The organism is Corynebacterium sp. HMSC035E02, from assembly GCF_001836065.1.
Classification (GTDB): Bacteria; Actinomycetota; Actinomycetes; order Mycobacteriales; family Mycobacteriaceae; genus Corynebacterium; species Corynebacterium hiratae.
On record NZ_KV827347.1, the window covers coordinates 1 to 55,459 of the forward strand.

The following is a 55,459-nucleotide window of genomic DNA, read 5'->3' on the forward strand; positions in this document are numbered from 1 at the left end:
ACACCGCTACCATTTCAGTCTTCTGAACAGATTCCGCGCAGGCTGCGTCTGGCCCGGTCGTGGGAGTACTGGTAATGCGTCACCGTATTCGGGGTTGTGTGTTTGCGCCCATCGCTTGCCGAGGTTTGTGTCCAGATCTGGCCGTGGGTGTAGTCTTCACCGGGGTTGTCCCGCCGCCAGGTTTCAATTACCTCTGGCACGGTGGGGGTTTTCACCGACAAGATGTAGTGCAGCCCTGCATCTATCAATGCTTGTTTGTTCGACGCGGAGAACATCCCTGCATCGGCGACGACGGTGACCTCGTCGAGTTGGTAGGCCTCTTGGAACCGTGTGATCATCGGCAGCATCGTGTGGGTTTCTGCCGAGTTGCCAGCAAACGCGCCCACATGCAGTGGAAACCCAGTGGCATCAGTAAGCAGCCCGACAAGGATTTGCGGCTCTAGGCGGCGCTCTTTGGAAAACCCGGGTTTGCGAAGCTCATCAGGAGTATCGGTTTCAAAGTACAGGGTGGTCACGTCGTACAAAATAAAAGTACCTGGCCCGATACCTGCATGATGGGCCAACACTTGGGTTAGTGTCTGCCCAAACGATTCGGTCGCGAAGGTGGGAAGACGCCTCTGGAGAGTGCGGTAGCTTGCGCTGGTGATGCCCACCTCGGCAAGAGTCTCGATGGAATCCAGCTTGAGCCGGGATGGATGATCCGGGCACGCACCAGATCACGAAACACCGGATCATCACCGCTTGCTGCAGCAAGGCCTAACTCGTCGAAATACGCATAATACCGTCCAGCAAGTAACCGGCCCGCTGACCGACTACCGGCAGCGGGTGGCAAACGCTGCCTGTTGCCGATGGGATGTGTTCCATCTCGCCGAAGTCCATTGCGAGTTGGTCACCATCGACGATGCGTTGAGCTTCAGCTCTTAAAAGCGCAAGCTCAGACTCTGAATGTGCTGAGCCGATATGCTTCATCCTTTTCGCGCCTTTGCGTTCAGAGAACACCACCTGCACCGCCATCGCCCCAGAAGCGGTCTTGACAGTGCGAATATAAGGACTCACAAAAATCAGACTACTGAACACCCCCGGCACTACCCACTTAGTGCGGAAAAATTCCTCCCCACCAACGAAAACCAACAGGTAACCGTGCCAAGAGTGCCTTTGCTCACCCACCCATGACCTAAGTCAGGTTACAGTTTTACAGGTACTTTAAATCCGTAAACGCGGGGAACAAGACAGCATCGTGGCAAGCAGGAAACTTGATGATACCTCAGTGGGATTGGCTGGCCGAGACGCCCTTCTAGGCCGCCATGTCATATAGGCCAGCGAGGACCGCCAAATTAGCGAGGTCTACCGATGCAATGAGGATGGCGTGAGCCGGCGCAGCGGTTGGACATCATTTTTGCTTTGGACGAGTTTCCAGGATTCTCTGTTTGTAATAATCGCGATCCGCCTCTTGCATGCGAGAAAATTCCATGAGCACGCCCGGCCAAGTGGGAAATGAATCTACCAGATTCTCCGACATGTTCGATAACGGCGAAAAAGCGATCTCGCCCCATCTGACTCCTATGCCTACTCTTTCAGAGTAATCTGTGCTGTTTAGAGGACCAACACACCACTGGCTCCCTGATGCGGCATTCATCCATATCCCCGTTATGGCTATGATTCGGGAGACTGTGTCTTCATAGCTGTGTTTAGAATTGAGGATTTCGAGAAGGGGTTCGAAGGGAAACTCTTGTGCGCCATCGGTAACTTGCTTCTTCTGGGAAGATGTCAGCTCTGTGAGCACTGTGGGGACTGTTTCTGTGAGGAAGTCCTCTAGCCGGTTTCCGAATTGCTGTTGATATCCGTCAAGCCACATGGGGGTCTCCTAGGTCAAATAGGGCGGATGATCCAGGCTCCTGAACCGTTATTTAAAGTCCTGTCGAAAAAGCAGGTTGCAGATCTAGCCCAGTATCCAGTATTTTGTTGCTCTCTGAGGAAATCAAGTCGATTCCAGCATTCATTTTCGGCAAGGAAGATTTGAGTGTTGTGCCCCGACCCCGCAACCGGAACGCAGAATTACTCGGCGTTAAAAGAATAGCTCCCAGTCAACTCGTTATGGAGGACGACGGTATAGTCCTGGCCGTTGGCATTAGCGCCGTCGATAAGCGCCTGCAGCTCCTGTGAGTTGTAATGGCGGCTTAAGCCGACGTAGAACACTGCGAGGAGGATAAGCCCTGCCACGAGGATGGCGGCGGGGACAATAATGCTGCGGAATCGGGACATGTCGTCGACGTTAGTAGAGCGCTGGTTTAATCGCATCCCACGCCGGTTGCAATTGCTTGCCAAACATCACCCAGTCGTGGGTGCCGTCGGTGAGATAGTCGGTGGTGTGGGGGATTGAGGCGTCGTCAAGCGCGGCGGAAAATTCCTCCGTACAGCGACGCGATCCGGCCTCCAAAAGGGTGCCCCCGATGCGATCATTGACGGACTTTCCGGGGTAGGCCGCCAGCTCCTCGTCCGTCCATGCGCCCGAGGCAGCGGCGAGATAGAGCGCCGTGCCGCGAAGCCCCTCCGGATGCGACATGACGTCATTGCGCAACCAATCCTCCGAACCGCGCGGCCCCCACATGTTCGTCGGGTCACCGCCTTTAGTACGCACCGTCAAGTCCACCGTGCCCTGGCCCACCTTGCTGGTGGTGGAATAGCAGCCGGAAATGCCCGCCACGCCATTGAAGAAACCCGGGTTGTTGTTCGCCATCATCACCGCGCCCGACGCGCCCATGGACAACCCAATGAGCCCGCGCTTGCCGTTGTGATTGAGTTCCGCTTCCACGACGGGGGCGAGTTCGGTGGTGACAAAAGTTTCCCACTTGTGGCGCCCCAACTTCGGGTCATCCTCTCTCCAATCGGTCCACATGGATCCGGCTCCCTGCGAGGGGATGACGATGCTGGCGTCGGATTCGCCGAAGACGCGCTTCACATGCCCCTTGGTGATCCAGTTCGAGGTCTCCGGGGAGTCTACGCCCTCGAGAAAGTACACAACGGGCCCGCCGTTGCCCACGACGACGTCGACAGGAATGTCGCGCCCCATCGACGGCGAGGAGATGATCCACTTCTCACGGCCTGGTTCGTCGGTAGCACGCCGCTCCACGAGGGAAACCTCGTCGATTTCTTTAATCGGGTATGGGTACTCTTCCTGCTCCGTAGACCACGCGTCGGTAAGCAGATGGGAGGAAGTGCCTAAGCCATCGATGACGTTGAACATGGTGTCCACGGCCCACTGCGATGAGGCCTCGTCGCGGCTCGACAGTTGGTAGGAGGAGCCGGGCGTGAACATCAGGGAGCTGGCCACCAGCGCGGGGAAGAGCTTCATAAACGGCTACCTTAATACAGATTCCGGTATGCTCGGCGCACATGCTCGGAAAGGATGACACCATGAAGATGGCACCGCGCCACCGTCAGCAATTGCCACCGCTTCCGATGGTTTCGGCCAAGCTGGGGGAGCGGTTGGCCAGCCAGGTGTTCGTGGAGGAAGGCCGGGAGCTGCTTCCGGAGTTGCAGGAGTTCCGCCGCGATATGCACCAGAACCCGGAGGTGGGGCTGCATCTGCCGCGCACGCAGGAGAAGGTGCTCGAAGCTCTTAAAGGGCTACCGTTGGAGATTCAGCTGGGACGCGATCTCAGCTCGGTCGTCGCGGTGCTGCGTGGCGGCAAGCGCGGCGAGCGCCCCGTGTCGGTGCTGCTGCGTGCGGACATGGACGGCCTTCCGGTGCGCGAGCAGACGGGCAGCCCGTTTGCCTCGACGAATAACAACATGCACGCCTGTGGCCACGACCTGCACACGGCGGGGCTGATCGGCGCGGTGAAGATGCTGTGCCGTCACCGCGAGGAGCTGTTGGGCGATGTCATCTTCATGTTCCAGCCGGGTGAGGAAGGCCCGGGCGGTGCGCAGCCGATGATTGATGAGGGCGTGCTCGACGCTGCTGGCCGCCGCCCCATTGCCGCCTACGGCCTGCACGTCGGCCCGCAGGATCGGGGTACCTTCCACCACATCGCGGGCCCGATGATGGCCTCGTCGTCCAACTTGGGAATCACCGTCTACGGCAAGGGTGGGCATGGCTCGCGCCCGCACGATGCGATCGATCCGGTTGCGGCCCTCGCGGAGATCCAGGTGGCGCTGCAAGTGGCGCTGACCCGGCGCTTCGACGCGAACTCGCCGATTGTCATCACGGTGACCAACCTGCGCGCAGGCGACGGTGCGGTCAACGTCATCCCGGACAAGGCGGAGCTGGGCGCGACGGTGCGCGTGCTTCGCGACGAACACATCGACGCCGTCCGCCAAATGATCATCGAGGTCTCGAGCTCCGTGGCGGCTTCCCATCGTTGTACCGCGAAGGTGGACTTCGAGGTCCTGTACTCAGCCACCAAGACCTCACCGCGCGAAGACCAGTTCGCGGCGTCATTGTGGGCGGGTATGTTCGGCGCGGAAAACGTGCTGACCATGGACACCCCGATGATGGCCTCGGAAGATTTCGGCGCGGTGCTCGCCCAGGTACCGGGCACGTTCATGTGGTTCGGCACCGGTGATCCGCACACCCCGGAGCACATGCGCGAGTGGAACCACTCGCCGTTGGTGCGCTTTGATGATTCCGTCCTGGGAGACCAAGCCGCGGCCCTGGCGGCGGTGGCCTTTGAGCGCCTCGCCGCCGAGGACGCCCACCCCTCGCCGGCCACGAAGGCTATGCGTGCGCCGGTGCAGGATGCGCAGCCGCCTTCTTCCGCAGCGCAATAGTGCCCCAGATGGTGGCTACCCACTCGGCGAGCACGACGACCATGCCGGCGAGGAGGGGCCAGATGGCGTCGTCGAGCGCAGTGCTTAACGACGGGAAGAGATTCTTCGTGGCGTGCACCGCGATGGCGATAATGAGCCAGCGCACCGGCTGCTTCTGGGATAGGCCATAGGCGCTAAGCCCAGCGAACAGCGAGTGGGAGAGCGGGTTGGACGCCAGTCGGATGACCACCGCCCCGATCGACCCGGCGGTATCCGAGTCGAGGTTATCCACCGTCATGCGCGCGAAGGCGGTGGCGTCCTCACCTACAGTGAAGCCGATGCCCACGGCCACGCCCACGAAGACGTAGTCGAGCCAACTGCGGGGCCGGATGACGAAGGTGCAGATAAGCAACACACCGAGGAACTTGAGCACTTCCTCGATGAGCGGCGCATACCCCGCAGCGCCCAGCCAGTCCAAGCCAACGCGGGCGAGAAGGTGAGTCATGTTCGTATTGAGCTCCACCGCGAGCCCGGAGACAGCAAAGCCCCACACCACGCCGTGCGCAATTCCTGGGCGGCGGCGCAGGAAGAACAGCGCGAGGGAGACGAGTACGGCGGCGAAGGCCACCGCAGTCAGCGCGCTGGCGGGCAGAAAGGGTTCATGGGTGTAGTGAACAACGGTCACCCCCAACGCGCCGAGGGTCAGCAGGTAGTACAGGTACTTCAAGCTTCCTCCTTCTGAACCCGATCGGCGAAGTCACTTGCCTTCGGGCCCTCGATATACAGGAAGGAGATGGTGTTGTCGTGCGGGTGAGCCAGCGTGATGCCGTCGCCGTCCTCGACGCGGTAGAGCTCTGGCGCCTGGGTGGTGATGGGGGCGTCGGTGAGCGCGCGCGTCCCGATGAAGGAACGGTGCTGCCGCGGCAGGTAGGTCTCGACCTCGTGGGAGGAGCTGCCTTCCTCAGAAATGATGGTCGCACCACCGCAGTTCCAGGTCTGCGAGGAGGCGTACGGATCCTCCGGGCATTCAAGCCCCGGGATACCGCGTACGGGCGTGGTGTCGGGAGTGGGGTCGGGGAGGAGGGCGTCGGCAAGCGGTACTGCGGCGAGGACGCCGATGCAGGAATAAATCAGTGTGTTTCTCATGCTTTTGACCCTAAGAGCTGCGATTTTGCGCCGGTATCCTCCGCAGGGAGGATTTTGCGGAGTTTCACAATGCTGACAATCGTGGCGACCCACAGGCCGATGAGGATGAGGAAGGTAGGGAAGATGGGCCAGAAGGCGTCCTCAAACGCGGTAGAGATAGACGGGCCGAAATTGGCCGTGAAGTGCACCGCCATGGCGATAAGCAGCCAACGCACCGGTTGCCTGCGGGAGAGTCCATATGCTGCGATGCCGGTGAAAAAGGAGTGCATGAGCGGGTTCGCGATGAAGCGGACAAGGAGCGCCAGCAACGTTCCCCTGAGATCAGAATCGAGGTTCTCCAGCGTCATGTTGGCGTAGTAGACGGCGTTTTCGCTCACGCTAAAACCCATCCCCACGGCCACGCCGACGAAAACGTAGTCCGCCCAGTGGCGGGACCGGATGACGCAGGTGCAAATGAAGATGACGCCGAGGAATTTGAGGACTTCCTCGGTGAGTGGGGCGATGCCAGCGATGACCAGCCAGTCCGGGACCGTACGGATGAGGAGGTGGTACATGTTCTCGTTGAGCTGGCCGGCGACAGTGGAGACCGCAATACCCCACACCACCCCGTGCGCAATGCCCGGGTGCTTGCGCAAAATCAGCAACGTGAGACCGATTGCCACGGCCGCGTACAACACTGCGGCGAGCGCGCTGGTAGTGACGAAAGCGCCGTGGGAGAAATCATAAGCGACGAACACCAGTCCGGCGGCGGTGAGCAGTTCGTACAAAGTCTGTGTTCTTCTCATGCGGTTTAGGTTATGAACCGGGCTTGGGGTGCCGGTATCCTCCGCAGGGAGGATTTTCCGGAACGCAGGGAGAACTATCGTGGCAACCATGACGAGAAAGACGCGACCACTGTGGATCACGGTGCTGCTCATTCTGCTCTGCGTGGTGGCGGATTTGGCGGCATGGATCCCCCATATCGAAAACTTCGAGGGGACGGATCAGGAAGCCCTTGTTATGGGCTTGATGGGTCTATTTAGCTTCGCCACGTGGATTCTGCTGCCCTTCGCCCTGCACCACTCACGGCGGGAGCGCAACATCCACGAGGAGTACCCCGGCCACCCGGTGGTGCTGATTGCGGCTCTGCTCGTCCTGGTACTAGGCGGGTTTCGCCCACTGTCGCTGTCAGTGCTGGTGGTGTTGATTTCAATCATCTCGCGCGGCCGATTGCGGTGGTCCCTGGCGGGGACGGCGGTCTTCGTGGCCTCGTGTGTGACCGTTATCTCTGTGCCTTACATTCGGATGAACATCTTCGATCCCTTTGGTTACGTGTTCTATGGGAGCCTCTTTCTTATCGTTGCCTGGATTACGGGCTCGGTGCGCGCGCAGCGCCGCCAGCGCGAGGTCACGCTGGTGAGCTTGGCGGAGCTTAATGAGGACCAGCTGCGCTCGCGCGAGGAGCGGGCGCGTCTGGAGGAACGCAACCGCATTGCCCGCGATATCCACGATTCCCTCTCGCATCGGCTCAGCCTTATTTCCGTGTACGCGGGTGGCCTGAGCTACCGCAAGGATGCGGACCCAGAGCACATCGCCGAGGCGGCAGACACCATCCAGTCGGAGGCGAAGGCCGCTGTGGAGGATCTGCGCGGGGTGATCAAGGCGCTGCGCGTGGACGATCGGGTGGATCCGCGCGCGAGCATCGAAGAACACATCGAGCGCGCACGGGCGACGGGGACGAAGGTGCGGTATGAGAAAGGGGACGCGCATGAGAGCATCGATAGGCTTAGCACGATGGCAGCTCACACGCTGGGCCGCGCCGTGCAGGAGGGGCTGACCAACGCGCGCAAGTACGCGCCGGGGCAGAAGGTAAGGCTCACCGTGGAGAACGAGGAGGATAAGGTGCGGGTGACCATGCAGAATAAGAAGGTGACGCACCAGCCGAAGTCCGGCGGCGGCAATGGCCTGTTGGGGCTGGAGGAACGCGCCCGGCTGGCGGGAGGCACCTTCACAGTGCTTGACGACGCCTCCACCTTCACCTGGGTCCTCGAGCTACCGGAGGAGGCACACGCGTAATGATTTCAGTGGTGTTAGTCGATGACGAGCAGGCACTGCGGCGCGGTATCCGCTTCATCCTGGAAGGCGCAGCAGACATCGAGGTGGTGGCCGAGGCCGGCAATGGGCGCGATGGCGTGGCCCGCGTGCTGGATCTGCAACCGGATGTCGTTCTCATGGATATCCGCATGCCCGTGATGGACGGCATCGAGGCGGCCGGACAGCTGCGCGCGAGCGCGGCAGACCTTCCGGTGGTCATGCTCACCGCTTTTGATACGGATGAGTTCATCGTGGATGCGCTACACGCCGGCGCGATGGGGTTCTTGCTGAAGACCATCGAGCCGGAAGGACTGGTCTCGGCGGTGCGGGCCGTGGCCGCAGGACAGCAGCTGCTGAGCCCGAAGGCGCTGAAGAATTTGCTGGCGCTCAAGCGTCCTGAGCCTGCGCCCACAACCGCAGCCAAGTCGCCTGAGCCCCGCCCACTGGAGGGCTTAAGCCAGCGCGAAAACGAGGTGGCGGAGCTGGTGGCCCAGGGCCTAGACAACCAGGAGATTGCCGGACAGCTCTACGTTTCCGTGACCACGGTGAAGACCCATATCAAGCACATCTTGGACAAGCTGGGCGGTACCAACCGCGTGCACATTGCGATTGCGGTGTTGGAGTCGCGCTAGCCTCGGCGGAGGAAGGCGGAAATGATGCCGATGATTGCGATGACCACCACGATGATGGAGGCCGCCGGCCAGTACCGGGGGTAGTACTTCAGCGTGTAGCCAAAGACCTGGCTGTCGTTGAACTGTTGGGCCAGTGCGATGGGCATCCACCACAGCTTGGTCAGCGTCAGGATCGCGCCCAAGAGCCCGGCGATGATGCGGACCGGCCTGCGCAGGAAGAAGCTGGCCGCCACGAGGAGAACACCAACAATCGTGAGTGCGAAAAGCAGAGGCGTATCCACGGCGAGCGGCGAGCCATTGATGAGGAACTCGTGGTCCACTTCGTGCTGTTCGATAAGCGTGTAGCCGTCGAGGACGACATCGTCGGGGATGCCCACTTAGGTCTCCTTCTGCTCAGAGTTCGGGTCGTAGCCATCGGCCCAGGTATCGGTGTCGAAGTCGTAGTCTACATTCTCGCCCTTTTCATCGGTGCGCTGGTACCAGTCTGTGTAGCGGTGCGCTGAGGAGTCGAAGTCGGAGCCGGCACCGCGGCCCTCGTCGGCGTGCTCGACGGTGATCTCGAAATCATCGCCGTGCTCCTCGATGCCACGCACGACGGCGTTTTCCACCGCGGCACGCGCGTAGGCGCGGCGGATGAATACCGGGTCGGAGCGCAGGTCCTTGATGAAGGCCACCATCATGACGAGCAGCACGATGCAGAAAGGTAGCGCTGAGAGGATTGTCAGGTTCTGCAGGCCTGTGAGCACGTCCTCACCACCGGTCAGAAGCATGACAACAGCGATGCCCATCATGCACAGGCCCCAGAAGATAACGATGATCTTGTTCGGGGCGGGATTGCCCTTGGAGGACATGGTTCCCATGATGACCGATGCGGAATCCGCAGAGGTGATGAAGAAGACCGCCAGCACCAGGATCAAAATGAAAGGCGTGATGCTGCTCAGCGGCAGGTTGTCGAACATGGCGAAAAGAACCTGCTCGCCGGAGGCGGAGCCATCAAAGTTGGGTAGTTCTTCGCGCTGGAAGGTAATGGCCGTGCCGCCGAAGATGGTGAAGGCCAGGATGAGGATGAGGGAAGGGGCGAAGACGGTCACGGCCGTGAATTCGCGCAGCGTGCGGCCACGGGAGATACGGGCCACGAACATGCCGACGAACGGCGTCCAGGCAATCCACCACGCCCAGTAGAACGCAGTCCAGTAGGACTGGAACTCGACGGTTTCATCGCCCCAGGACAGGCCTTTGGCCATCATCGGCAAAAGCTGGTCGATGTAGGTCACGATGCCGGAGGGCACGAGATTGAGCAGGAGCAAGGTCGGACCGGTGAAGAAGACAAAGATGACCAAGCCGAGTGTCACCGTGATGTTGAAATTAGAGAGATAGCGCACGCCGCGGGAGACACCCGAGACCGCCGAGATGATGAAACCGCAGCCCAGGACCGCAATGATCACGATGAGCACGGAGTTGGTCAGCGGGCCGGCACCACGGATGATGGAGACGCCTTGGCCGATCTGGATGGCGGAAAGACCCAGTGTGGCGGCGGTGCCGAAGAGCGTGGCGACGAGGGCGAGGACGTCGATAAGCTTGCCCAGCGGGCCGTCGGTATCGCGGGAGCCGAACAGCGGCTTGAAAATCGAGGACACCAGAGGGACGCGTCCGCGGCGGTAGGAGGAATAGGCGATGGCGCCGCCGACGAGGGCATAGGCTGCCCAGGGCGAGATTCCCCAGTGGTAGTGCGCCTGGGCCATGGCCTGGTGCAGGGCCTCGACGCTGTTGCCGTCGACGGTGTGCGGCGGCGGGGTGAGATAGTGCGACAGCGGCTCTGACGGGCCGTAGAAGAAGATGCCGACGCCGATGCCGGCGCCAAACATCATGGCGACCCAGCTAAACCAGCCGAACTCAGGCTCTTCGTCATCGGTCCCGAGCTTGATGCGACCTAGACGGGAGCAGCCGATGTAGAGCATGGTGGCTACGGCCATCATCATGGTGATGTTGAGCAGCCACCCGGCGTTCGTGATGGCCCAGGAAAAGGCGGAGGAGGATGCGGCTGAGACGGATTCTGGCGAGCTAATGCCCCACACGATGAAGGCTACGACGAAGGTAGCGGTGCTGAAAAAGGTGATTTTGTCGAGGGCGAAAGCGTTGCGTTGGTCCTCCACGCCGATGCCAGGGACCAAGCCCGGGTGCATGTCGTGGGGATAGATGCCTACTGGGGGACCGGTGGCTTGTCGAGAGTTCATGGTGACCATTATCGCAGGTGCGCGAAATGACAGTGTTGTGAGCTAGGATGAAGGAACCTATTTCTGCGTCGATTGGAATGCCATGTCGCTGCCTAATTTTGATGAGAATGTCCGTGAGCTGGAGGAAGCCTTCGCGCTCTTCGAACTCGTGGAGGAACACGTACTCGATCCGAACCTGTTGCTGTCGGTGAAATGATTCGCGGGCAACCGGGGGTTGCCCGTGCTAGGAGGTCAGGACCGCATTTCCGCTGCGGTGATTTTCTCGATGAGCGTGTCCAATTCCGCGCGGCTGGGCTGCGAGAGCGGATTGACCACGCAGAAATCTAAGAGGAAGTAGCCGGCCGGTTGCAAGGCGGTGTGGCGCTCCCAGAACTCGCTGATATCGGAGTGGTTGGTCGCCAGCGACTGGATGCTACGCCGTTCCGAGAGCAGCTCGTAGTGCAGGTCGCGCCGCTGTGCCAGCGCTTCCTCGGGGGTCTTGATGAGTAGCGCGCCGAGCAGGGCGGCCATCGCCTCGAAGCAGCGCGTTTGCAGGCGGTAGTGGTTGGTCAGCTGGGCGCGCGGCTTCCACAGCCACAGGAAGAGCATCGCCACGACCACGGAGAGTCCAATCTCCGCCATGCGCGAGCCGATGGTGTGGGCCATGTGCTCCGAAGAGTTGCCCATGAGCAAAGCGAGCGGCGTGGAGAAGATAACGCACAGCGCGTAGTTCTTCACCACCAGAATCTCTGCGCAGAACTGGCAGAAGGCCAGCGCGAGCACCAACCCCCAGCCGTGCGGGCTGAAGGACGCAATGAGCGCAAAGACGCACACTCCTAAGACGGAGCCCAGCATACGTTGCACACCGCGAATCGTTCCCGGAACCCGGTCCGGCCCCCACTGCAAGAGCAGGAGCACCGAGACCGCGCCCCAGTCCGGGCGGTTGAGCCCCAGCGCCATGCCAATGAACGCGGTGGCCAGGCCACCGAGCGCGATCTTTTCCGCCGTCACCACCGCGTGGGAATTGCCCACCGCGGCGCGGTAGAAGCGGTAGCGCATCGTCGGCTTGGTGTGCGGGATGGTGGTGCGGTCCGGGTCCACGTAGGTGGGGGAATCAGACAGCTCATCCGAGTTGCCGCCCACCTGCTTGTGGTGCGCCACGATGCGCTGCTGGGCCGCCAGGGCGCGGTGTACCAGCTCCGCCTGGGCGGGGTGGCGGATGCGGCCGCCGCGGATGACGCCGGCGTCGGCAAGCGCTTGCCAGGCGGTGGAAATAGCAGACTGCGCCTGGTGGTGGCGGGCCAAGAAATCGCTATCGGAGTTCACGAAGGCCTCGGCGGCCTTTTCCAGCGCGGCCACCGCGCGGGTCTCCGGGCCGTGCGGATCCCGGAAACGCGGCAGCATGCCCAGCACGTAGCCGGCCGCCACGCCGGCCAGGCTCCACGCGGCCACCTCCCACGGCGAGACCCCGCGCAGCATTGTGGAACCACCGGCCACCATCACGATGAAGAAGGAACCCGGTGGCGGCAGCCGCAGCGCATTCTGCACGAACGCGCCGATGGTTGCCAGAGCCACCGTAAACACCGCGGACAGCGCCAGGCCATGCACCCCGACGAGGGAGCCGGCTGTGGCCGCCAGCGTGAGCAACCCACCGGCCGTCAGGATCACGTGGCGCCGGGTGCGGTAGGGGTGTCCCTCGCCGTAGATGACGGAGAAGGCGCCGGCGGAAATGAGCAGCACCGCATCCGGGTGGCCTGTCGCTACAGCGATCCCGCCGGGGATAATGATCGCCAACGCCGCGCGCAGGGCACCGGGCCAGCGGCGCGCGGAGGTGTTAAAGGCGGTAAAGAGCTGAAGGGCGTTAGGACGTTGTGGCAGAGGGTGTTCCATATCGGGAGAACACCTTACTCGCTTCGCCGCGCTCGACCAGCCGGCCGTCCTGCAAGACCGCCACCGTGGGGCACAAGTGGCGCACGACGTCAATGTCGTGGGAGACAAAAACCAGCGTCATGTCCTTCGTCACGCGCTGCAGCAACTCGAGGACCTGGGCTCGCGAGGTGGCGTCCAGTGCCGAGACGGCCTCATCCGCCAGCAGGATCTCCGGCTTGCCCACCACGGCGCGCGCCAGCGAAATACGTTGGCGCTGCCCGCCGGAGAAGTCCCGGGGATAGCGCTCGAAGCCATCGATGCCGACCTCACGCAGCACGGCCTCGGCCTCTTCGCGCGTCCCGCCGCCCTCGGCCACGATCTTCCAGATGGGCATGCGCGGGTTGAGCGAGCCCTTGGGGTCCTGGAAGACCATGTGCACCCGCTTCTTCACCGCCACCGTCCCCGAGGTCGGCTGCGCCAGCCCCGTGAGAAGCTTGAGCAGCGTGGATTTGCCGGAGCCGGAACCGCCGACGATGCCGAGGCGCTCGCCCTCGCGGACGGTGAGGGAGACGTCGTCCAGCGCGGTCACCCCGTGGTAGGCCTTGGTCACGTTCTGCAGCTCGATGACGGGGTCGCCCAGGGTGGGCATGGGCGGCGGGGTGAGGTCGGGAGTGGTGAGCTCGCCGATGCGCACGACGCGGTCGCACACGCGCTTGACGACGTCCCGGTCATGGCTAATAAACAGCAGCGCCGTATCCTCCTTATCCGCGGCATCCACGATGGTGGAGAGGATCTCCTCCTGGGTGAAGGGATCCAGGGCGGTGGTTGGCTCATCGCAGATGAGCAGCTTGGGGTGGCGGGCCATGGCCATCTCGATGAGCGCGCGCTGGCGCTGCCCACCGGAAAGCTGGTGCGGGAAGCGGTTGAAACCGGGCACCTTCATCAGCGGGTCGAGCGCGGTCATGGGCTCTTGGAAGACCATGGCCAGCGGCAGCTTGCGCAGGTCGCGGTCGCGCATGCCCAGCAACTCCTGGCCGTTGAAGCGGATGGAGCCGGTGGCCTGCAAGTGGTCGGGCAACAGCCCCATGATGGCTAGGGCGGTGAGGGACTTGCCGCTGCCGGAATCGCCGATGAGGCCGACGCGCTCGCCGGGTGCGATGGAAAAGGAGAGGGGGCCGACGGGGCCCACGCGCAGATCAGTGACGGTCAGCATGGCTTCCTAGCAGGTTGAATCCGAGGACGGTGCCGGCGATGGCCAGCCCGGGCCACAGCGCTTGGAGGGGGTGGGTGGCCAGGAGGGGTTGGGCGTCGTGCAGCATGCGACCCCACGAGGCGGTCGGCGGGGCAGTGCCCAGGCCGAGGTAGGAGAGGCCGGCTTCGGCGAGGACGGCCAACGCAAAGTAGACGGAGGCCTGGATGGCCACGATGCCGCCGAGGTTGGGTAGGACGTGGCGCCACGCGATGAGCGCCGGCGGCACGCGCGAGATGCGGGCGGCGGCGATATAGTCCTGCGTCATGATTTGCAGCGTGCCCGAGCGCGTGACCCGGATGAAGGAGGGGATGCCGGCGATGCCGATGGCGATGGTCGCCGTGAGCGTCGACGAGCCCCACACCGCGCCGGCGACGATGGCCAGAAGGAGCGCGGGGAAGGCGAGCAGCAGGTCGGTGGCCGCCATGATGAAGCCACCACCGCGCATCCCGGCGATAATGCCCAGCGGTACCCCGATGAGGGCGGCGATGGCCACCGCCACCACGCCCACCAGCACGGTGATCTGGGCGCCGGCGAGGATGCGGGAGAAGGTATCGCGCCCGAAGCGGTCGGTGCCCATGAGGTGCTCCAGGCTGGGGCCGGCCAGGCGGTCTGGGGAGATGAGGTTCGGGTCATAGGGCGTCCACACCAGGGAGACCATAGCGAGCAGGATGGTCAGGCCCACCAGAATATAGCCGGGTTTCATCGCGCCTCCTTCAGCCGCGGATCGATGACCCGGTAGGCCAGATCCGTGAGCAGGTTGACGGTCAGCGTGAAGGTCACGAAGACCATGATGAGGGTCTGGACGGTGGTGAGGTCGCGGGTGGAGACGGCGTCGAGAAGCATTGAGCCAAGACCTGGGATGACGAAGACGTTCTCGATGACCACCGCGCCCACCACCAGGGTGCTCAGCTGCACGCCGGTGACGGTGAGCACCGGCAGGGCGGCATTGCGCAGTCCGTGACGGATCAGCGCCCCGGTGCGGGATTCACCCAGGGAGCGGGCGGTGCGGATATAGTCCTTGTCCATTTCCTCGCGGAGGGTGGCGCGCACGTAGCGGGTGAGCATCGCTCCTTGCACCAGCGCCAGCGAGATGACGGGAAGCACGAGGTGGCTCAAACCCTCGCGAGGCAGCTGCCAGCCGTTGGCCGGCAGCCATCCCAGGTGCACGGAGAACACGGCAACCAGCAAAATACCGACGAGGAAGCTCGGTACCGCGATGCCCAGCTGCGTGGCGGCATTGAGCACGGGGAGGCGAAAGCGGGCGAGCAGGATGCCCATGGGGATAGCCCCGGCCAGCGCGAGGGCGATGGCCAGCCCGATGAGCAACAGTGTGACCTGCGCGCGGTCAATCACCAGCGGGGTGATGTCCTGCTGCGAGGACAGCGAGACGCCGAAGTTGCCGGTCAACAGCCCTTTCATCCACTCCAGGTATTGCACGAGAAGCGGGCGGTCCAGGCCCATGGCGTGGGTCAGCTCCGCCACGGATTCATCGGTGGCGTTGACGCCCAAGGCCACGCGCGCCGGGTTGCCGGGCACGGCCCGCATGAGCAGGAAGATGATGATGGAGGCGGCCCACATGGTGCCGAGGAAGCGCAGTATTCTCATCGCACCCCTCGCAATTCAATGGCATCGGTGATTTGGTTCGGCTGCAGGCCAGTTAGGCCTTCGCGGTAGAGCACGATATTGGGCATATTCATCAGCGTCAGGGCAGGCATGTCCTCCATGATCTGGTCCACGGCCCCTGTCATGTCATCCTGCTCCAACAGCGTGCGGGCCTGCGGCGAATCATAGCCGAGGTAATAGTCCGGGTTGCCAAAGATGGTGGGGATATCGCGCGGCTCGACGTGCGCGACGAGCGACATCTGATAGTCCTTGGCGCCCATGACTTGGCTCAGCCACACCGCGGGGAACTCCGCGGTTTCCAGCGTGACCTCAAAGCCCATCTCTGTGAGCTGCGAGTAGAGGAACTCGGAGAGCGTTTGTGCATAGGGCAGGCTCGGCACCGTGAGAGTGAGCGGCGTGCCCACCGCGCCGGCCTCCTCCATCAGCGCGCGGGCGCGCGCAGGCTCATAGGGGTAGTAGTCCTTCCCGCTAAACCAGGGGTCAGTGGGCGGGACGGGTGCTCCGCCAGTGTCCTGCGCGCGGCCTTCCCAGAGGATCTCGTTGGCGGCCCGGCGGTCGATGCCATAGGCCACGGCGCGGCGCACGCGGGGGTCGTCGAAAGGCGCTGCCTGGTTATTCATGGACAGCAGCACCTCACCGTTCGTGGTGCCCACGGCGGTCTCGATGGAGTCATCGAGGGTGTCGAGCAGCTCGGGGTTCTGCACGCCCCATACCGCATCCACCCCGCCGGAGCGCAGCGCGTTAACCGCGGTGAGGGAATCCGGGAAGTAGCGGATGGTGATGTCTTCCTTCGCCGGGGTGCCCCAGTAGTCCGGGCGGGCGCGCAGCGCGATGTATTCGTTGGGGGAGAAGCCCGCGACGGCAAAGGGGCCGGTGCCCACCGCTTCGGTGGGGGTGCGCATCGCGCCAATAGCGGTGCCCATGGACCATAACCACCCAGCGGAGGGACGGCTTAGGGTGACGAGGAGCGTGTGATCATCGACAGCCGTGGCGGATTCCACCACGTCCATCTGGGCGCTAATGCCGTTCGTCCACTCCGTCTTCACCGCGTTGATGGACCACGCGGCGGTGTGCGCGGTGAAAGCCTCGCCGTTGGAGAAGGAAGCCTCACGCAGGTGGAAGGTGTAGCGCGTGGACTCGACCTCCCAGGACTCGGCGAGCCCGGGGACAATCTCTCCTTCCGGGGAGATGCGCACCAGGGTTTCGTAGACGTTGCTCATGAGTGCTGCCGGGATGGCGGCGCCGCCGACGGTGGTGAAATCCAGGGAGGTCGCCGGCGTCGTGGTGGCCAGCGTCAGCGCGGCGGAATCAGAATCAACCACTGCCGTGGAGCCAGCAGAACACGCGCTTAACGACGCCCCCACGACCACCCCCAGCGCACCAATCCAGGCCCTCATCATCCTTCCGACAGCTTGACCTCGAGCGGGGACGTGGTGCCGCGCACGTTCGTCATACCAAGCGTCATGCGGTCCCCGAGGTACAGGATTTCGGTGCACTCGACGGGATGCCCGGAGTGATCCGAAATGTCTAAGTGGAGGCGCCACAACGGGGTGCCGGGTTCGACGTTGAGGGAGCGCGCATCTTCCTCGCTGGCGTAGGCAAGGGAGAGCTCGCGGTTGACGCTGTCGAAGTCCACACCCTGCTTGCGCAGGTGATCGTGGATGGACTCATTGTCGGCATCGAAGCTGAGGATCTGGCTGCCCACGTCCAGTGGGAAGAACATGCGCTCGATGGCGATGGGCATGCCGTTGGCGCTGCGCACGCGGTGCACAAAGATAACGGGGGAGCCGGTTTCTACCCGCAGGAACTCGGCCTCCCTATCGGTAGCAGGGCAGCGCCCCAGCCACAACGTGGACGCGCCGGGCTCGAAGCCGCGCTCGCGCAGCCAGTGCGTCACGGAGTAAATGGAATCGAAGGACTCCGAGGTAAAACGGCCGAGGACGACGGAGCGGCGGCCACGGCCGGAGGAGATGAGCCCTTCCGAGCGCAAAGCCGCGACGGCTTGGCGCACCGGGCCGCGGGAGGAGGAGAATTGCTCGCAGAGCTCGGCCTCGCTGGGCAGGAAATCGCCAGGAGAAAGTTTCTTGCTGCGAATGAGGGTGCGCAGGTAGTCAGCGATAATGCTGTGCTGCTGAGTACCGCGAAGGGCCACAGGGATCCTCCTCTATGTAAAACGCTGTGACGGGCAACGATGCGCGTACGCCTACAATTGCCACGCGCGCGCCAGGTTACTCATGTTACCCAACGCGGCCTTGTGGCTTGTGGATTGCAGGGAAATCATGAGTTCGTCCGCCTGAGCCAACTTCTGGAAGTCGGTGAGATACTCGCGCACGTGCTCTACATTTCCGACAGCGGAGTACTGCAGCATGCTGATGATTTGCTGGCCCTGAGGGGAGTCGATGATGCGGGCGACGTCGTCGTCGCTGAGCTGCCTGCCGCGGCTGACGAAGGCCTTCACGCGGCGGAAGCAGACCTTTTCGAATTCCTCTTCTGCGTCATCCCCCGCGGTGACGTTGACGCCGGCGATGACATAGGGTTCGGGGTGGGCTTCGGAAGGCTGGTAATTCTCGCGGTAATACGCCGTGGCGGCTTCCAAGTGCTGCGGGGCGAAGTGCGAGGCGAAGGCATAAGGCAGCCCGAACTTGGCGGCCAGCGAGGCACCGAAAAGCGAGGAGCCCAGGATGTAAATCGGCACGTTCGTGCCGTGGCCGGGGATAGCCTGCACACCGGGGACGAGAGATTTGCCGGAAAGGTAGCCTTGCAACTCCTTGACGTCCTCGGGGAAACGCTCGGCGGCGTTTCTATCGCGGCGCAGGGCGCGGCCCAAGGTCTTCATATCGGTGCCGGGTGCGCGGCCCAAGCCTAAGTCGATGCGGCCGGGGTAGAGCTCGGCGAGGGTTCCGAATTGTTCAGCGATAACATAGGGCGCGTGGTTCGGCAGCATGACGCCGCCGGAGCCCAAGCGGATGCGCTCGGTCTTCGCGCCGATGTGTGCGATGAGCACCGCCGGGGAGGAGGAAGAAATGGAGGGCATGTTGTGGTGCTCGGTGTACCACATGCGCTTAAACCCCAAAGCCTCCGCGCGTTGCGCTAGTTCGACCGACCTAGCCATGGACTGAGAAGGGGTCTCCCCCTCATAAATGGTGCAGAAATCGAGGATGGATAGAGCCGCGCGAGGCGTCATGGACTACTCACTTTTCTTCGACGAGGATGTAGATACAACGTCGATGATAACGCCGATGGCAAATGCGAGGAGCGTGGGAACCACCCAGCCCAAACCAACGTCTTGGCCAGGGGAGAAATCAAGCGGCACACCGAAGGAGGTGGCGGCGGACCACAGCACGGAAACCCACAGCGCCAAGCGGAATCCCCAGTAGAAGGTGACCCACTTCTTGACCGCCGGCTGCAGAAGCGTCAGCGCGATCAACGAGATAGCCGGCGGGTACAAGAACACGATGAAGGGCACCGCGATGGCAAGCACCGTGTCCAGACCCTGGAAGGCGAAGGCGATGGACAGTGCGGTAAACAAGCAAGCCCAGAAGTGGTAGGTGGTCTTCGGTACCAGCATGGCGAAGAACTCCGAGGTAGCGGAAATCAGGCCCACGGCGGTGGTCATACACGCCAGGATGACGATGGCGGAGAAGACGGCCTGGCCGACGTTGCCCATGGTGAGATTGGAGGCGTCGGCAAGCAAGGCGGCGCCGGAATCGTAGGAGGCACCGTTCGGCATAGTTTGGCCGATCCACGCCAGGCCCAGATAAATGGCGGCGAGCAGCGCGCCGGCGATGACGGTGGAAGTGATGGTTCCGCGCAGCAGCGCCCGGTCGGTGGAGAAGCCCTTGGAACGCAGCGAGGTCACGATGACGATGGAGAAAGCCAGGCCGGCGATGGCGTCCATGGTGTTGTAGCCCTCAAAGAGACCCGTGACGAAGGGCGCGGAAGCGTACTCCTCAGTCGGGGTGCCGGGAACGCGGGGATTCGCCACGGTAGCGAGGGTGATGAGGACGGCGAGCAGGATGACCAGTGCCGGGGTCAGGAACTTTCCTAGGGTGTCGATGATGTCATTCGGGCGCCAGGCCAGGGCCAAAGCGATGAGGAAGAAGACGACGTTGAAGGCGCCGTTGGCAAAGGTGCCCTCCCAGCCAAGCAGCGGGGTAATCGCAGTCTCCATGGACACCGCGCCGGTGCGCGGCAGGGCGTAGAAGGCACCGATGGCCAGGTAGGCGATGACGGAGAAGGCCACGCCGAAGATCTTGCCGCCGTGGTTTCCGATGTCTCGCACGGATTGACCGGAAATGGCCACCGCGATCACCGCTAAGACCGGCAGTGCCACGCCGGCGGCGAGGAAGCCCAAGGTGGCCGGCCAGAAGTTGGTGCCGGAGGAGACACCGACCTCCGGCGGGAAGATGAGGTTGCCCGCTCCGAAGAACATGGAGAAGAGCATGAGGGAGGCAACGATCACGATGCCGATGGGCGAGCTCGTCTTTGAAGCGGACTGGGCGGGGGCCTGAACGTCATTTATGGACATTTTTCTAAGGATAATGCCCATGGCATGAGATGTAAATTTTAGCTAAATGCTTTCTCCAGCCGGTCGAGTGCCTCTTCCAGCAGCTCACGTGAGGTTGCGAAATTAAGACGGGCATGATGCTCGCCGCCCGTACCGAAGGTGACACCCTCGTTGAGGGCTACCTTGGCGTGCTCGCGCACCCAGGCCGCGGGCTTCGGGTCATCCGCAATGGCGGTCTCGCTAAAGTCCAACCACAGCAGGTAGGTGGCCTGCGGGTGGGAGGTCTTCAATCCCGGCACGCGCTTGGGCAGCTCCTCCACCAGCCAGTCGCGGGTCTTCTTCAGATACTCGATTTCCTCGTCGAGGAACTCGCTGCCGTGGCGGTAGGCTGCCTCTGCCGCCAGCACGCCGAGCGTGCCGGTGCCGTCCTTGGCCACGCCGGTCAGCGAGTTCCAGCGCTCGACGTCCGCGGTGTTGGAGAAGATCACCTGCGCGCACTTCAAGCCCGCGGTGTTCCACGCCTTGGACGTGGCGGTGACGGTAATAACGCGGTCGGACAAAGCGCCGAGCGGGATGTGGCGGCCTTCGTAGACCAGCGGGGCGTGGATCTCATCGGAGAGGATGCGGGCATCGTACTTCTCCGCCAGCTCCACCAGCCCTCGCAGCCAGTCCTCATCAAAGACAATGCCCAGCGGGTTATAGGGGTGGGAGAGCAGGATGGAGCCGGCGCCGGCCTGGAAGGCGCGCTCGATATCGTCGAGCTCCAGCGTGGTTTCAATCTTCTCGCGCCCGGCGGTCTCCGGCAGCTCCAGCAGCGGCGGGTAGGAGGGAACCGGCACGGCCACCGCGCCTTCGGTAAAGTACTGCACGCCGAGCAACAAGCCGCGCACCACATCCCCGATCCAGAAGACGTGTTCTGGGCGCCAGCCGTAGCGCGATTCGTAGAAATCTGCTATTGCCGCGTTGAGCTCGGAGGCCCTGGGCGCTGGGGTGTAGCCGAAGGATTCGGCGTCGACCGCCTCCTGGATGGCCTCCTTGACCGCCGGCGCGGTGAGGAAGTCTGATTCGGCGATCCACAGCGGGATGACGTCTTCGTCATAGACGGTCCACTTGCGGGTGCCGCGGGCAGAGAGTTCTTTCAGGCTAGGGAAACGCATGCGTCCCACCTTACTCGTCGGTGGCTTGGACGAATCCGTATTTTTTCAATCGCTGCCGGTCGGCGGCGGAGGCGGATTGGGTCAGGCGCAGCAGTTCAGCGTAGATTCCGCCGGACTGGGCTAGCTCCGCCGGCGAGCCGATCTCGGAGATGCGGCCGCGGTCCAGGGTGATGATGGTGTCCACGTCCGCGATGGTGGACAGGCGGTGCGCGATGATGAGCGTGGTGCGGTCCTTCATTAGCTCGTCCAGACCCGCCTGCACGGCGCGCTCGGCCTTGGTGTCCAGCGCCGAGGTGGCCTCGTCGAGGACGAGGATGGGGGCGTCTTTCAGCATGGCGCGCGCCACGGCCACGCGTTGCTTCTGCCCGCCGGAGAGCTTAAGGCCGCGCTCGCCGATGACGGTGTCGTAGCCATCGGGGAATTCTTCGATGAAGCCGTGTGCATTGGCGCGCTTGGCGACGTCCACGATCTCCTCCATCGTCGCCCCCGGCTTGCCATAAGCGATGTTTTCCCGAATGGTGCCGGAGAAGAGGTAGGACTCCTGGAAGACCACGCCGACCGAGGCGCGCAGGCGCTCCGCAGTAAGTTCCGCGGCGTCGTGGCCCAGTACCGTCAGTTTTCCCTCCGTGGGCTGGTAGAGGCCCAACAGGAGGTTGACCAAGGTGGACTTGCCGCCGCCGGACTCACCGACGAGTGCCACCTTATGGCCTTCCTGGGCGGCGAAGGTGATATCGGCGACGACCGGCTTATCCGATTCATAGGAGAAGGACACGTCCTCGAAGGCAAAGACCGGGCCTTCGGTCGGGCGCAGCGGCTCGGCCGGGGTGAGGTCGAGCTCCGGCACGTCGGAGGTTTCAGCGGCGGCGACCAGCTGCGGGTTGACCGTGGGCTCCGGGACTTCCTCCATGACCTTGAAGTAATCCTTGGAGCCGGCGATGGCGCGCTGGCTGACATCCACGATCCAGCTCATCATGAACACCGGCTGCTTAGCCATGTTTACCAGCTGCAGGAGCATGACCATGTCACCGATGGAGAAGTGTCCCTCCAAGGTGCGCCAGAAGATCAGGCCATAGATGCCTAAGAAGATCAGCGCCATGGCCGCGCCGCGAGCGGTATCCATGGAATGCCACCAGCGCGACTGCGGCTTCGTGGTATCCACCACCGTGCGGTAGCGCGAACCGAAGGAGGCCAACTCGCGGGCCTCAGCGACGAAGGACTTAGTCACCTTCACCTGGCCGATGACCTCCGCGAAGCGCCCATTGGCCACGTCGATGTTTTCGTTCTTGATGGCCTCAAACTCCTGCCAGCGCTCCGAGGTCAGCGCGGTGAGCCACATATAGATAGGGAAGAGCGCGGACAGCAGGATGGCCAGCGGCCAGTAGTACACCGCGGTGATGACCAGGACTGCGGCGGCCTGGATGAGCATGACGAAGAAGTTATTGGAGAAGGACTGCAGGAATTGCGTGATATTCGCAATCGAGCGGTCCAAGCGCGCTATGATGGTGCCGGTGACCTGGTTATCGTAGTAGCCCTGCGGCACGGAGAGCAGCTTGGCAAAGTAGCGCGTCGAAAGAATCTGGCGCAGGCGTGCGACCATGACATCGCCGATATAGCCGCCGATATTCTTCACGACGTTGCCCAGCGCATCCGCCACAAAGAGTGCCACGACCCACCACAGGATGGTGCGCAGCGGGCCGCCCGCGACGACGGTGTCGGTGGCCTCGCGGAGGATAAATGGGGTCAGCAGCGAGAGAATCGCGGTGACTGACGCGGTGATAAGGACGCCAAGATAAAACGGCCACAGGGCGGATGCGCTGCGGACGATGCGGAGAATAGAGTTCATCGCCGGCCGATGTTACGCCCTTAATAGGAATATCCAACCCGTCGACTAAGGTAGGGGAGAAACCGAAGTCGTGATGGAAAAGGATCCGCGGTGAAGAAATACCTCCCCCTAGCGTGCGCCCCGCTGTGCCTGGCTGCTCTATCAGGCTGCAGCATCCTCCAGCCGCCGGACGTGGGCCCGCAGGACAACATCGTGGTGTCTAGCTCGGAGCCGCCGACCTTTGAGGCCAAGGATGTAGATGCTCATGAGGTCACCTCCAACCTGGCGGCACCCGTCAAAGATGAGGGGCTCAACGTGGAGTTCGAGCTCCAGGGGCTGTACTCCGGCGGCGGTGGAACGGTGCTGACGGTGAAGATTCACAACCTCAACGAGGTGCCCCTGCCTGCCGACGCCCTTGCGGAACCCACCCTCGAGCGCGCCGACGGCAACGGCGGCTGGGCCACCGTGGATCCTGTCCCTTATGACCCGGAGGTCAACGTGGACCTAGCCGCGCCGGGCTTGGATCACCCGCTGGGCGCCGGTGCGTCCACCAACCTTCAGTATGTCTATAACGTTGCCCCCGGAAACTTGTGGAACGCGCGCTTTAGCATCGGCAACGTGCGCTACGTAGGAGACCTCAATCTATGACGGAACTCGTCGTTCTAGCCTCGCCGGAGGGCAAGCCCGCCGGCACCGCTGACAAGGCCGCCGTACACACCGCAGATACCCCGCTGCATTTTGCCTTTTCCGCGTGGGTGGTACGCGATGGCCAGCTGCTGCTGACCCGCCGAGCCCTGTCCAAGCTGACCTGGCCCGGCGTGTGGACCAATTCCTTCTGTGGGCACCCGGGCCCCGACGAGCCGACTGGCGACGCCGTCGTGCGCCGCGGCCGCTTCGAGCTTGGGCTGACCGGTACGCCGCGTTTGGTGCTGCCGGACTTTGCTTACCGCGCGGTGGATTCCTCCGGCGTGGTGGAAAATGAAATCTGCCCGGTCTACCTCTTCGAGACCGAAGACGATCCGACGCCCAACCCGGAGGAGGTTGACTCCTTCGCGTGGGCGCCGGTGCGCGATGTGCTCGCTGCCGTCGACGCCACACCTTTTGCCTTTAGCCCGTGGATGGTGGAGGAGCTGACCCACGAGCCGCTGCGCGCGGCCCTTCTGGCCTAGAGCAAGCTGCCGTCCTGGGCAAAGGCCGCCGAAATATAATCCAAGCTGGAATACGCCACGCGATGCTCGTCGTTATCCAGGTTGTACTCCCAGATAGCGTGCTCCGGGCGGTAGGCCTCGAATCCGGGCTCGCCTGTGCGCACAAAGTCCTGCAGCCACTGGGCCAGCGGCGTCCTGCCGAAGAGCGGACGCAGCTCCTCGCAGTGCAGGGCCGGGCCCGAGGATCGGGTAAATTCCACCATCCAGGTCTTCCCCGGAGCCTTCTCCGCCACTTCGGCCGCCCACCGGCGGATGATGGAATCGCCCACCATTCGGCCCATCGGGCGGTCCTTGTCCATGTGCTGCGCCACCTGATACCAGGGTGTGAAACCGTTGCGGGGAAAGCCGAAGCGCGGCGCCGCATAGCGCAGGATGAGGGCACGGAAAGGGGAGCGGTCGACCTTCTGCGTGGCTGGGATGTTGTAGAACTCGTCGCGGGTGCTGGCGAGGATGAGGGGGACGTCGGCAAGCTGCCCACACTCCAGCGGGGTGGGGCCCAGCGCCATATCGAGGCTGTACTTCTTGCGGAACTTGGCGTAGCCGGCGGCGAGCTCCTCCTGGCTCATCGCCGCCAGGGAGGAACGCGTGATGGGCTTTTTCATCACCTGGCGCAGAGTGGCACTGCGCTCCTCGAAGCTCTCTCGCGGGAAACCAGGGGACAGAGCTAGCGCTCGCCGAAACGCCCCTCGGTAGTGGTCGCGCCGGCACAGCCACAGTACGGCGTTGGCGCCGGCGGACTGGCCCAGGATGGTGACGTTGGTGGGATCGCCGCCGAATGCCTCGATGTTGTTCTGGATCCATTCCAAGCCCAACTGCAGGTCCTCGATGGCGCGGTAGCGGTCGGGCTCGTCATCACGAAAACGGGCAAGCCCCGGCAGCCCAACGCGATAGCCCAGTTGCACGTGGACGATGCCCGCCTGTGCGGTCGGCGTGCCCTCCGCGCGGGGATCCTCGTGGGAACCGTGCTCATAGCGGCCGCCGTGGATATAGACCAACGTCGGCGCCAGGGACGTCGCGCGGCTGCCGGGCGCGGGGGCGGTGATGGTCAGCGCGATCTTCTCCGGGTGCGGGGTGCGCGCATCCTGGTCACGTGGCGGTGCGGGTTCGGGGTTCTCAAAATCCCCGGGGATGTGGGAGTACTCGATGGAATGGAAATGGGCCACGTCCTCATCGAGGTAGCCGGTGATGGTGCCCGCGGGGCAGGTGACAGTGAAAGGTGCACGGCTCATGCACAACAGGCTACCCTGAGGGCATGGAATGGCTCGTGCAGGCGCCGGTGTGGGTGCAAATGGCGGTGCTCGCCGTCACGGCGGTGCCGGCCGCAACCGTCATGGGGTGGCTCCTGATGTGGGCAATCGACCGGGTGTATTCGTGGCTTGTGCCCGTGACTAGGATGAAGAACCATGACTCCCGATGATCACCGCGAAGGCCTGTGGGACCCCGAGCGCTCCGAACACGTCCACCGCAAGCGGGCACTGCCTAAATCCCGAGTGAGCGTGACCCTGTGGCTGATGATCGCGCTCATCGTCGTGGTGGCAGTGGTGGGCGTCGTCCTTTAAAGGGACGACGCTTTAGCGTTCGTCCCCTGGCCTCTTGGCGGCTTGGGCGAGGCGCTGGTAGAGCTCCTGCTTCGGTAGATCCTCCAAGAGGACTGGCTCGCCGGCGGTATTGCACAGCGGGATGCACCAGTTGGGGTACTGATCTTTCGTCGTGCCCGGTTGGTTTTGCGCGCGCACGTCACCGACCATATCCACCACGTTGGTGACCGTCAGCGCGGAGGGGGTTCCCGCAATGTAGCGGTGCAGGGCAACCAGCACGTCCTCTTCGTTCTCGCGGTTCTCCAACATGCCATAGGCATGCAGGTTATCCTTGACCTCATCCTGCCACGCGCGATCCTCGGCTTCTTCCTCCGCCACCGGGCGGGTCAACAGGCCCAGGCGGGCGCGCAGTGCGATGTGGTCGCCGCGCAGGTAGGCCAGTGTGGGCGGCAGATCGTGCGTGCCTACAGAGGACATCGCCATGTGGCGGTATTGATCCTGCGGGCGCGGGGTGGGCCCTTCGTTGGCGTGCTCAAACCAGATGATCGTGGTGCCGAGTACCCCCATATCGCGTAATGCATTTTGAACCCAGGGCTCGAGGGTGCCCAGGTCCTCACCCACGAGGACCGCGCCGGCGCGCTCGGCCTCGAGCGCGAGGATGCCGAGCATGGCTTCCCAGTCATAGGTCACATAGGTGCCGTTGAGCGGGGTGGACTGGCGCGGGATCCAGTACAGGCGGAACAAGCCCAGCACGTGGTCGACGCGCAGACCGCCAGCGTTGCCCAGCATCGTGCGCAGCAAATCGCGCCACGGCTCGTAGCCGGCCTCTGCCAGACGGACCGGGTGCCACGGCGGCTGCGACCAGTCCTGACCCTGCTGGTTATAGTCATCCGGCGGAGCGCCCACCGAGCACTGGGGAGCCAGGTACTCGGAGAGGTTGACAGCATCGGCACCAGCGGGGTGGATGCCCACGGCCATATCGGTGATAAGCCCGATGCTCATGCCGGCGTCGAGCGCGCGGCGCTGGGCGGCATCCAGCTGCTCATCGCAGAGGAACTGCAGCCAGGAATAGAACTCGGCTAAGTCGTTGACGTCGAGGCTCAGCGCGTGGCGGCGACCACTGTGGCGCGAGAGTTCAGTCTCTGCACACCACAGCGCGAAATTGCGCAGGCCGCGGCCCTCGCGGCGCTGGTACTCGCTGAAGGCGGTGCGGCGCTCCGGGGTCATTCCCTGGTTGAAGAGCTCCTGCAGCACCTGCAGCTTGGCCTCGAAGATGGAATCGCGGTCGATCTCTTCGGCAGACCGGTTGCGCTCGCGGAACTCGGCGGCGAGCTCGGCGACGTCCTCCTGAAGCTCCGGGCTGAGCTGTTTCAGCTCCGGAATATCCTCGATGCGGATGTAAATCGGGTTGATGAAACGCCGCGTGGTGGGCAGGTAGGGCGAATCCTCCACAGGCGGGATTGGCTCGCCCGCGTGCAGCGGGTTGATAAGGAGGAAGTCATAATCCGGAGCCAGTACCTCCGCGAGCTCGGCTAGATCTCCGAAATCGCCCATGCCCCAGGACTTCTCGGAGCGCACCGAATACAACTGCGCCATCGCGCCCGCGGCGGGGCGCTCGAGGAAGCGATCTGCTGTGCTCAGATGGTTCGGCACGACGATGAGCGGGCATTCGTGTTCGCCGATGCCGGGCGAGGATAAGTGCAGCTTGTGGAAACCTAAGGGCAGGTCACCGGGGACGTGGAAGCTGGCCTCGCCCCACATGGTTCCGGCGACGTCGGCAGCCGGGGCGTTGTTCGGATCCTGGTAAGTCGGCCGCGTCTCGCCGTTTTCCAGCTCGATGGTGACGGTGACGGGGTCGCCGTCGTGGACGTGGACGACGAAAGACTTTTCGGCACCCTCGCGGGCCACCACGCACGGCGGCAGCGGGCGGGAGGCGCGCTCGAGATAATCCTCGAACAGGGCTTGGGTTAGCTCCTCATCGTCCGGACGGTCGGAGATAGAGACGCCGAGTGCGCGCAGCGTATAGGTAATTGTTTCCTCGCTGACGTACACGGGCTGTCCGTTCTGGGCGGTGTACTCGCAGGCCACGCCGTGGCGTTGGGCAAGTTCTTGAAGCAGATCACGGGTAGTCACATCCCCCAATTGTGCCACGCCCTCCCTGCGCGCGGGAGAAATCCGGTTGGTAGAGTGGGCTGGAATTTAATTTTTGTGGGAAAGGACACAACTGTGACTTTGAATGAAGCGCATACGAAAGCGGAGTTCGAGATCAAAGACGGGGAGACCTGCCTTACCGCCATGATGGCTACGGCACACGCCCGCCCACATGGCGTGCTGTTTACCCGCCCCGCGAACTACGAGTGGGTCAACGTCACGGCCAAAGAGTTCGTGGAAGAGGTCTACGCGGTGGCCAAGGGCCTCATCGCTTTCGGCGTGGAGCAGGGAGACCGCGTGGCTCTTATTTCTACCACCCGCTACGAGTGGTCCCTGTTGGACTATGCCATCTGGGCCGCCGGTGCTATCTCCGTTCCGGTGTACCCGTCTTCATCGATGTCACAGGTCCAGTGGATCATTGAGGATTCCGGCGCGATCCTCGCCATTACGGAAACCCGCGAGCACTCCGAGCTGGTTAAGCACCTGAAGCTGCAGGAGGATGGCACCCCGCAGCTGCACGGCTCGCCCTCCCAGCTGCGCCGCGTGCTAGAGATTAACTCTTCGGCCATCGATACGCTGAAGTTTGAGGGACGCGACATCAGCGACGACACCGTCGACCAGCGCATCGAAGCCACGAACACCGATGACGTCGCCTCGCTGGTCTACACCTCTGGCACCACCGGTCGCCCCAAGGGCTGCATGCTGACCCACCGCAATTGGCTGGCAGAGGCGCGCGGCCTGCTGACCAACCCCATTGGTGCCATCGCCGTGCCGGGTGCGCACGTTTTGACCTTCCTGCCTTTGGCACACGTCTTTAGCCGCGCGGTGTCACTGGCGGTCACCATCGGCGGTGCCTCCCAGAACCACTGGTCCGATTTCGGCACCATCACCATCGAATTCGCGCGCTCCCGCCCGAACCTGATCCTCGGCGTGCCGCGCGTGTTTGAGAAGGTACGCAACGGCGCGTCCGCGAAGGCCCACGCCTCCTCCGCATTCAAGGGTGCAATCTTCGACCAAGCTGAAAAGGTCGCCATCGAATACTCCAAGGCGCTGGATACTCCGGAGGGGCCTAACCGAGTCCTCAAGGCCAAGCACAAGGCCTTTGACAAGCTGGTCTATTCCGCCATCCGCCAGGCGATGGGCGGCGAGGTCAAGTACTGCATCTCCGGTGGTTCGGCCATCTCGCAGGACTTGCTGCACTGGTACCGCGGCATCGGCGTGACCATCTACGAGGGCTATGGCCTGACGGAGACCGCAGCGGCTGCCGCCGTGGACTTCGTGGACCAGTCCATCGGTACCGTCGGCCCGCCGCTGGGTGGAACGACGCTGCGCATTAACGACGACGGCGAAATCATGATCAAGGGAGATATCGTCTTCAAGGGCTACTGGCAGAACGAGGAAGCCACCGAGAACTCCCTGCAGGACGGCTGGTACAACACCGGCGACCTGGGTGAAATCGATGAGGACGGCAAGCTCGTTATCACCGGCCGCAAGAAGGACCTCATCGTCACCGCCGGCGGCAAGAACGTCTCGCCGGGGCCGATGGAAGATATCCTGCGCTCCCACCCGCTGATTTCCCAGGCCATGGTGGTCGGCGACGGCAAACCCTTCATCGGCGTCTTGCTCACCCTCGATGAGGACGCGCTCAAGCGCTGGAAGGCCGATCACAACATTTCCGCGACCAAGGGCATGCGTGAGGTAGCTGCTGATCCGGCACTGCGCGCGGATATTCAGGACGCCATCAACCAGGTCAACGCTACGGTCTCCCACGCCGAGGGCATTAAGAAGTTCGTCATCCTCGACCAGGACCTCACCGAGGAAAGCAACGAACTCACCCCCACGATGAAGGTGAAGCGCTATGTCGTGGCGCAGCGCTACGCAGCGGACATTGAGCGCCTCTACGCCGGCAAGAAATAAGGCTGGATGGAGTCTGTGAATTCCTTCGGAGTGTCGCGCAGACCCACGGGAGAATCTCTAATAGAGTCAGCGGGGTCAGAAAAACTCTAAACCTCAACTAGAGGTTCTCGCGGAAAGGGCAGCCTATGCACAAAATCGCAGCCGAGCTGCGCCACCGTGAGCTGACCCAAGAAATCTATAACATCGGCGACGAAGTCGTTGACTACATTGAGCACCTCATCGAGGCCATCGAGGACTGGGATGATGAACTCTCCCTCGACTGCTTGGCTGAGCTGGGGGACATCGTCGAGGACGCCCGCGTGGATTCCGGGCGTTGTGTCGGCGAACTCATCGGCCTGCGCCACGCGCTGGTCTCCGGGCTGAAGTCCGGCACCATCTCGGCTGCCTCCTCCGGCGACAACGACGTTGAGGAACCGAAGCAGCTTACCGCCCGCGCGCTCGCTGAGGGCCTGCCCATCTCCGGCCCGCCCGTTGTGGTTTCGGAGCTGGCAGAAACCCTGCGCGGCCGCACCGCCGCGGTGGCCGCCTACCTGCGCGAGCTGGTTGAGTACGTGCTGGCGCAAACCGACGCCGTGGCCCGCAACCTCGATGTGGTCTCCCTGCCGAACCTGTACAAGCGCGCCGGCGAGTCCGCGCTCATTGCAGTGCAGGCCTGGCGCCACACCGTCGTTGAGGCACACCCCGCCTTCGTGCGCACCATGCGCGGGCATAACCCGCCGCCCTTCCTGGAGGAGCGCGCGCGTATCGACGCCGTTGTTGCCCGTGTGCGCGCCAAGCGTCAGAAGAAGGCCGCCACGACTGCCTAGTCGCCGCATCACAGACTTCCTTGTTGCCAACACACAAGGATTACCTAAGAAAAGCGCCACCGAGATTCCCTCTCTCGGTGGCGCTTTTCGCTGTTAGCGTGTCACGTCTAGCTTCGTGTGCCACGCCTAGCTTTCCGTGTCACGCTTAGCTTCGTGTTCCCCCGTTTAGCGCGTAAGCGCTAGACCCCCGGGTTCTTCGACGCCGGCACGGCCTGGTCCAGCTGCTCCGTAATCTGCGGCCACAGCTGGCCCATGATGTCATCCCAGGTGAGGATCCACACCGTCTTGTCCTTGGTGGGCTTGCCCACGACGACGAGCTGCTCATTGCGGGCGCGCATCTGGTCCAGCGTCTTCTGCACGGTGGAGGAGGAGCCCACCGCCAGTGCGGGGCGCGAGAAATCTAGCACCGGAGTTTCCGGGTCCGCCAACAGGGTGTCGCGCACATGGACGATGCGGGGGATGCGCGAGGTACGCGGGTAGACCAGCACGCGCATGATGGACTTGCGTACTACGAGCTCGTGGAGCTCGGCCACGGTGGCATCGGAGGAAAGCGGCAGGATTTCCGAGCCGTGCTCGCGGGCCAACTGGGCCGCGGTGGAGGCTTCCAGCTCGATGACGCCGGTGATCTGGTTCGCGGAGTCGTCGTCAAGCGTGCCCGTCAGGCGCGAGTGCTCGACCAGATGGCGCAAGGTTTCTGCGTCGTAGCCGGCTGCACCGGCGCGGTCCACAGGTTCTTCACCAGTCATGCGGACCAGCTTGTTGGCCATCTTGTTAATCCAGATCAGCAGCGGGCGGAAGAGCCAAATGAAGCCGCGAGCAGGGACCGCGATGAGCTGCAGAGCCGTTTCCGGGTGGGCAATGGCCCAGGACTTTGGCGCCATCTCACCGATGACCAAGTGCAGGAAGGTCACGACGAACAGCGCAAGGAGGAAGGAGACGACGTCCGCAACGCCCAACGGCAGGCCCAGCGCCTCAAGTGGGCTCATCAGGAGGTGATGGACCCAGGGCTTGGTCACCGCACCAAGGACGAACGTCGCGGCGGTAATGCCCAGCTGCGCGCCGGCCAACATGATGGTCAGCTCGTTGAGCGAGCGCAGGCCCGCACGCGAGGCCGCTGAGGACTCCGCGGTTTCTTCCAAGCGGTTGCGGCGAGCGCCCATGAGGGAGAACTCGATGACCACGAAGAACGCGGAAGCAGCGATGATGAGCAGGGTGACGATGAGGTTAAACCACCAGGTATCAGTCATTAGTCATCTTCTCCTTCCGGGAATTCCTCCACCAGCTCGAGTGATAGGACGGAGGGGACGTGGCGGTCGATTTCCTCGACGCGCACGTTGAGCGTGCGGATGGGGGCTTCGTCGCCATCGACCCAGTCTTCCGGCTCGGCCTCAAGCTCGATGGAAAGCTCTTCGCCTTCCTCCGGCAGCGTGCCGGAATGAGCGATGAGCAGGCCGGCGACGGTTTCGAAATCGCCCTCTGGCAGGTCGTGGCCGATGGCGCGCTCCACCTCGTCGATGGGCGTGTCACCGTCGACGATCCAGTGCGTCTCGTCCTGCTCAGTGATTTCCTCGGTTTCTTCGAGGTCGTGCTCGTCGGTGACATCGCCGAGGATTTCCTCGGCCAAGTCCTCCATGGTCACGATGCCGACGAAGCCGCCGTATTCGTCGATGACGCAGGCGAGTTTCTCGTCGGCGTCGCGAAGCTCCGTGACGACGTCGGGAAGCGGCATGAGCTCCGGCACCACCACGGGGGCCTTCATGATTTCGCGGGCCGGGGTGGCCGCGGGCAGCTCGGTGCCCAGCACGTCGTAGAGGTGCACCACGCCGATGGGATTGTGTTCATCGTCGATGATGGGGTAGCGGGTGTGGTTCTCCGACATCATCTCGCGCACCTCGCCGATGGTGGTTTCGGGCTCGATGACATCCACGCGCGAGCGCGGAATCATGGCGTGTCCCACGTCGTGTTCGGGGAAGTCGAGGAGGCGGTCGAGCACCAGGTAGGTGTCCTCATCCAAGTCGCCGGCCTCGTGGGAGGCATCGACGATGGACTCCAAGTCATCGGTGGTGGCAGAAGAATCGACATCCTCCACCGGCTCGATGCCGAATAACTTGAGCAGGGCATTGGAGGAATACTCGAAGAAGTGGATGAGCCAGCCAAAAATCTTGAGGTACCACATCGTCGATGCGGACAGCCACAGCGCTGACTTCATGGGGGCTGCGATGGTGTAGTTCTTCGGGAAGAGCTCGGCGAAGAGCATGGTGAGAACCGTCGAAATAGCAAGCGCCGCCACGGTGCCTACCGCGACGGATACACCCGTGGGCACGCCCACGCCGCCCAGCAGCTGGCCCAGGCCTTGGCCCACGAGGGGCTCGGCCACATAACCGATGAGCAGGCCGGTAATCGTGATACCCAGCTGCGCGCCGGAGAGCATGAAGGATGTCTTTTGCGTGATCTTTAAGGCGCGCTCCGCGGGCTTATCCCCAGTCGCTGCGCGCTGGCGCAGCTGCGTGCGGTCCACCGACATGAAGGCGAATTCCTGCGCCACGAAGTAGGCGTTGGCCACGATAATGAGAGCGATGACGGCGAAACCCGCCACAATCATCAGGATGGCAGATAACACGGCTTACCCCACCGCCTTAGGGAGGCGGCGGGGACATCGACTCGGAGGTTCCACTTAAAAGAGGCCTTTCTTCACTATCGGGGTTGCAAATCTGCACTATAGACTACCGCTTTAACGGCGCTGTCGGATACTTTGTTCCCATGGATCCCTTTGGTCTCTACATTCACGTTCCTTTCTGCGCCTCCCGTTGCGGCTACTGCGACTTCAACACCTATACCCCGGGTGAGCTGGGAGGGGACCTGACCAGCGATTATCTGGCTGCTCTGGAGAAGGAACTGGAGATGGCGGCGGCCCAGGTGGGGCGCGAGGCCGAGACGGTTTTTATTGGCGGTGGCACGCCGAGCCTGCTGGGCGCCGACGGCCTGGGCCGTGTCTTGTCGAAGGTTCGCGACACCTTCGGCCTCGCCCCGGACGCGGAGGTCACCACGGAATCCAACCCGGAATCCACCTCGCCGGAGTACTTCGCTGGGCTTCTCGACGCCGGCTTCACCCGCCTTTCCCTGGGCATGCAATCCGCCTCCCCGGGGGTGCTCGCCGTGTTGGAGCGAGCCCACACGCCGGGCCGGGCCTTCGATGCGGCGCGCGAAGCCATCGATGCGGGCTTCGAGCACGTCAACTTGGACATGATTTATGGCACGCCGACAGAAGAAGATGCGGATGTGGCCCTGACCTTGGAGCGTGCCTTGGAGACCGGGGTGGATCACATCAGCGCGTATTCGCTCATCGTGGAAGATGGCACGCGTATGGCCCGCAAGGTATCGAAGGGTCTGCTTCCGGCCCCGGATGAGGACGTGCTGGCCCGGCGCTATGAGATGATCTCCTCCACGCTCGAAGCCGAGGGTTTCGAGTGGTATGAGGTGTCCAACTGGGCCAAGCCGGGCGGGGAGTGCCAGCACAACCGCATCTACTGGATGGACGGCAATTGGTGGGGCGCGGGCCCGGGCGCGCATTCGCACCTGGGCAACGAGCGCTTCTTCAACGTGAAGAACCCGCGGACTTACATCAAGGCCGTCGGCGAGGGGGAGCTGCCCATCAAGGAGCGCGAGCAGCTCAGCGCCGCCGACCGCCACACCGAGCGCATCATGCTGGGCCTGCGCCTGCGCGAGGGCATCCCGGCGTCCTGGCTCGCGCCGGCCGCCGAGCCCGTGGCCGCGCGCTTTATTGAGCGCGGCCTGCTCGAGCTTTGTGACGGCCGCCTCCGCGTGACCAAGGCGGGCCGCCTGCTCGCGGACGGGATCATCACCGACCTCCTTGTGGCTGAAGACACCGCTCGTTAGCGGCTTGCCCCACCTGCGGGCCGGCCTCCAAGTCCGCATCAGCTGGCCCACTAGCGGCTGGCTTCGACCCTCGTAGATGGTTCCAGTGAAAAGGCTCCAGTCAGAAGGTTTGTTTGGGGGGCAAACAAACCTTCCTTGGGCTGCAAGAAGGTTCGTTTGGGCACAGGTAAACCGTATGACCCGAACCATTTGAGTAGAACCACTTGGAAGCGGCGGTGAACTACCTGCCCGTAGTCGTTGATTTCCACAGCTTTTCCACCCCTGACCGCCAGAACGGATAGCCTTAAAGACATGTCTAGCTCCACCGATGCCCGCCGCCAAGAAGTCCTGCGCGCCATCGTCGCGGACTACATCGCCTCGCAATCGCCGGTCGGCTCCAAGGCCCTGCTCGAGCGCTACCAGCTGGGCGTGTCCTCGGCGACGATTCGCAATGACATGGCCGTGCTCGAAGCCGAAGGCCTCATCGCCCAAGAACACGCCAGCTCCGGGCGCGTGCCCACGCAGAAGGGCTACCGCCAGTTCGTCGACACGCTCCACGACGTCAAGCCGCTCTCCAAGGCCGAGCGCCGCGCCATGCTCACCTTCCTCGAAGGCGGCGTCGATTTGGAAGACGTCCTGCGCCGTTCGGTCCAGCTGCTGGCCCAAGTGACCAAGCAAGCTGCCGTGGTGCAGATGCCCAACCTCAAAGTCTCCCGCGTCAAGCACTGCGAGGTCGTAGCTTTGTCACCGGTGCGACTGCTGCTGGTGCTCATTACGGATAATGGGCGCGTCGATCAGCGCAATGTGGAGCTCGATGACGTCATCGACCCCGAGCAGACCCACCGCCTGCGCGATATCCTCAACACCGCCCTGGAGGGTAAGACGCTCACCGATGCCTCGGCGGAGTTGGCCGCGCTTGTCGACGACTCCCCAGCCGACATCCGCCCCCACCTCCTCAAAGCAGCCACCACGCTGATTGAGACCCTCGTCGAACAGCCCTCCGATCGCCTGATCATGGCGGGAACCTCTAACCTCACCCGCGTGGCCCTGCCCGAGGGCCTGCCGTCGATCATCGAGGCCCTGGAAGAGCAGGTCGTGGTGCTGAAATTGCTGGCGCGCGTGCCAGACCTGGGCAATGTTTCGGTCTCCATCGGCGAGGAAAACGAGGCCGATGAGCTGCGCCAAACCTCCGTCGTGGCCACGCGCTATGGATTCGGCACCGGCTCGGAGGCCGCAGCACTCGGCGGGCTCGGTGTGGTGGGGCCGACGTATATGGACTACTCGGGAACAATCTCCAAGGTCTCTGCCGTTGCACGCTATGTGAGTGAAATTCTGGCGGGCGAGTAAGCTGGCCCGTCGGATTAGATTTAGCATCAACGAGATATAGAAGGATGACAGTACGTGGCTCGTGACTACTACGGCATTCTTGGTGTAGAAAAGTCGGCGTCGGATGCCGAGATTAAGAAGGCCTACCGCAAGCTGGCGCGCAAGTACCACCCGGACGTGAACCCGGGCGATGACGAGGCCGCGGAGAAGTTCCGCGAGGCTTCCCTTGCACAGGAGGTTCTGCTGGATCCGCAGAAGCGCCGGGTTGTGGACATGGGTGGTGACCCCATGGAGGAGCGCGCAGCCCAGGGCGGCGGCTTTGGTGGTTTCGGTGGCGGCGGCCTCGGGGATATCTTCGCCGAGTTCTTCGGCGGGGGAGCTGCCTCCCGCGGTCCGCGTTCCCGCGTGCAGCCGGGCGATGATGCGCTCCTGCGCACCACCATTACCCTCGAGGAGGCCTATAGCGGCGTGAAGCAGCAGGTTAAGGTCGATACCGCTGTGATCTGTGACCGCTGTGAGGGAACCGGTTCCGAGTCCAAGTCCAAGCCGGTGACCTGTGATCACTGCGGCGGCATGGGCCAGGTTCAGGAGGTCCAGCGCAGCATGCTGGGCAACATGATGACCACCCGCGATTGCCCGAAGTGCTACGGCTTCGGCGAAGTCGTTACCGATCCTTGTGGCCACTGCGGCGGCGATGGCCGCGTGCGCAAGCGTCGCGATATTACGGTGAATATCCCCGCCGGCATTGGTGATGGCATGCGCATCCGCATGGCTTCCCAGGGCGAGGTCGGCCACGGCGGCGGCCCCGCTGGTGACCTGTACGTTGAGGTGCACACCGAGCCGCACCCCGTCTTTGAGCGCAATGCCGATGACCTGCACTTGACGGTTCGCGTGCCCATGGTGGATGCAGCTTTGGGCTCTTCCTGCACCGTCGAGCAGCTCGACGGCGAGGAGCTCACCATCGATATCGCGCCGGGCACCCAGCCGGGCGAGTCCATCACCCTCCAGGGCAAGGGCATGCCGCGCCTGCGCACCGATGGCTTTGGCAACCTGCACGCCCACGTGGATGTGGTGATCCCGACGGTCCTGGATAAGAAGACCCGCGAGGCCCTGGAGAAGGTCCGCGCCGCTGGCCACGGTGGCACCGAGGTGCACCGCGCCGGTGACAACCAGGGCGAATCCCTCTTTACCCGCCTCCGAGGCAAGTTCCGCCGCTAATGTCTCTGCCCGTCTTCCTCCACCCGGACCTGTCCCTCGCCGAGGTCGGCCAGCCCGTGGGCCTCGATGGCGCGGAGGGCCGCCACGCGGTCACCGTCAAGCGCATGGGACCAGGGGAGCACCTGGCCCTGATCGATGGGTCCGGGCGCCGCGCCACCGCCACCATCACCGATACGCAGGGCAAGGACACGCTGGCCGCGCTTGTCGACGACCTCGTAATCCTCCCCGAGCCCTCCCCACGGGTGGTCGTGGTCCAGGCCATCCCGAAATCGGAGCGCGCCGAGTTGGCCGTCGACCTGGCCACCCAGGCCGGCGCGGATGAGATCATCGCCTGGCAGGCAGACCGCTGCGTGTCCAAGTGGGATGCCAAGAAGGCCCCGAAGGCGCTAGCCAAGTGGGAATCTGCTGCCGTGGCGGCCGCTAAGCAATCGCGCCGCGCGCGCGTGCCCGCCGTGCGCGGCCCGCTGACCACCCGCCAGCTGTGCCAGGAAATCTCCGGTGCTCGCGCGCTGGTCCTCCACGAGGACGCCGAGGCTCGGCTCAAGGATCTTGCTGACCTCGACTCCGCCGAGACCATCTACCTGCTGGTGGGCCCGGAGGGCGGCATCGGCGCGGAGGAACTAGCCCGCCTACAGGACGCCGGTGCGACGGCGATCAAGTTGGGGCCGGAGGTGTTGCGGACGGCGTCGGCAAGCATGGTGGCGTTGGCCAGCATCGGCACCCTGACCGCGCGCTGGTAGCCTTTTGGGCGTGCCTATTATCACCACCAAGTTTGATCTCGATTCCGCCTACCTCGCCACGGTGCTCGGTCCGGCGGACGATAACCTGCGCGTTTTGGGCAACCTCGTGGGCGTGGACCTTTTCGCTCGCGGCACCACAGTCACCGCCGCCGGCCCGGACTATGAGGTGGCCCGCGCACGCAAGGTCTTAGAGGAGCTCGAGGCGATTGCCCGCCGTGGGCATCCGGTGAGCACCGATACCGTTAAGCACACTCTGGACCTTGTCACGGTGGATGCTCCCGCTTCCGTGTCTGAGACGCTCGCGGCCGATATTGTCTCGCGCCGCGGTAAGGCTGTGCGGCCGAAGACTCTTGGGCAGTCGCGCTACGTGCAGGCCATCGATGAGAACACGATTGTCTTCGGTATCGGTCCGGCCGGTACCGGTAAGACCTACCTGGCGGTGGCCAAGGCGGTGCAGGCCCTGCGCGCCAAGCAGGTCAGCCGCATTATCTTGACCCGCCCGGCAGTTGAAGCGGGGGAGAAGCTGGGCTTTCTGCCCGGCACCCTCAACGACAAGATCGACCCTTACCTGCGCCCGCTGTACGACGCTTTGCGGGACATGATCGATCCGGAGATGATTCCGAAGCTCATGGAGGCCGGCATCATTGAGGTCGCACCCCTGGCCTATATGCGTGGCCGCACGCTCAACGATGCCTTCGTCATCCTCGACGAGGCCCAAAACACCACCCCGGCGCAGATGAAGATGTTCCTGACGCGCCTGGGCTTTGGCTCCACCATCGTGGTGACCGGCGATATTTCCCAGGTGGACTTGCCCGGTGGCCAGGTCTCCGGACTGCGTCTGGTTCGCCGCATCCTGAAGGGTGTGCCGGATATCCACTTCGCGGAGCTGGGCTCTGCTGATGTGGTGCGCCACCAGCTGGTCGGGCGCATCGTGGAGGCCTACGATAACTTTGCTGAGCAGGAGGAGAAGAAATGAGCATCGAGTTTATTAACGAGTCCGGTTATGACGGCGTCAACGAGGAGATGCTGATCGACGTCTGCTCCTACGCCCTCGGCCGCCTCGACGTGAATCCGGATGCCGAGTGCACGATTACCGCGGTGGATCTGGATACCATCGCGGAGTTGCACGTGCGCTGGATGGATCTGGAGGGCCCGACCGACGTGATGAGCTTCCCCATGGATGAGCTCACCCCGGGTGCTACGGCTGGCCGCCCCGACGCGGTGGAGGCCGGACCTGCGATGCTGGGCGATATCGTGCTTTGCCCGGAGTTCGCTCAGCGCCAGGCCACGGCCGCCGGCCACTCACTGGGCCACGAGCTGGCTCTGCTCACCGTGCATGGTTGCCTGCACCTGCTGGGCTATGACCACACGACTGCGGCGGAGGAAAAGGAAATGTTTGGCCTGCAGAATGAGCTGCTGGCGGACTGGTACGAGGACTTGGCAGCACGCGGCGTGAGCTACCAGCCCAAGCCTTCTGGCCCGAAGGCCTTCCCGGATGCGGCCGAGCGCGCCGAGCTGGATAAGGAAGTCCCCGGCGGCGGTCTGTAATCCGGATGCGGGTGGGCCCACCGCCTGTGTCAGTTGCGGCCAAACACAGGCAGTTCGTTTGCTTAAATGAGGCCAATCGTTGAGGTGCTGCGTGGGGCGTAGCACAATAGGGGATTATGAACATCCTCTCCATTCAGTCCCACGTCACCTTCGGCCACGTGGGCAACTCCGCAGCAGTCTTTCCACTTCAGCGCGCTGGCCATGAGGTGTGGCCGATTCACACGGTGAACTTCTCCAACCACACCGGTTATGGCGATTGGGGCGGGCCGATGATCCCGGCGGAAGAGGTCACGGCGATTGTGGACGGCATCGAGAAGCGCGGCGCCTTTCCGCGCATTGATGCGATTTTGTCTGGCTACCAGGGCGGCCCGGACATCGCCGGCGCCATCGTGGATGCCGTGAACCGCATCAAGGCGGTTAACCCGAGTGCCCTCTATGCCTGCGACCCGGTGATGGGCAACGCCAAGTCCGGCTGCTTCGTCTCCGATGAAATCCCGCCGCTGCTGCGCGATAAGGTCGTTCCCGTCGCGGACATCATCACCCCGAACCAGTTTGAGCTGGGCTACTTGACGGACTCCGAGGTCGGCACCTTGAAGCAGACCCTCGCCGCGGTGAAGCGCGCTCAGGAGATCGGACCGAAGACTGTGCTGGTGACCTCGGTGCAGCGCCCAGAGACCAGCGAGGACGAGATTGAGATGCTCGCCGTTGATGGCGAGCGCGCCTTCCTGGTTACCACCCCCAAGCTGCCGTTCAAGCGCAACGGCTCGGGCGATGTCACGGCCTCGCTTTTCACCGGCCACTACGTGGAGACGCATGATGCGAAGGAAGCGCTCAAGCGCACCGCGTCTTCCGTCTTCGACTTGCTGCAGAACACCTACGAGGCGGATTCCCAGGAACTGCTGCTCATCGAGTCGCAGGACGTCTTCGCTCACCCGCAGCTGCAGTTCCAGGTCACGGAGCTCTAGCTTTCACGCCTCTTTCGCTGCCCGCGCGCCTTTGCAGCCTTGGGCTCTGTCTGGTTTTCTTGGTCTCGCGCACCAGCCTGATCCTTGGTTTTGCTTGGTCTCGCGCGCCAGTCTGATCCTTAGCCCCGCAAAAGGCGTCCGGCAAATGGCATCCCGCAGAAGGCATCTGTCAGAAGGCGTTTTCACTCCTGAAAACGCCTTTTGCGGCGTCCAGATGGCGTTTTTCCTACCAAAGACGCCTTTCGGAAGATGCCGTTTGCAAGATGCCATGTGGCGCAAGCTTTTTCGCAGTCGCCATGCGGCGGATAACCTCGCGCCACCAACCTTCACCCGCACCTCGTTGCTGCTTTCGCGGCCCACCTTCAACGATGTCGTTTCCAGCTATAAGGTTCTACTCACATGGTTCGGGTCAGAAGGTTCTCTTGGGGGCAAACAAACCTTCTGGAGGCCTCTAGATGGTTCGTTTGGGGGCAAAGAAACCTTATGACTAGAACCGTCTGACTGGAACCCTCTGCAGGGCGGATAAACTCCGCGAAAGTGCAGAAGGTCCCTTTAGTCTGGTCCCTTCGCACACTAAAGGGACCATTTAGCACGCGAAAACCGGCACCAGATGGTCCCTTTGCACAGAGAAGGGACCAGAGTAGAAGGACCAAACTACAAGGACCATCTGCCGGTGCATCGGCAGGAAGCTCTCGGGGCCGCACGTCGAGAGTCAGAGCAGCGCTTTACAACAAGAACGGGACTCGGCAGCTGTTGCGTTATGATATGAGGCAATATGAGCACTGATTTCGATGCCGCCTTCGCCGACCTACCAGCCGAGGGCGAAGCCAACCCCGCCGACTATTCGCAGTACACCGACACGCCCGAGGGCTTCCACTCCGGCTTCGTGTCCTTCGTCGGCCGTCCCAACACCGGCAAGTCCACCCTGACCAACGCGCTGGTGGGGCAGAAGATCGCCATCACGGCTGACCAGCCGGAAACCACCCGCCACCCCATCCGCGGCCTGGTCCACCGCGAGGATGCGCAAATCGTCCTCGTCGACACCCCCGGCCTGCACCGCCCGCGCACCTTGCTCGGCGAGCGACTCAACGAGGTCGTCAAAGACACCTACGCCGACGTCGACGTCATCGGCCTGACCATCCCCGCGGATGAAAAAATTGGCCCCGGTGATCGCTGGATCCTGGAGAACGTGCGTAAGGTCGCCCCGAAGACCCCCATCATCGGCATCGTCACCAAGCTGGATAAAGCATCCAAGGACCAAGTCGGCGCCCAGCTGCTCGCCCTGCATGAGCTGCTCGCCGAAGAGAACCCCGATGCCGTGGTCATCCCAGTTTCCGCCACCGAGCGCGTGCAGCTGGATGAGCTGACCCAGGTCATCGTGGACCACCTCCCCGAAGGCCCCAAGTTCTACCCCGATGACCATGTCACCGACGAAGACCAGTCCAAGCGCATCGCCGAGCTGATCCGCGAGTCCGCGCTGTCCGGCCTGAAGTACGAGCTCCCGCACTCCGTCGCCGTCGAGGTCGATGAGATCCTGCCCAGCCAGGAACGCCCAGACGTCCTCAACGTCCACGCCATCCTCTACCTGGAGCGCCCCGGCCAAAAGCGCATCATCGAGGGCAAGGATGGCCGCCGCTTCCGCCGCATCGTGGGCACCGCCCGCAAGGAAATCATCCAGCTGCTGGGCCAGAACGTCTACCTTGACCTGCGCATTAAGGTTTTGAAGAACTGGCAATCGGACCCGAAGGCGCTGGGCCGCCTGGGCTTCTAAGAGCTGGCGAGCTTCTACATGCGCGAGAATTTCCGCGACCGCGCCCTCGTCATCCGCACCTATGATTTCGGCGAGGCAGATCGCATCATCGTGCTCTTGACCCGCTACCACGGCCTCGTGCGCGGGGTGGCCAAGGGTGTTCGCCGCGCCAAATCGCGCTTCGGCTCGCGCCTGCAGCTCTTTGTCAACCTCGACGTGCAGCTGTATCCCGGCCGCAACCTCTACACCATCTCCCAAGCCGATACCGTTGACTACTTCGGCGCGCGCATCATCGAGGACTACGAGCGCTACACCGCCGCCTGCGCCGCCCTCGAATCCGCCGAGCGCCTCGCCGCCGCCGATGCCCCCGGGGACCCCTACCTCTACGATGCCTGCGTCGATATCCTCAACCAACTCCAGCACGGAGATCCGCTCATGCTTCTCGACGCATTCCTCCTCAAAGCCATGTCCCACGCCGGCTGGGCACCCAGCCTTTTCGATTGCGCCCAGTGCCAAAGGCCCGGCCCCCACCACGCCTTCCACCCGGCCGTGGGCGGAGCTGCCTGCCACCAATGCCGCCCGCCGGGAGCCGCCGAGGTGGACCCGGAAACCCTGCACCACATGTGGCTTATCGCTCACGATCACCCCAGCCAGCCGACGAACGCCCAAGCCCAAGAGGCCCATCGCCTCACCCGCGCCCACCTGCAATGGCATCTTGAGCGAAGCGTTGGCGCGCTGGGGATCATGGAACAGTAGACTGTAATCCGTGATTACGCCTGACCCGAACCGAGTCCTTCATCCGCCCGCTATCCCGCAGGAGTTCCTGCCGCGCCACATCGCACTGGTCATGGACGGCAACGGCCGCTGGGCGGAGGAGCGCGGCATGAAGCGCACCGAAGGCCACCGGCGCGGGGAAGCCGTGCTTCTCGATGTCGTCGATGCCTGTCTTTCCCTCGGCGTTCCCTACCTGTCCGCCTACGCCTTCTCCACGGAAAACTGGCGCCGCAGCGCGGAGGAAGTCCGCTTCCTCATGGGCTTTAACCGCGACGTGCTGCGCCGCCAGCGCCACTGGCTCAACGAGAGAGGAGTGCGCGTGGTGTGGGCCGGCCGCCGCCCGCGCCTGTGGCGCTCCGTTATCAAGGAGCTCGAGGCCGCCGAGGAGCTCACCAAGGACAACACCACGATGACCCTGGTGATGTGCGTGAATTACGGTGGGCGCGCCGAGCTTGTCGACGGCATCCGGGAACTCGCCGAGCAAGTCTCCCGCGGCGAGCTGGACCCGCGCTCCATCAACGAGAAGACGGTGAGCTCGGTGATGTATGACCCCGATATGCCGGACGTGGATCTGTTCTTGCGCCCCTCCGGTGAGAAGCGCACCTCCAACTTCCTGCTCTGGCAGTCGGCTTATGCAGAGATGATTTACCAGGACAAGCTCTTCCCGGATTTCACTCCGGAAGACTTGTTTGCCGCGGTGGAGGAGTACGCGCGGCGCGACCGCCGCTTCGGCGGCGTCAAGTAGCCAGCATCGTTTCTAACGCCCGAAACCCTGATTTCGGGCCTTAGTTTCGGGCGCGGCACTCGGCGCAGATGCCGAAGATTTCGGCATCGTGGCCGGTCAGCTCGAAGTCGTGCTTCTTGGCTACCGAGGAGGCCCACTCTTCAATAGGGCCGCCGTCGATTTCTTCGGTGCGGCCGCACTTGGTGCACACCAGGTGGTGGTGGTGCGCATCGCTTTCGCAGTGGCGGTAGAGGGTTTCACCGGAGGGCATGTGGAGCGCGTCGACAGCGTCGATCTCCGAGAGTGATTGGAGCGTGCGATAGACGGTGGTGAGGCCGACTTTTTGGTTACCGTCGATAAGCGCTTGGTGAATGTCCTTGGCAGAGACGAACTTGTCGAGACTACGCAGGACCTCAACGACGGCGGTGCGCTGGCGGGTATTGCGAGCACCGAGTTTGGGAATACTGTCGTGGATGGACATGGCCCCTAGTTTATCAACACACTTCCATTAAGCGGTGGCCAGTGAGGCGTCGCGAAGCAAGGGCAGCACCTTAGGCGCCACCAGAGAATAGCGAACCTCGCGGCCGGTGCGCTCACTGTCGACGATCTGCGCGCGCTTGAGAACCCGCAGGTGCTGGCTGATAAGCGGCTGCGATTTGCCGGTCGCGGACACCAGCTCGTGGACGTAGTGGTCGCGCTCGGAGAGGCGCTGAATGATATCGATGCGCAGTGGTGAATCCAAAGCGCTAATCACGGTGGCAGCCGCGGCACGATCGAAAGGGAGAGCTTCGCTCTGGGTGTTGGTCACGCCATTCACCTTCAGTCATATCTATTGATGGAGAGTTAAAAGAGAGCTATCGGTACTATAGCCGAAGAATGCGGAAATGTGTATAAAATGCACCACACTTTTGGGGTGACGGCACGCGGCGGTGAGGGGCACGCTAGACTAGGCCGCACTGTATAAAGACTGTCCCCTACCAGAGGAGTCCCATTAGCTATGGCATCCGTCATTGATACCGTCGTCAGCCTGTGTAAGCGCCGCGGCTTGGTCTACCAGGCAGGTGAAATTTATGGCGGTTCCCGCTCTGCGTGGGACTACGGCCCGCTTGGCGTCGAGCTCAAGGAAAACATCAAGCGCCAGTGGTGGCGCCACATGGTGCAGTCCCGCGATGACGTCGTGGGTGTCGATACATCCGTGATCCAGCCGCGCCAGGTGTGGGTGTCCTCCGGCCACGTCGAGGTTTTCACCGACCCGCTGGTGGAGTCCAAGCACACCGGTAAGCGCTACCGCGCCGACCACCTGATCGAGGCTTACGAGGAAAAGCACGGCCACGAGCCGGAGAACGGCCTTGCGGATATTAATGATCCGGAGACTGGCCAGCCGGGTGACTGGACCGAGCCGAAGGCCTTCTCCGGTCTGCTCAAGACTTTCCTGGGTCCGGTCGACGATGAGCAGGGCCTGCACTACCTGCGCCCGGAGACCGCGCAGGGTATCTTCGTGAACTTCAAGAACGTGATGACCTCGGCGCGTATGAAGCCGCCGTTCGGTATCGCGAACATCGGTAAGTCCTTCCGCAATGAGATCACCCCGGGCAACTTCATCTTCCGCACCCGCGAGTTCGAGCAGATGGAGATGGAGTTCTTCGTCAAGCCGGGCGAGGATGAAGAGTGGCACCAGTACTGGATCGATGACCGCTTCAACTGGTACATCGACCTGGGGATTAAGGAAGAGAACCTGCGCCTCTACGAGCACCCGCAGGAGAAGCTCTCCCACTACTCCAAGCGCACCGTGGACGTCGAGTACGCCTATAACTTCAAGGGCTCCAAGTGGGGCGAGCTGGAGGGCGTGGCCAACCGCACGGACTATGACCTTTCCGTGCACACCAAGGGCTCGGGCGAGGACCTGTCTTACTTTGACCAGGAGGCTGGCGAGCGCTGGACCCCGTACGTTATTGAGCCGGCTGCCGGCCTGGGCCGCGCCATGATGGCCTTCCTTATCGATGCCTACGACGAAGAGGAGGCCCCGAACGCCAAGGGCGGTACCGATAAGCGCGTGGTGCTGCGCCTGGACCGCCGTCTGGCTCCGGTCAAGGTGGCCGTGCTGCCGCTGTCGAAGAAGGAAGAGCTGTCCACCCCGGCCCGCGAGCTGGCCAACAAGCTGCGCGCCAACTGGAACGTGGAGTTCGATGTCTCTGGCGCCATCGGCCGCCGCTACCGCCGCCAGGACGAGATTGGTACGCCGTTCTGCGTGACCTATGACTTCGACACCCTCGAGGACAACGCGGTCACCGTGCGTGAGCGTGACTCGATGGAGCAGGAGCGCGTCAAGCTCGACGAGCTTGAGGCTTACCTGGCTGCCCGCCTGGCTGGCTGCTAATGCACTACACCAGCTGGGACCGCAGCGACCGCAAGAACCCGGTCCTCCTCGTGGGGGAGGGGCCGGCGTCGTTGGGCATGTTCCAGGAACGCTCGGCAGATGTGGAAGGCGAGCACTGGCGCTTGGGCCTCGATGACCTGGGCGCGTCGGTGACCCTGGAAGACGACCGCGTCTACCGTCTGGCGGGCAATCCCAAGCGTGATAAGCGCTTGGAGGCCTCGCTGGACGGGCGCACCTTTGCCTTCATCAACGAGGCCGGCGGTGACTGGATTGTCGAGGACCACGAGGGGCTGAAGATTGCCCAGTTCTCCTCCAAGAACTCTGGCGTGCGCAAGGCCATCCTCGAGTTCGAGGGCGAGAACAGCGATGACTCCGATGACCTCAGCCATTCGGAGATTGCGGCTTTGAGCTGGTTTACCCGCGTCATTTTGGAGGCCCGGACGCAGAAGACCGCGATCCCGATCATCGCCATGCTGTTGCTCATGACCATTGTCGCCATCATTGCGGTGCTCCTCTGATGCAACGCTGGGTGTGGCGCGATGGGGCGCTGGTGGATGGCGCGGGCGAGGTCATCGCCCGCGTGAGACCGACGGGCCTGCTGCTGCCCGGGACGGGCACCACCATCGCCTTCGAGCACATCCCGGGCGCTCGCAGCTTTACTGTACGCGGGCCCGACTTTTCGGCGGAGCAGACCAGCTTCACGGTGAAAAAGCTGCGTGCGGTCTGTCAGGGCCGCGAGTACTTGCTCGAGCGCACGAACCCCTTCCGCCGCGAGCGCCGCATCCTCGCTTTGTCTGGCCCCGCCGCCGAGGTTGCCCGCACCACCCCGCGCGGCCGCGACCTCGAAGTTGCGGTGGGCGAGCTCCCCCTCACGGACGCCGCCTTCACCAGCTACTGTTGCCTGCTTCTCGACGGCTCCATCCGCCCCTTCCGCACCTAAGCCCACCTTCCGCGGTGCCGCCCATTTGTGCACCGAACCCCTACTTCGCACTGCTGCCCGCCAAAGCCCACTTCGCTTTCTTGCTGCCTGCCTGCTCGGCGCACGTCCCCTTCTTGCTTCCTGCCTGCTAGGCCGTGCTTTCCGCTCTCTCACAGATGGTCCTTCTGGTTTGGTCCCTCCACTCTGGTCCCTTATGAGTGCAAAGGGACCATGTGGCGCAGCTTTTCGCCTGATAGATGGTCCCTTTACTAGGCAAAGGGACCAGAATAAAGGCACCAAACTAAAGGGACCTTTCGCGATATAACCTGCACCGACATGCGAGTAGTGGAGTTTGTCTTCGAAGAGGAGCTCTCCGAGTGTGTTTGCTCGGCTTGGTATGCCGGTAGAGGGTTCGAGTCAGATGGTTGCAGTCATAAGGTTTGCTTGCCCCCAAACGAACCATCTAGCGCATTGCAGAAGGTTTACTTGCCCCCAAGTAAGCCGTTTGACTGCAACCATCTGAGGCGAACCGTTTGGCCAGAACCATGTGCATGACCGGTTTACACCAATCATGTACGTGCACCAATCCCGTATCCGTGGATCTACTTGGCCGACAATCGAGTCGGTATCCAACCGCCCGATGCGTGCAAGGACATTCGGCAGAAGGCATCCCGCAAACGGCATCCGACAGTCCGGCAGAAGGCATCTGGCAGATGGCATCTGTCAAAAGGCGCCTTTGGGGCTGAAAACGCCATGTAGAGGGTGCAAAAGGCGTTTTTAGCTGTGAAAACGCCTTCTAGAAGATGCCTTTTGCCAGATGCCTTTTGCAAGGAGCCTTGTGCGAGATGCCATGTGGGACCGCCCTGGTTATGAGATGCCGGGTGTGGGCCGCGGGTCTCGAGGGCTCGCGCGGGGAAGTGGGTGAAGCCGGCTGGGAGGAACTGGCGCGGGGAAGGGGAGAGGACGGGGAAGTGGGTGAAGACAGCTGGGAGGGGCTAGCGCGGGGAAGGGGGAGAGGGCGGCTAGAAGGAGCCGCCGCGGAAGCCACCTCCACCGCCGCCGCCCGAGAAGCCACCGCCACCAAAGCCGCCTCCTCCGGAGAAGCCACCGCCGAAGCCGCCACCGTGGCCGCGGGAGCTGCCGCCGCCGAGGATTTGGCCCAGCACCATGCCGGTGAGGATGTTGCCTGCGGCATCGGTGGCCTGGCGGCGCTGCTCTTGGCGGCGGTAGGCCTCCAGGTCTTCCTTCGCGCGGTTGAGCGAGGTCTGCGCGGCAGAAGCGGCATCGCGGGAGTAGTTGAGCGCCGCGCGCAAGTCCTTCGAGGCGGAGTTCTGGGCTTGGGCGAAGAGGCGGGTGGCATCGGCAAGAGCCACACGCGCATCGGGGCCCACCACGCGGCCACGCGAGGAGAGCAAGTCCTCAGCTGCCTGGATAGCGGACTCGGCCGCGGCAATCTGCTGGCGGTAGAGCGCGATCTGGCGCTCGCGGGTGGCGTTGGTTTCGCGGACGGTGTCCAGCTGCTGGTCCAGTTCGCCATCGATAGCCGTCAGCGCCGTGTACTGACCCAGTGGATCACCCTGACCGTGCTCGCGGGCTGCGCGCAGAGCCTCCCGGGCGCGGGCCAGCAACTCCTCCAAGGCGGCCCAATCTGCAGTCGAGCCCTGGGCCTTGCCGCGCTGTTCGAGGTGCTGGGCTTCGGCGATTTCTTCCTCGACCTCATCGATGAGCGCAGGCAGGTTATCGCGAGCCGCCGTGATTGAGTTCTCCGCATTCTCCACGCCATTCAGCAGGCGGTCGGAGACCTCCAGCGCATGCTCGGCATCGCGGATATAGCCCACCAAAGGACCCTGTTGGCCAGCGGGCTGGGACTGCAGTTCGCGGCCGCGCTCCAACAGCTTCTCTGCCTCATTGAGGGAGACCTCCGCCATCTCCGGGTTATCCGCGATGGAGGACAGCACCTCCTCGGAATAGGAGCTGCTGAGAGCAGACAAGGTAGCGCGCGCCTGCGGCAGGCGCCCGCGCAGGTCGACCACCCGACGCGTCAGCTCATCCAGCTTGGAGCTGGCGTTAATGAGCAAGTCACGCATCTTGGCAAAGTCCGCCGCCTGCGCATCCAAGGCGTCATCGGCCTGCCCGCAGGAGGAGATAATTTCCACCAGCATCTGGCGGCGCTCCGCCGCGGTTTCCGGCAGGTTGTCCTGGATTTTCTGCTGGAGCTGGAAGGCCTTCTGCAGGGTCAGCGTGGAGTGGTTCATCGCGCGCGTGAACGGGCGAGTGCGCTCGGGGCCGAACTCGGCCACCGCGATGTCGAGCTCCTCCTTGCCACGGCGAATCGACTCATCCGTGGAGACCAGCTCCTCCTGGGCCAGCTTCTCCAACGTATCCATATCCAGGCGGTCCAGCTGCGCGGTATTCCCCGGCTCAATCTGGCGCGCCGACTCCAGCGTGGCCGCCGAGTCCTTCTTGGTCTTGCGCCGGCTGGCCACCGCGATTCCGCCACCCGCCAAAGCCAGCGCGCCCGCGCCGCCAGCTAGCCACAAGCCTCCCGAGCCATCGGAATCAGAAGAGGAACCAGCTGAGCCAGAAGAGGAAGAAGAACCGGAAGCGGCAGCGTCGACAAGCGCGAGTGCGGAAGCACCGAACTGGCGCCCGTCGGCAAGCTTGGCGTAGGCCGCCTCATACATCACATCCAGGCGCCCGCGCGGCCAATCATTACCCGTCTGCACGCCCACGGTGGAATCATCCACACCCACCACATAGGCCGCAGAATTCGGGCCCTTGGACTGCACAATCTGATCCGCATAGCTCTCCGCGCCCTCCGGCAGCGACGAGGCAAAGACCACGAAAATCACCACGTGGTTCTCCTGCTGCAGCGCGGCAATCTTGTCCTCCAACTCGGCCTTCTCCGAGTCCGAGAGCACCCCCGCCTCATCCGTCACCTTCTCCGTGAGCGAGGCAGCCTCCGGCGCGGCAACAACGAAGTCCGCAGCCACGGCCGGGCTAGCAGTGGCCAACCCCAGCACGAGGGCGGCGAGGGCGACGCGTCCAATACGAGCAGCAGTAGTCATGCGCACCACGATACCTGCCACCCAACGCTAAAGTGGACAGGCAGTGAAGTACGTTATTGTCCTCGGCGCCGCGCAATACGACGGGCGCCCCTCCCGAATCTTGAGCGGCCGCGTGCGCTTCGCCGCCGAGTACGCCACCGCGCACAACCTGCCCATCATCACCGTGGGCGGGAACTTGCCCGGCGATAGGTTCACCGAAGCCGGGGTGGCACGGGCCTTGCTTGACGACGAACCCCTTAAAGTCACCGCCCTCGAAGAAGGCCTTGACACCCGCAGCGAGCTGGTAGCTGCGCGCGAAAAGCTTGGTGTAAGCGAGGCTGTCATCATCACCGACCCGCTCCACCGCCTGCGCACTTTCCTCATTGCCCGCCAAGAAGGAATCACCGCGACCGTTATGGGTACGCCCTATTATCCTTCCCGGCGCTTCTCCATCCCCTGGTGGCGCTACCTGGCCCACGAGACCGGTGGCCTAGCCTACCTGGGCCTGCGCACCCTGCTGGGGGAGAAGCGCACCGAAGGCGTGCGGACGGCCTTCTACCGCATCGAGCGCCTCATCCGCCCCAACCAGGCCCTGCGCCACCGTGTTATTGGCGCGAGGCAGACCCAGGAAGACCAGGACTCCGCCTAAGCTTAAAACCCGTGAGCTATACCTATTGCGCAGAAGACGTCGCCCGCCTCGCCTCCGAGTCGCCGAAAGGCTCGGCCCTGCTAAAAACCGAGGAACACCGCGGCGCCTTCTCCAGGGACCGCGCCCGCGTCCTGCACTCCGCGGCGCTGCGCCGCCTAGCGGATAAGACCCAAGTGGTGGGCCCGCGCGATGGCGATACCCCGCGCACCCGGCTAACACACTCCCTGGAGGTCAGCCAGATTTCCCGCAGCATCGGCGCGGGCTTAGGCCTAGACCCGGACCTGTGCGATATGGCGGGCCTGACGCATGACATCGGCCACCCGCCCTACGGCCACAACGGCGAGAATGCCCTCAACGAGGTGGCCCTCGGCGGCTTCGAGGGCAATGCCCAGACCCTGCGCATCCTGACCAAGCTGGAGCCCAAGGTAGTGCTGGATACCCCAGCGGGCCCGCACAGCTATGGTCTCAACCTCGCCCGCGCCTCGCTGGACGCCGCCTGCAAATACCCCTGGACCAAGACCAACCCGGATGGCACGACCAACCGCAAATACGGCGCCTATGACGAAGACGCGGACGTGCTGGAGTGGCTGCGCCTAGGCCACTGCGACCAGCGCAAGTCCATGGAAGCCCAGGTCATGGACTGGTCGGATGACATCGCCTATTCCGTCCACGACGTCGAAGACGGCATCATCTCCCGCCGCATCTCCCTGAACGTGCTCTGGGATCTGGTGGAGCTGGCCAACCTTGCGGACAAGGGCGCAAAAGCCTTCGGCGGTACCGCCGACGAGCTCCTCGAGGCAGCCGACCGCCTGCGCCAGCTGGATGTCATCAACGCCATCGGTAACTTCGACTACTCCCTGCGCTCTTATGCCAACTTAAAGAAGATGACCTCGGAGCTTGTCGGCCGCTACGTCGGCGCCACCGTCTCCGCCACGCTGGCGGCCAACGACGGCCCCCTCGGCCGCATGCACGGCGACCTCGCCGTCCCACCCGGCGCAGTGGCGGAGGTAACGCTGCTGAAAACCATCGCCGTGCTCTACGTCATGGATGAGCCTGCCCATCTGGCCCGCCAAGACCGCCAGCGCGAGCGCATCTACCGCGTCTACGACTACCTGGTGGCCGGCGCGCCGGGCTCGCTGGATGCCACCTTCGCCCTGTGGTGGAAGCAAGCCGACACAGATCTGGAGCGTGACCGCGCCATCATCGACCAGATCGCCTCCATGACCGAATCGCGCCTGGAGCGCCTGGCCCAGCGCAGCGCCGATCTGTTCGGCTTCTTGAGCTAGCGCACGAGTGCTACACCCTGGTCCTTCAGCACCATGCTGATCGGGGCCAGGTCTTCCTCGACCAAGTCGAAATCCGCGGCGATAATCGCCACGATGTGCTGCTCCCGCAGGAAATCGGCCAAAGCATCGAGATTGCGCGGCGCACCGGACTGGCAGCCGCGCAGGCGCCCAAGTGCGCCATAGAAGTCCTCGCGCGTGCGGATAGGTTCAGTAATCAGGATGCGCTGCATGTCTTAGTCCTCCGCGTCCGGGATGCTGCAGAAGCTCTCGTAGTGGTCATCGGTGTAGTACCAGACATCCGGGTCGGTCTCGCTCCCGCCACCGGTGACAATCCGCTTGGCCCCGCGGTGCCCAATCCCCGGCGTTTCCACCGTGTATTCGCGGTAGTAATTCCTGTCCTGCTGCGGCAGCACGCCCTCATAGTTTCCAAAGCGCACGTTGTCATTATCCGGATAGTCATAGGGGCCGCCCGCCAGGATGTCGCTGGCCGTCTCGTGGGCCTCCTGGGGCAGGGAATCCATGGAACAGGTGGGCAGGTCGGAGCCGCCCTGCTTGGCGACGTCCCCCTCATCCCCACCATTGCCACCCGACGCACCAGCGGCAGAGGATGCGCCCGATGCAGCAGACGCATCAGGCGTATCAGATGAGGACGCTGCCTTCTGGTCCGCGCCATCGCTGGAGCCACCGAGGTCGATACCGAAGTAGCCCGCGACGAGGACGAGAACCGCACCACCGATGAGAGCCGGCAGCGACTTTTTGGAGGGGGAGGATTGGGCCATGGCCCCCATCATTGCAGGTGCGGGGGCCGAAATAGAAATCAAGAACCTGTACTATTCCGATTCCCACATATGGGTTCTTCCAGGATGTGGGACTCGCGGCTCTTGCCCACCCAGCCGTGGGTACCTGTACCTTGCGTGGGCGGGGTAGTCTGTACGCATGGCACGAGGCAGAATTCCGGACAGCGACATCCAAGCTATCCGTGAACGCGCGCCTATTGATGAGATCGTGGGCGAATACGTCCAGCTCAAGCCCGCTGGTTATGACTCTTTGAAGGGCCTGAGCCCCTTCAAAGATGAGAAGACCCCATCCTTCCACGTGCGCCCGCAGGGCGGCTACTACCACTGCTTCTCCACCGGCAAGGGCGGGGATGTCTTCAGCTTCCTCATGGAGATGGAGCAGGTCTCCTTCCCGGAAGCAGTCGAGGCCGTGGCCCAAAAAATTGGCTACCACATCAACTACCAAGGTGGCTCCACCGGTGCGCGCGATGAGAAGCCCGGCACGCGCCGCCGGCTCATCGCTGCCAACAAGGCCGCGCACGAGTTCTACCGCCAGCAGCTGGAAACCCCGCAGGCCGCCGCTGCTCGTGAGTTCCTCCTCGACCGCGGATTTTCCAAGGAAATCATCTACGAGTTTGAATGCGGCTATGCCCCGGAAGGCTGGGATACCGCCACCAAGCACCTGCTGCGCATGGGCTTTTCCTTTGAGGAGCTGGAAGCCGCCGGCATTTCCAAGATGGGCAAGCGCGGCCCCATCGACCGCTTCCACCGGCGCCTGCTGTGGCCCATCAAGGACCTATCCGGCAACGTCATCGGCTTCGGCGCACGCAAGCTTTACGACGATGACAAGCTGGGCAAGTACATGAACACGCCCGAGACCATGCTCTATCACAAGTCCAAGGTGCTCTTCGGCCTGGATTTGGCCAAGCGCAACATCGCGGAGCAACACCAAGCCGTGGTGGTGGAGGGCTACACGGACGTCATGGCCATGTACGCCGCGGGCGTAAAGACCGCCGTGGCCTCCTGCGGCACCGCCTTCGGCCCGGACCACCTCCAGGTGCTGCGCCGCCTGATGCTGGATGATTCCTACTTCCACGGCGAGCTCATCTACACCTTCGACGGCGACGAGGCCGGCCAGAAAGCCGCCATGCGCGCCTTCGAGGGCGAGCAGAAACTCACCGGCCAGTCCTTCGTCTCCGTGGCCCCCGACGGCATGGATCCCTGCGATCTGCGCCTTGCGCGCGGCGACGCTGCCGTGCGCGACTTGGTGGCGGACCGCATCCCCATGTTCGAGTTCGTCATCCGCTCCGTCATCTCGGAGTTCAGCATCGACTCGGCCGAAGGCCGCCTCCAAGCCCTGCGCCGCGCCGTGCCCGTCGTGGCCCAAATCCGGGATCAACCTCTGCAACGCGAGTACGCCCGCCGCTTGGCCGGCTGGGTGGGCTGGCCCGACCCGGAGGAAGTACTCCACCAAGTACGCCAGGAAGCCCGCAGGCCGAAGAAGGAGCAGCGCCCGCGTTTTGCCTCCCTGGAGCAGACCTCCTCCGTTCCTGCGCAGTCCAATGCCCCCGTCATGCACATCCCCGGCCCCCGCGAGCCGCACCTGTGGCCACAGCGCGAGGCCCTCAAGCTGGCCCTGCAGTACCCGCAGATCGCCGGCAGCTACTTCGATGGCATCACAGAGGATGCCTATTCCAACGAGGCTTACCGCACCGTGCGCCAAGCCATCTCCACTTTGGGTGGCGTGACCGCAGGCAGCGCCATGCCCGGCGTGGAGTGGCTGGCCGCCGTGGCTGGGGAGATGCTGGACCTCACCGCCCGTAACTTCGTCTCTGAGCTCGCCGTGGAACCCATCAAGCTGGGCGAGACCGGCAACCCCGATACCGACCTGGAGGCCTACGCCGATTCCGTGCTCTCCCGTCTCCAAGAAGCCCGCGTGGGCGATCAAGTAGCCCAACTCAAGGCCCAACTAGGCCGCATGCGTCCCTCCGACGACGAAGAGTCCTATAACTCACTCTTCGCCGACCTTGTCGCACTCGAGCAGGCCCGCCGCGAGCTCAATGACCGCGCCTTCCGCGGCGTGCGCTAACCGACGCACACGCTAATCTTCGTCCGGCTCGTAGATCCGATCCGGCTGCACCCCATCCGTGGCACCTTTGGGGCCACGCTTGCCGCGGCGTCCCTTGTTGTAATCCTTAAGCTCGCGCATGCGCGGTTCTGGGTCCAAACGGTTCGCCACAGCCTTGCGCGCGGAGCGCACCGCGGCCTTGGTGGCGGGGGAGTTCACGGCCTTTTCATAAGCGCCCTTAATTTGGTGGTAGCGCTTGCGCCCAGCCTTGGTTCCAAAGACGTATCCGGCGGCAGCACCCACAACAAATTGGATCATTGGAAACTAGTCATCCCCTTCTTCAGCCGGCTCGACAGCCAGTGTTTGCGTACAACGTACGGGAAACGTGCAATTCTCATGAACAGCCTACCTGTCCAAGTCTGCTGGCGTGGTGGGCAGTGCAGCCGTGGAGCGCAGGAGGGCAGCGAATGGAGCAAATAGAATTCGATCGAATGTATATGGTGCCAACTCTTCCCAAACACCATTCGCTTCGGTTAACTTAAGATCTGTGGAGAGTTCGAAGCGTACGCACGCGGCCTCGGCGGCCGTGGCGATGTCGGCGCTATTAACAGCCAGCGTGGCGGCAGCTGAGCCGCGCGTGGCTGCTTTCGAAGAGCCGCGGGAAGTCACCGTGAGCGAGGACTAGCGCTCACAGGACTAGCGACTGCTCGTTCACAGGACTGATGTTCGACTCTCCGTTATCGCCGGGCCATG

The 55,459-nt window shown here is 63.3% G+C and carries 56 protein-coding genes; 26 read left to right on the top strand and 30 right to left on the bottom strand.

The genetic code is table 11. The features are described 5' to 3' along the window. Positions 1–14: 14 nt before the first annotated feature. The 5 genes from HMPREF2635_RS13665 to HMPREF2635_RS07080 form a co-directional block, all read right to left on the bottom strand. Positions 15–653 (bottom strand): IS1634 family transposase, encoded by a 639-nt coding sequence (locus tag HMPREF2635_RS13665; protein WP_246824860.1) that lies wholly within the window; start codon positions 651–653, stop codon positions 15–17. Between the two features lie 103 nt (positions 654–756). After that, positions 757–1,056 (bottom strand): hypothetical protein, encoded by a 300-nt coding sequence (locus HMPREF2635_RS13670; protein WP_246824861.1) that lies wholly within the window; start codon positions 1,054–1,056, stop codon positions 757–759. A gap of 334 nt (positions 1,057–1,390) precedes the next feature. Beyond that, on the bottom strand, positions 1,391–1,855 hold the full coding sequence (locus HMPREF2635_RS07070; protein ID WP_070702399.1) for a hypothetical protein: 465 nt from the start codon (positions 1,853–1,855) through the stop codon (positions 1,391–1,393). Between the two features lie 200 nt (positions 1,856–2,055). Beyond that, positions 2,056–2,262, bottom strand: a complete 207-nt coding sequence (locus HMPREF2635_RS07075) for a hypothetical protein (protein ID WP_210401595.1) — start codon at positions 2,260–2,262, stop codon at positions 2,056–2,058. Between the two features lie 10 nt (positions 2,263–2,272). Then, positions 2,273–3,352, bottom strand: a complete 1,080-nt coding sequence (locus tag HMPREF2635_RS07080; protein ID WP_070821483.1) for an alpha/beta hydrolase — start codon at positions 3,350–3,352, stop codon at positions 2,273–2,275. Between the two features lie 62 nt (positions 3,353–3,414). Here HMPREF2635_RS07080 and HMPREF2635_RS07085 point away from each other — a divergent pair, with 62 nt between their 5' ends. Continuing rightward, entirely contained in the window at positions 3,415–4,770 is a 1,356-nt protein-coding gene (locus HMPREF2635_RS07085; RefSeq protein WP_070821484.1) for a M20 metallopeptidase family protein, read from the top strand. Here the strand turns inward: HMPREF2635_RS07085 and HMPREF2635_RS07090 are convergent. Genes HMPREF2635_RS07090 through HMPREF2635_RS07100 form a run of 3 tightly spaced genes read right to left on the bottom strand, consistent with a single transcriptional unit; the run spans position 4,718 to position 6,680 of the window. Further along, the gene (locus HMPREF2635_RS07090) at positions 4,718–5,476 is read right to left on the bottom strand and encodes a PrsW family glutamic-type intramembrane protease (protein ID WP_070821485.1); all 759 of its coding nucleotides are present in this window, start codon (positions 5,474–5,476) and stop codon (positions 4,718–4,720) included. The genes HMPREF2635_RS07085 and HMPREF2635_RS07090 overlap by 53 nt on opposite strands. Then, positions 5,473–5,895 (bottom strand): hypothetical protein, encoded by a 423-nt coding sequence (locus HMPREF2635_RS07095; RefSeq protein WP_070513652.1) that lies wholly within the window; start codon positions 5,893–5,895, stop codon positions 5,473–5,475. Before HMPREF2635_RS07095 ends, HMPREF2635_RS07090 begins: the two co-directional genes overlap by 4 nt. After that, entirely contained in the window at positions 5,892–6,680 is a 789-nt protein-coding gene (locus HMPREF2635_RS07100; protein ID WP_083306732.1) for a PrsW family glutamic-type intramembrane protease, read from the bottom strand. The genes HMPREF2635_RS07095 and HMPREF2635_RS07100 overlap by 4 nt, the downstream gene beginning before the upstream one ends. Positions 6,681–6,768: 88 nt before the next feature. On the opposite strand from HMPREF2635_RS07100, the gene HMPREF2635_RS07105 reads away from it, so the two are divergent. Together HMPREF2635_RS07105 and HMPREF2635_RS07110 are read left to right on the top strand one after the other, a co-directional pair. Further along, on the top strand, positions 6,769–7,950 hold the full coding sequence (locus tag HMPREF2635_RS07105) for a sensor histidine kinase (RefSeq protein WP_232751692.1): 1,182 nt from the start codon (positions 6,769–6,771) through the stop codon (positions 7,948–7,950). After that, a complete protein-coding gene (locus tag HMPREF2635_RS07110; protein ID WP_070513646.1) occupies positions 7,950–8,600 on the top strand; it encodes a response regulator in 651 nt (216 codons plus the stop codon). Before HMPREF2635_RS07105 ends, HMPREF2635_RS07110 begins: the two co-directional genes overlap by 1 nt. On the opposite strand, the gene HMPREF2635_RS07115 is transcribed toward HMPREF2635_RS07110, so the two are convergent. From HMPREF2635_RS07115 to HMPREF2635_RS07170, 12 genes are all read right to left on the bottom strand, one after another. After that, the gene (locus tag HMPREF2635_RS07115) at positions 8,597–8,977 is read right to left on the bottom strand and encodes a hypothetical protein (protein WP_070513643.1); all 381 of its coding nucleotides are present in this window, start codon (positions 8,975–8,977) and stop codon (positions 8,597–8,599) included. The two genes, HMPREF2635_RS07110 and HMPREF2635_RS07115, sit on opposite strands and share 4 nt — an antisense overlap. Next, positions 8,978–10,843 carry a BCCT family transporter gene (locus HMPREF2635_RS07120; RefSeq protein ID WP_070513640.1) on the bottom strand — a complete coding sequence of 622 codons (1,866 nt, stop codon included), beginning with the start codon at positions 10,841–10,843 and terminating at the stop codon, positions 8,978–8,980. Positions 10,844–11,065: 222 nt separating this feature from the next. Next, positions 11,066–12,703 (bottom strand): FUSC family protein, encoded by a 1,638-nt coding sequence (locus tag HMPREF2635_RS07125; protein WP_070513637.1) that lies wholly within the window; start codon positions 12,701–12,703, stop codon positions 11,066–11,068. Next, positions 12,675–13,895 (bottom strand): ATP-binding cassette domain-containing protein, encoded by a 1,221-nt coding sequence (locus HMPREF2635_RS07130; RefSeq protein ID WP_070821486.1) that lies wholly within the window; start codon positions 13,893–13,895, stop codon positions 12,675–12,677. Before HMPREF2635_RS07130 ends, HMPREF2635_RS07125 begins: the two co-directional genes overlap by 29 nt. After that, positions 13,879–14,637, bottom strand: coding sequence for an ABC transporter permease (locus tag HMPREF2635_RS07135; RefSeq protein ID WP_070545483.1), 759 nt, complete (start codon positions 14,635–14,637; stop codon positions 13,879–13,881). The genes HMPREF2635_RS07130 and HMPREF2635_RS07135 overlap by 17 nt, the downstream gene beginning before the upstream one ends. Continuing rightward, complete coding sequence (locus HMPREF2635_RS07140) at positions 14,634–15,539, bottom strand: ABC transporter permease (protein ID WP_070821487.1); 906 nt, start codon at positions 15,537–15,539, stop codon at positions 14,634–14,636. The genes HMPREF2635_RS07135 and HMPREF2635_RS07140 overlap by 4 nt, the downstream gene beginning before the upstream one ends. Continuing rightward, complete coding sequence (locus HMPREF2635_RS07145) at positions 15,536–16,954, bottom strand: ABC transporter substrate-binding protein (protein WP_070513630.1); 1,419 nt, start codon at positions 16,952–16,954, stop codon at positions 15,536–15,538. Before HMPREF2635_RS07145 ends, HMPREF2635_RS07140 begins: the two co-directional genes overlap by 4 nt. Beyond that, positions 16,954–17,709, bottom strand: coding sequence for a GntR family transcriptional regulator (locus tag HMPREF2635_RS07150; protein WP_070513627.1), 756 nt, complete (start codon positions 17,707–17,709; stop codon positions 16,954–16,956). The genes HMPREF2635_RS07145 and HMPREF2635_RS07150 overlap by 1 nt, the downstream gene beginning before the upstream one ends. A 51-nt stretch (positions 17,710–17,760) precedes the next feature. After that, positions 17,761–18,741 carry an LLM class flavin-dependent oxidoreductase gene (locus HMPREF2635_RS07155; RefSeq protein ID WP_070513624.1) on the bottom strand — a complete coding sequence of 327 codons (981 nt, stop codon included), beginning with the start codon at positions 18,739–18,741 and terminating at the stop codon, positions 17,761–17,763. Positions 18,742–18,744: 3 nt separating this feature from the next. Continuing rightward, positions 18,745–20,085 carry a branched-chain amino acid transport system II carrier protein gene (gene brnQ / locus HMPREF2635_RS07160; protein WP_070513621.1) on the bottom strand — a complete coding sequence of 447 codons (1,341 nt, stop codon included), beginning with the start codon at positions 20,083–20,085 and terminating at the stop codon, positions 18,745–18,747. A gap of 38 nt (positions 20,086–20,123) precedes the next feature. Further along, positions 20,124–21,221, bottom strand: a complete 1,098-nt coding sequence (locus HMPREF2635_RS07165; RefSeq protein ID WP_070513619.1) for a MalY/PatB family protein — start codon at positions 21,219–21,221, stop codon at positions 20,124–20,126. 10 nt (positions 21,222–21,231) lie between these two features. After that, positions 21,232–23,064, bottom strand: coding sequence for an ABC transporter ATP-binding protein (locus tag HMPREF2635_RS07170; protein WP_070513616.1), 1,833 nt, complete (start codon positions 23,062–23,064; stop codon positions 21,232–21,234). Between the two features lie 90 nt (positions 23,065–23,154). Here HMPREF2635_RS07170 and HMPREF2635_RS07175 point away from each other — a divergent pair, with 90 nt between their 5' ends. Then, on the top strand, positions 23,155–23,691 hold the full coding sequence (locus tag HMPREF2635_RS07175) for a hypothetical protein (protein WP_046649026.1): 537 nt from the start codon (positions 23,155–23,157) through the stop codon (positions 23,689–23,691). After that, the gene (idi, locus tag HMPREF2635_RS07180; protein WP_070513613.1) at positions 23,688–24,212 is read left to right on the top strand and encodes an isopentenyl-diphosphate Delta-isomerase; all 525 of its coding nucleotides are present in this window, start codon (positions 23,688–23,690) and stop codon (positions 24,210–24,212) included. The genes HMPREF2635_RS07175 and idi overlap by 4 nt, the downstream gene beginning before the upstream one ends. Here the strand turns inward: idi and HMPREF2635_RS07185 are convergent. Next, positions 24,209–25,480 carry a carboxylesterase family protein gene (locus tag HMPREF2635_RS07185; RefSeq protein WP_070513610.1) on the bottom strand — a complete coding sequence of 424 codons (1,272 nt, stop codon included), beginning with the start codon at positions 25,478–25,480 and terminating at the stop codon, positions 24,209–24,211. The two genes, idi and HMPREF2635_RS07185, sit on opposite strands and share 4 nt — an antisense overlap. Before the next feature lie 174 nt (positions 25,481–25,654). On the opposite strand from HMPREF2635_RS07185, the gene HMPREF2635_RS13425 reads away from it, so the two are divergent. After that, entirely contained in the window at positions 25,655–25,810 is a 156-nt protein-coding gene (locus tag HMPREF2635_RS13425; protein ID WP_168162657.1) for a hypothetical protein, read from the top strand. Positions 25,811–25,822: 12 nt separating this feature from the next. On the opposite strand, the gene malQ is transcribed toward HMPREF2635_RS13425, so the two are convergent. Further along, positions 25,823–27,922, bottom strand: a complete 2,100-nt coding sequence (malQ, locus tag HMPREF2635_RS07190; RefSeq protein ID WP_232751691.1) for a 4-alpha-glucanotransferase — start codon at positions 27,920–27,922, stop codon at positions 25,823–25,825. 93 nt (positions 27,923–28,015) lie between these two features. Between malQ and HMPREF2635_RS07195 the strand changes: the two genes are divergently transcribed. Both HMPREF2635_RS07195 and HMPREF2635_RS07200 read left to right on the top strand, forming a co-directional pair. Further along, positions 28,016–29,857: an AMP-dependent synthetase/ligase gene (locus HMPREF2635_RS07195; RefSeq protein WP_070513603.1), complete on the top strand. Its 1,842-nt coding sequence runs from the start codon at positions 28,016–28,018 to the stop codon at positions 29,855–29,857. Between the two features lie 125 nt (positions 29,858–29,982). Further along, positions 29,983–30,663, top strand: a complete 681-nt coding sequence (locus HMPREF2635_RS07200) for a hypothetical protein (protein ID WP_070513599.1) — start codon at positions 29,983–29,985, stop codon at positions 30,661–30,663. A gap of 179 nt (positions 30,664–30,842) precedes the next feature. Here the strand turns inward: HMPREF2635_RS07200 and HMPREF2635_RS07205 are convergent, their stop codons facing one another. Both HMPREF2635_RS07205 and HMPREF2635_RS07210 read right to left on the bottom strand, forming a co-directional pair. Further along, a complete protein-coding gene (locus HMPREF2635_RS07205) occupies positions 30,843–31,910 on the bottom strand; it encodes a CNNM domain-containing protein (protein WP_070513595.1) in 1,068 nt (355 codons plus the stop codon). After that, complete coding sequence (locus HMPREF2635_RS07210; protein ID WP_046649032.1) at positions 31,910–33,283, bottom strand: hemolysin family protein; 1,374 nt, start codon at positions 33,281–33,283, stop codon at positions 31,910–31,912. Before HMPREF2635_RS07210 ends, HMPREF2635_RS07205 begins: the two co-directional genes overlap by 1 nt. Before the next feature lie 140 nt (positions 33,284–33,423). Between HMPREF2635_RS07210 and hemW the strand changes: the two genes are divergently transcribed. The 11 genes from hemW (at position 33,424) to HMPREF2635_RS07260 (ending at position 43,605) form a co-directional block, all read left to right on the top strand. Next, on the top strand, positions 33,424–34,560 hold the full coding sequence (gene hemW, locus HMPREF2635_RS07215) for a radical SAM family heme chaperone HemW (protein ID WP_049157273.1): 1,137 nt from the start codon (positions 33,424–33,426) through the stop codon (positions 34,558–34,560). A 291-nt stretch (positions 34,561–34,851) separates the two neighbouring features. Further along, the gene (gene hrcA / locus HMPREF2635_RS07220) at positions 34,852–35,886 is read left to right on the top strand and encodes a heat-inducible transcriptional repressor HrcA (RefSeq protein ID WP_046649033.1); all 1,035 of its coding nucleotides are present in this window, start codon (positions 34,852–34,854) and stop codon (positions 35,884–35,886) included. A gap of 54 nt (positions 35,887–35,940) precedes the next feature. Beyond that, positions 35,941–37,083: a molecular chaperone DnaJ gene (dnaJ, locus tag HMPREF2635_RS07225; RefSeq protein WP_070513593.1), complete on the top strand. Its 1,143-nt coding sequence runs from the start codon at positions 35,941–35,943 to the stop codon at positions 37,081–37,083. Then, positions 37,083–37,823: a 16S rRNA (uracil(1498)-N(3))-methyltransferase gene (locus tag HMPREF2635_RS07230; protein WP_070513590.1), complete on the top strand. Its 741-nt coding sequence runs from the start codon at positions 37,083–37,085 to the stop codon at positions 37,821–37,823. Before dnaJ ends, HMPREF2635_RS07230 begins: the two co-directional genes overlap by 1 nt. Positions 37,824–37,833: 10 nt before the next feature. Then, the gene (locus HMPREF2635_RS07235) at positions 37,834–38,799 is read left to right on the top strand and encodes a PhoH family protein (RefSeq protein WP_046649036.1); all 966 of its coding nucleotides are present in this window, start codon (positions 37,834–37,836) and stop codon (positions 38,797–38,799) included. Continuing rightward, positions 38,796–39,371, top strand: coding sequence for an rRNA maturation RNase YbeY (gene ybeY / locus HMPREF2635_RS07240; RefSeq protein ID WP_070513587.1), 576 nt, complete (start codon positions 38,796–38,798; stop codon positions 39,369–39,371). Before HMPREF2635_RS07235 ends, ybeY begins: the two co-directional genes overlap by 4 nt. Before the next feature lie 116 nt (positions 39,372–39,487). Continuing rightward, the gene (gene pdxY, locus HMPREF2635_RS07245; protein WP_070513584.1) at positions 39,488–40,336 is read left to right on the top strand and encodes a pyridoxal kinase PdxY; all 849 of its coding nucleotides are present in this window, start codon (positions 39,488–39,490) and stop codon (positions 40,334–40,336) included. Between the two features lie 145 nt (positions 40,337–40,481). Then, positions 40,482–40,823 carry a hypothetical protein gene (locus tag HMPREF2635_RS13290; protein ID WP_141761689.1) on the top strand — a complete coding sequence of 114 codons (342 nt, stop codon included), beginning with the start codon at positions 40,482–40,484 and terminating at the stop codon, positions 40,821–40,823. Positions 40,824–41,111: 288 nt separating this feature from the next. Continuing rightward, positions 41,112–42,107, top strand: a complete 996-nt coding sequence (gene era / locus HMPREF2635_RS07250) for a GTPase Era (RefSeq protein WP_070513581.1) — start codon at positions 41,112–41,114, stop codon at positions 42,105–42,107. Between the two features lie 18 nt (positions 42,108–42,125). Next, a complete protein-coding gene (recO, locus tag HMPREF2635_RS07255; protein WP_046649039.1) occupies positions 42,126–42,842 on the top strand; it encodes a DNA repair protein RecO in 717 nt (238 codons plus the stop codon). 10 nt (positions 42,843–42,852) lie between these two features. After that, entirely contained in the window at positions 42,853–43,605 is a 753-nt protein-coding gene (locus tag HMPREF2635_RS07260; protein WP_046649040.1) for an isoprenyl transferase, read from the top strand. 40 nt (positions 43,606–43,645) lie between these two features. Here HMPREF2635_RS07260 and HMPREF2635_RS07265 read toward each other — a convergent pair whose 3' ends face one another. Beyond that, complete coding sequence (locus HMPREF2635_RS07265; protein ID WP_070513579.1) at positions 43,646–44,065, bottom strand: Fur family transcriptional regulator; 420 nt, start codon at positions 44,063–44,065, stop codon at positions 43,646–43,648. A 27-nt stretch (positions 44,066–44,092) separates the two neighbouring features. Further along, the gene (locus HMPREF2635_RS07270) at positions 44,093–44,392 is read right to left on the bottom strand and encodes an ArsR/SmtB family transcription factor (RefSeq protein ID WP_070517872.1); all 300 of its coding nucleotides are present in this window, start codon (positions 44,390–44,392) and stop codon (positions 44,093–44,095) included. A 189-nt stretch (positions 44,393–44,581) separates the two neighbouring features. Here HMPREF2635_RS07270 and HMPREF2635_RS07275 point away from each other — a divergent pair, with 189 nt between their 5' ends. The 3 genes from HMPREF2635_RS07275 to HMPREF2635_RS07285 are packed head-to-tail and all read left to right on the top strand — an operon-like array spanning position 44,582 to position 46,901. Then, positions 44,582–45,961, top strand: a complete 1,380-nt coding sequence (locus HMPREF2635_RS07275; RefSeq protein WP_070513576.1) for a glycine--tRNA ligase — start codon at positions 44,582–44,584, stop codon at positions 45,959–45,961. Then, the gene (locus HMPREF2635_RS07280; protein ID WP_070513573.1) at positions 45,961–46,479 is read left to right on the top strand and encodes a hypothetical protein; all 519 of its coding nucleotides are present in this window, start codon (positions 45,961–45,963) and stop codon (positions 46,477–46,479) included. The genes HMPREF2635_RS07275 and HMPREF2635_RS07280 overlap by 1 nt, the downstream gene beginning before the upstream one ends. Continuing rightward, complete coding sequence (locus tag HMPREF2635_RS07285; RefSeq protein ID WP_070513570.1) at positions 46,479–46,901, top strand: hypothetical protein; 423 nt, start codon at positions 46,479–46,481, stop codon at positions 46,899–46,901. Before HMPREF2635_RS07280 ends, HMPREF2635_RS07285 begins: the two co-directional genes overlap by 1 nt. Positions 46,902–47,902: 1,001 nt before the next feature. Here the strand turns inward: HMPREF2635_RS07285 and HMPREF2635_RS07290 are convergent. After that, positions 47,903–49,948, bottom strand: coding sequence for a TPM domain-containing protein (locus tag HMPREF2635_RS07290; RefSeq protein ID WP_070821488.1), 2,046 nt, complete (start codon positions 49,946–49,948; stop codon positions 47,903–47,905). Positions 49,949–49,991: 43 nt separating this feature from the next. Between HMPREF2635_RS07290 and HMPREF2635_RS07295 the strand changes: the two genes are divergently transcribed. Together HMPREF2635_RS07295 and HMPREF2635_RS07300 are read left to right on the top strand one after the other, a co-directional pair. Beyond that, on the top strand, positions 49,992–50,576 hold the full coding sequence (locus HMPREF2635_RS07295) for a YdcF family protein (protein WP_070821489.1): 585 nt from the start codon (positions 49,992–49,994) through the stop codon (positions 50,574–50,576). Between the two features lie 11 nt (positions 50,577–50,587). Then, the gene (locus HMPREF2635_RS07300; RefSeq protein WP_070821490.1) at positions 50,588–51,862 is read left to right on the top strand and encodes a deoxyguanosinetriphosphate triphosphohydrolase; all 1,275 of its coding nucleotides are present in this window, start codon (positions 50,588–50,590) and stop codon (positions 51,860–51,862) included. Here HMPREF2635_RS07300 and HMPREF2635_RS07305 read toward each other — a convergent pair. Further along, a complete protein-coding gene (locus HMPREF2635_RS07305) occupies positions 51,859–52,092 on the bottom strand; it encodes a barstar family protein (protein ID WP_049157293.1) in 234 nt (77 codons plus the stop codon). The genes HMPREF2635_RS07300 and HMPREF2635_RS07305 overlap by 4 nt on opposite strands. 3 nt (positions 52,093–52,095) lie before the next feature. Further along, entirely contained in the window at positions 52,096–52,641 is a 546-nt protein-coding gene (locus HMPREF2635_RS07310) for a guanyl-specific ribonuclease (RefSeq protein ID WP_049157295.1), read from the bottom strand. A gap of 157 nt (positions 52,642–52,798) precedes the next feature. On the opposite strand from HMPREF2635_RS07310, the gene dnaG reads away from it, so the two are divergent. Next, on the top strand, positions 52,799–54,727 hold the full coding sequence (dnaG, locus tag HMPREF2635_RS07315) for a DNA primase (protein ID WP_070821491.1): 1,929 nt from the start codon (positions 52,799–52,801) through the stop codon (positions 54,725–54,727). A gap of 12 nt (positions 54,728–54,739) precedes the next feature. Here the strand turns inward: dnaG and HMPREF2635_RS07320 are convergent, their stop codons facing one another. Then, positions 54,740–55,024 (bottom strand): hypothetical protein, encoded by a 285-nt coding sequence (locus HMPREF2635_RS07320; protein ID WP_070821492.1) that lies wholly within the window; start codon positions 55,022–55,024, stop codon positions 54,740–54,742. A 229-nt stretch (positions 55,025–55,253) separates the two neighbouring features. Here HMPREF2635_RS07320 and HMPREF2635_RS13430 point away from each other — a divergent pair, with 229 nt between their 5' ends. Beyond that, a complete protein-coding gene (locus HMPREF2635_RS13430; protein WP_168167656.1) occupies positions 55,254–55,391 on the top strand; it encodes a hypothetical protein in 138 nt (45 codons plus the stop codon). The last annotated feature ends 68 nt before the right edge of the window (positions 55,392–55,459 follow it).

Excerpts from the sequence above, each read along its gene's own strand:
- dnaG (WP_070821491.1), top strand. The coding sequence starts at position 52,799 with ATGGCACGAGGCAGAATTCCGGACAGCGACATCCAAGCTATCCGTGAA.
- HMPREF2635_RS07130 (WP_070821486.1), bottom strand. The coding sequence starts at position 13,895 with ATGCTGACCGTCACTGATCTGCGCGTGGGCCCCGTCGGCCCCCTCTCC.
- HMPREF2635_RS07285 (WP_070513570.1), top strand. The coding sequence starts at position 46,479 with ATGCAACGCTGGGTGTGGCGCGATGGGGCGCTGGTGGATGGCGCGGGC.
- HMPREF2635_RS07085 (WP_070821484.1), top strand. The coding sequence starts at position 3,415 with ATGAAGATGGCACCGCGCCACCGTCAGCAATTGCCACCGCTTCCGATG.
- HMPREF2635_RS07200 (WP_070513599.1), top strand. The coding sequence starts at position 29,983 with ATGCACAAAATCGCAGCCGAGCTGCGCCACCGTGAGCTGACCCAAGAA.
- HMPREF2635_RS07280 (WP_070513573.1), top strand. The coding sequence starts at position 45,961 with ATGCACTACACCAGCTGGGACCGCAGCGACCGCAAGAACCCGGTCCTC.
- recO (WP_046649039.1), top strand. The coding sequence starts at position 42,126 with ATGCGCGAGAATTTCCGCGACCGCGCCCTCGTCATCCGCACCTATGAT.
- HMPREF2635_RS07155 (WP_070513624.1), bottom strand. The coding sequence starts at position 18,741 with ATGACGCCTCGCGCGGCTCTATCCATCCTCGATTTCTGCACCATTTAT.
- HMPREF2635_RS07205 (WP_070513595.1), bottom strand. The coding sequence starts at position 31,910 with ATGACTGATACCTGGTGGTTTAACCTCATCGTCACCCTGCTCATCATC.
- HMPREF2635_RS07110 (WP_070513646.1), top strand. The coding sequence starts at position 7,950 with ATGATTTCAGTGGTGTTAGTCGATGACGAGCAGGCACTGCGGCGCGGT.
- HMPREF2635_RS07135 (WP_070545483.1), bottom strand. The coding sequence starts at position 14,637 with ATGAAACCCGGCTATATTCTGGTGGGCCTGACCATCCTGCTCGCTATG.
- idi (WP_070513613.1), top strand. The coding sequence starts at position 23,688 with ATGACGGAACTCGTCGTTCTAGCCTCGCCGGAGGGCAAGCCCGCCGGC.
- HMPREF2635_RS07170 (WP_070513616.1), bottom strand. The coding sequence starts at position 23,064 with ATGAACTCTATTCTCCGCATCGTCCGCAGCGCATCCGCCCTGTGGCCG.
- HMPREF2635_RS07120 (WP_070513640.1), bottom strand. The coding sequence starts at position 10,843 with ATGGTCACCATGAACTCTCGACAAGCCACCGGTCCCCCAGTAGGCATC.
- HMPREF2635_RS07075 (WP_210401595.1), bottom strand. The coding sequence starts at position 2,262 with ATGTCCCGATTCCGCAGCATTATTGTCCCCGCCGCCATCCTCGTGGCA.
- brnQ (WP_070513621.1), bottom strand. The coding sequence starts at position 20,085 with ATGTCCATAAATGACGTTCAGGCCCCCGCCCAGTCCGCTTCAAAGACG.
- HMPREF2635_RS07140 (WP_070821487.1), bottom strand. The coding sequence starts at position 15,539 with ATGAGAATACTGCGCTTCCTCGGCACCATGTGGGCCGCCTCCATCATC.
- era (WP_070513581.1), top strand. The coding sequence starts at position 41,112 with ATGAGCACTGATTTCGATGCCGCCTTCGCCGACCTACCAGCCGAGGGC.
- HMPREF2635_RS13290 (WP_141761689.1), top strand. The coding sequence starts at position 40,482 with ATGGCATCCCGCAGAAGGCATCTGTCAGAAGGCGTTTTCACTCCTGAA.
- hemW (WP_049157273.1), top strand. The coding sequence starts at position 33,424 with ATGGATCCCTTTGGTCTCTACATTCACGTTCCTTTCTGCGCCTCCCGT.
- HMPREF2635_RS07310 (WP_049157295.1), bottom strand. The coding sequence starts at position 52,641 with ATGGCCCAATCCTCCCCCTCCAAAAAGTCGCTGCCGGCTCTCATCGGT.
- HMPREF2635_RS07070 (WP_070702399.1), bottom strand. The coding sequence starts at position 1,855 with ATGTGGCTTGACGGATATCAACAGCAATTCGGAAACCGGCTAGAGGAC.
- HMPREF2635_RS07185 (WP_070513610.1), bottom strand. The coding sequence starts at position 25,480 with ATGAGCCGTGCACCTTTCACTGTCACCTGCCCCGCGGGCACCATCACC.
- ybeY (WP_070513587.1), top strand. The coding sequence starts at position 38,796 with ATGAGCATCGAGTTTATTAACGAGTCCGGTTATGACGGCGTCAACGAG.
- HMPREF2635_RS07105 (WP_232751692.1), top strand. The coding sequence starts at position 6,769 with ATGACGAGAAAGACGCGACCACTGTGGATCACGGTGCTGCTCATTCTG.
- HMPREF2635_RS07230 (WP_070513590.1), top strand. The coding sequence starts at position 37,083 with ATGTCTCTGCCCGTCTTCCTCCACCCGGACCTGTCCCTCGCCGAGGTC.
- HMPREF2635_RS07320 (WP_070821492.1), bottom strand. The coding sequence starts at position 55,024 with ATGATCCAATTTGTTGTGGGTGCTGCCGCCGGATACGTCTTTGGAACC.
- HMPREF2635_RS07275 (WP_070513576.1), top strand. The coding sequence starts at position 44,582 with ATGGCATCCGTCATTGATACCGTCGTCAGCCTGTGTAAGCGCCGCGGC.
- HMPREF2635_RS07095 (WP_070513652.1), bottom strand. The coding sequence starts at position 5,895 with ATGAGAAACACACTGATTTATTCCTGCATCGGCGTCCTCGCCGCAGTA.
- HMPREF2635_RS07290 (WP_070821488.1), bottom strand. The coding sequence starts at position 49,948 with ATGACTACTGCTGCTCGTATTGGACGCGTCGCCCTCGCCGCCCTCGTG.
- pdxY (WP_070513584.1), top strand. The coding sequence starts at position 39,488 with ATGAACATCCTCTCCATTCAGTCCCACGTCACCTTCGGCCACGTGGGC.
- HMPREF2635_RS07080 (WP_070821483.1), bottom strand. The coding sequence starts at position 3,352 with ATGAAGCTCTTCCCCGCGCTGGTGGCCAGCTCCCTGATGTTCACGCCC.
- HMPREF2635_RS07305 (WP_049157293.1), bottom strand. The coding sequence starts at position 52,092 with ATGCAGCGCATCCTGATTACTGAACCTATCCGCACGCGCGAGGACTTC.
- hrcA (WP_046649033.1), top strand. The coding sequence starts at position 34,852 with ATGTCTAGCTCCACCGATGCCCGCCGCCAAGAAGTCCTGCGCGCCATC.
- HMPREF2635_RS07145 (WP_070513630.1), bottom strand. The coding sequence starts at position 16,954 with ATGAGGGCCTGGATTGGTGCGCTGGGGGTGGTCGTGGGGGCGTCGTTA.
- HMPREF2635_RS13425 (WP_168162657.1), top strand. The coding sequence starts at position 25,655 with ATGACTCCCGATGATCACCGCGAAGGCCTGTGGGACCCCGAGCGCTCC.
- HMPREF2635_RS07125 (WP_070513637.1), bottom strand. The coding sequence starts at position 12,703 with ATGGAACACCCTCTGCCACAACGTCCTAACGCCCTTCAGCTCTTTACC.
- HMPREF2635_RS07100 (WP_083306732.1), bottom strand. The coding sequence starts at position 6,680 with ATGAGAAGAACACAGACTTTGTACGAACTGCTCACCGCCGCCGGACTG.
- HMPREF2635_RS07165 (WP_070513619.1), bottom strand. The coding sequence starts at position 21,221 with ATGCGTTTCCCTAGCCTGAAAGAACTCTCTGCCCGCGGCACCCGCAAG.
- HMPREF2635_RS07265 (WP_070513579.1), bottom strand. The coding sequence starts at position 44,065 with ATGTCCATCCACGACAGTATTCCCAAACTCGGTGCTCGCAATACCCGC.